This window comes from Chitinophaga oryziterrae (assembly GCF_009758125.1).
Taxonomy (GTDB): domain Bacteria; phylum Bacteroidota; class Bacteroidia; order Chitinophagales; family Chitinophagaceae; genus Chitinophaga; species Chitinophaga oryziterrae.
Map to the genome: position 1 here is coordinate 57672 of NZ_WRXO01000014.1, position 50117 is coordinate 107788.

General features: G+C 45.0%; 47 protein-coding genes, 1 tRNA gene and 1 pseudogene (1 of these 49 only partly in view). 26 read left to right on the top strand and 23 right to left on the bottom strand.

The features are described 5' to 3' along the window. Window positions 1–1033: the 5' portion of a molybdopterin molybdotransferase MoeA gene (locus tag GO495_RS30515; protein ID WP_157303743.1), read on the bottom strand. The gene continues 239 nt to the left of window position 1, outside the view; the window shows 1033 of its 1272 coding nt (coding positions 1–1033); it begins with the start codon at window positions 1031–1033; its stop codon lies beyond the left edge, outside the window. Window positions 1034–1069: 36 nt separating this feature from the next. Between GO495_RS30515 and moaC the strand changes: the two genes are divergently transcribed. Continuing rightward, the gene (gene moaC / locus GO495_RS30520) at window positions 1070–1552 is read left to right on the top strand and encodes a cyclic pyranopterin monophosphate synthase MoaC (RefSeq protein ID WP_157303744.1); all 483 of its coding nucleotides are present in this window, start codon (window positions 1070–1072) and stop codon (window positions 1550–1552) included. Between the two features lie 27 nt (window positions 1553–1579). Continuing rightward, the gene (locus GO495_RS30525) at window positions 1580–2149 is read left to right on the top strand and encodes an NTP transferase domain-containing protein (RefSeq protein WP_157303745.1); all 570 of its coding nucleotides are present in this window, start codon (window positions 1580–1582) and stop codon (window positions 2147–2149) included. 49 nt (window positions 2150–2198) lie between these two features. Here the strand turns inward: GO495_RS30525 and GO495_RS30530 are convergent, their stop codons facing one another. Both GO495_RS30530 and GO495_RS30535 read right to left on the bottom strand, forming a co-directional pair. Next, the gene (locus tag GO495_RS30530) at window positions 2199–2615 is read right to left on the bottom strand and encodes a molybdenum cofactor biosynthesis protein MoaE (RefSeq protein ID WP_157303746.1); all 417 of its coding nucleotides are present in this window, start codon (window positions 2613–2615) and stop codon (window positions 2199–2201) included. Between the two features lie 328 nt (window positions 2616–2943). Next, entirely contained in the window at window positions 2944–3174 is a 231-nt protein-coding gene (locus GO495_RS30535; RefSeq protein ID WP_157303747.1) for a MoaD/ThiS family protein, read from the bottom strand. A gap of 46 nt (window positions 3175–3220) precedes the next feature. Between GO495_RS30535 and GO495_RS30540 the strand changes: the two genes are divergently transcribed. The 4 genes from GO495_RS30540 to GO495_RS30555 all read left to right on the top strand — a co-directional run bounded on the left by GO495_RS30540 (window position 3221) and on the right by GO495_RS30555 (window position 8369). Next, window positions 3221–3577, top strand: a complete 357-nt coding sequence (locus GO495_RS30540; RefSeq protein WP_157303748.1) for a DUF7009 family protein — start codon at window positions 3221–3223, stop codon at window positions 3575–3577. After that, window positions 3577–4554 (top strand): GTP 3',8-cyclase MoaA, encoded by a 978-nt coding sequence (gene moaA / locus GO495_RS30545; RefSeq protein WP_157303749.1) that lies wholly within the window; start codon window positions 3577–3579, stop codon window positions 4552–4554. The genes GO495_RS30540 and moaA overlap by 1 nt, the downstream gene beginning before the upstream one ends. A gap of 207 nt (window positions 4555–4761) precedes the next feature. Then, window positions 4762–7224 (top strand): TonB-dependent receptor, encoded by a 2463-nt coding sequence (locus GO495_RS30550; protein WP_157303750.1) that lies wholly within the window; start codon window positions 4762–4764, stop codon window positions 7222–7224. Between the two features lie 2 nt (window positions 7225–7226). Continuing rightward, the gene (locus tag GO495_RS30555; RefSeq protein WP_157303751.1) at window positions 7227–8369 is read left to right on the top strand and encodes a PepSY-associated TM helix domain-containing protein; all 1143 of its coding nucleotides are present in this window, start codon (window positions 7227–7229) and stop codon (window positions 8367–8369) included. Here the strand turns inward: GO495_RS30555 and GO495_RS30560 are convergent. The 3 genes from GO495_RS30560 to GO495_RS30570 are packed head-to-tail and all read right to left on the bottom strand — an operon-like array spanning window position 8328 to window position 10697. After that, entirely contained in the window at window positions 8328–9068 is a 741-nt protein-coding gene (locus tag GO495_RS30560; protein WP_157303752.1) for a sulfite exporter TauE/SafE family protein, read from the bottom strand. The two genes, GO495_RS30555 and GO495_RS30560, sit on opposite strands and share 42 nt — an antisense overlap. Before the next feature lies 1 nt (window position 9069). Beyond that, window positions 9070–10152: a ThiF family adenylyltransferase gene (locus GO495_RS30565; RefSeq protein WP_157303753.1), complete on the bottom strand. Its 1083-nt coding sequence runs from the start codon at window positions 10150–10152 to the stop codon at window positions 9070–9072. Beyond that, complete coding sequence (locus tag GO495_RS30570; protein WP_157303754.1) at window positions 10152–10697, bottom strand: GNAT family N-acetyltransferase; 546 nt, start codon at window positions 10695–10697, stop codon at window positions 10152–10154. The genes GO495_RS30565 and GO495_RS30570 overlap by 1 nt, the downstream gene beginning before the upstream one ends. 165 nt (window positions 10698–10862) lie before the next feature. Here GO495_RS30570 and GO495_RS30575 point away from each other — a divergent pair, with 165 nt between their 5' ends. The 4 genes from GO495_RS30575 to GO495_RS30590 are packed head-to-tail and all read left to right on the top strand — an operon-like array spanning window position 10863 to window position 13806. After that, window positions 10863–11303 carry a thioredoxin family protein gene (locus GO495_RS30575; protein WP_157303755.1) on the top strand — a complete coding sequence of 147 codons (441 nt, stop codon included), beginning with the start codon at window positions 10863–10865 and terminating at the stop codon, window positions 11301–11303. Between the two features lie 14 nt (window positions 11304–11317). Continuing rightward, window positions 11318–12259 carry an FAD:protein FMN transferase gene (locus GO495_RS30580; protein ID WP_157303756.1) on the top strand — a complete coding sequence of 314 codons (942 nt, stop codon included), beginning with the start codon at window positions 11318–11320 and terminating at the stop codon, window positions 12257–12259. Between the two features lie 4 nt (window positions 12260–12263). Then, on the top strand, window positions 12264–12488 hold the full coding sequence (locus GO495_RS30585) for a DUF4266 domain-containing protein (RefSeq protein ID WP_157303757.1): 225 nt from the start codon (window positions 12264–12266) through the stop codon (window positions 12486–12488). 28 nt (window positions 12489–12516) lie between these two features. Next, entirely contained in the window at window positions 12517–13806 is a 1290-nt protein-coding gene (locus tag GO495_RS30590) for a DUF3570 domain-containing protein (RefSeq protein ID WP_157303758.1), read from the top strand. Between the two features lie 78 nt (window positions 13807–13884). Here GO495_RS30590 and serS read toward each other — a convergent pair whose 3' ends face one another. Genes serS through GO495_RS30605 form a run of 3 tightly spaced genes read right to left on the bottom strand, consistent with a single transcriptional unit; the run spans window position 13885 to window position 17549 of the window. After that, window positions 13885–15156, bottom strand: a complete 1272-nt coding sequence (gene serS / locus GO495_RS30595; RefSeq protein WP_157303759.1) for a serine--tRNA ligase — start codon at window positions 15154–15156, stop codon at window positions 13885–13887. Window positions 15157–15190: 34 nt separating this feature from the next. Next, on the bottom strand, window positions 15191–16855 hold the full coding sequence (locus tag GO495_RS30600; RefSeq protein WP_157303760.1) for an NAD+ synthase: 1665 nt from the start codon (window positions 16853–16855) through the stop codon (window positions 15191–15193). Window positions 16856–16868: 13 nt separating this feature from the next. Then, window positions 16869–17549 carry a porin family protein gene (locus GO495_RS30605; RefSeq protein ID WP_157303761.1) on the bottom strand — a complete coding sequence of 227 codons (681 nt, stop codon included), beginning with the start codon at window positions 17547–17549 and terminating at the stop codon, window positions 16869–16871. 69 nt (window positions 17550–17618) lie between these two features. Between GO495_RS30605 and gldB the strand changes: the two genes are divergently transcribed. Continuing rightward, window positions 17619–18665 carry a gliding motility lipoprotein GldB gene (gene gldB, locus GO495_RS30610; RefSeq protein WP_157303762.1) on the top strand — a complete coding sequence of 349 codons (1047 nt, stop codon included), beginning with the start codon at window positions 17619–17621 and terminating at the stop codon, window positions 18663–18665. Between the two features lie 8 nt (window positions 18666–18673). Further along, entirely contained in the window at window positions 18674–19021 is a 348-nt protein-coding gene (locus GO495_RS30615) for a hypothetical protein (RefSeq protein WP_157303763.1), read from the top strand. A gap of 11 nt (window positions 19022–19032) precedes the next feature. Here GO495_RS30615 and GO495_RS30620 read toward each other — a convergent pair whose 3' ends face one another. The 6 genes from GO495_RS30620 to GO495_RS30645 form a co-directional block, all read right to left on the bottom strand. Beyond that, complete coding sequence (locus GO495_RS30620; RefSeq protein ID WP_157303764.1) at window positions 19033–20769, bottom strand: PQQ-dependent sugar dehydrogenase; 1737 nt, start codon at window positions 20767–20769, stop codon at window positions 19033–19035. Window positions 20770–20828: 59 nt separating this feature from the next. After that, window positions 20829–21215, bottom strand: coding sequence for a Co2+/Mg2+ efflux protein ApaG (apaG, locus tag GO495_RS30625; protein ID WP_157303765.1), 387 nt, complete (start codon window positions 21213–21215; stop codon window positions 20829–20831). A 118-nt stretch (window positions 21216–21333) separates the two neighbouring features. Beyond that, window positions 21334–21597 carry a DUF4157 domain-containing protein gene (locus GO495_RS30630; RefSeq protein WP_240915387.1) on the bottom strand — a complete coding sequence of 88 codons (264 nt, stop codon included), beginning with the start codon at window positions 21595–21597 and terminating at the stop codon, window positions 21334–21336. 172 nt (window positions 21598–21769) lie between these two features. Continuing rightward, window positions 21770–22687 (bottom strand): DUF5777 family beta-barrel protein, encoded by a 918-nt coding sequence (locus GO495_RS30635; RefSeq protein WP_157303767.1) that lies wholly within the window; start codon window positions 22685–22687, stop codon window positions 21770–21772. 8 nt (window positions 22688–22695) lie between these two features. After that, complete coding sequence (locus tag GO495_RS30640; RefSeq protein WP_157303768.1) at window positions 22696–23232, bottom strand: YceI family protein; 537 nt, start codon at window positions 23230–23232, stop codon at window positions 22696–22698. 17 nt (window positions 23233–23249) lie between these two features. Further along, complete coding sequence (locus GO495_RS30645; protein WP_157303769.1) at window positions 23250–23618, bottom strand: hypothetical protein; 369 nt, start codon at window positions 23616–23618, stop codon at window positions 23250–23252. Window positions 23619–23802: 184 nt separating this feature from the next. On the opposite strand from GO495_RS30645, the gene GO495_RS30650 reads away from it, so the two are divergent. After that, window positions 23803–25071, top strand: a complete 1269-nt coding sequence (locus GO495_RS30650) for a UDP-N-acetylmuramoyl-tripeptide--D-alanyl-D-alanine ligase (RefSeq protein WP_157303770.1) — start codon at window positions 23803–23805, stop codon at window positions 25069–25071. Between the two features lie 370 nt (window positions 25072–25441). Here GO495_RS30650 and mce read toward each other — a convergent pair whose 3' ends face one another. After that, complete coding sequence (mce, locus tag GO495_RS30655) at window positions 25442–25843, bottom strand: methylmalonyl-CoA epimerase (RefSeq protein WP_157303771.1); 402 nt, start codon at window positions 25841–25843, stop codon at window positions 25442–25444. Between the two features lie 155 nt (window positions 25844–25998). Here mce and GO495_RS30660 point away from each other — a divergent pair, with 155 nt between their 5' ends. From GO495_RS30660 to GO495_RS30695, 8 genes are all read left to right on the top strand, one after another. Continuing rightward, window positions 25999–27204, top strand: a complete 1206-nt coding sequence (locus GO495_RS30660; protein WP_157303772.1) for an IscS subfamily cysteine desulfurase — start codon at window positions 25999–26001, stop codon at window positions 27202–27204. A gap of 20 nt (window positions 27205–27224) precedes the next feature. Continuing rightward, window positions 27225–27653 carry an iron-sulfur cluster assembly scaffold protein gene (locus GO495_RS30665; RefSeq protein ID WP_157303773.1) on the top strand — a complete coding sequence of 143 codons (429 nt, stop codon included), beginning with the start codon at window positions 27225–27227 and terminating at the stop codon, window positions 27651–27653. Window positions 27654–27828: 175 nt separating this feature from the next. After that, complete coding sequence (gene gldF / locus GO495_RS30670; protein ID WP_157303774.1) at window positions 27829–28563, top strand: gliding motility-associated ABC transporter permease subunit GldF; 735 nt, start codon at window positions 27829–27831, stop codon at window positions 28561–28563. A gap of 19 nt (window positions 28564–28582) precedes the next feature. Further along, a complete protein-coding gene (gene gldG / locus GO495_RS30675) occupies window positions 28583–30289 on the top strand; it encodes a gliding motility-associated ABC transporter substrate-binding protein GldG (RefSeq protein WP_170302749.1) in 1707 nt (568 codons plus the stop codon). 188 nt (window positions 30290–30477) lie between these two features. Next, entirely contained in the window at window positions 30478–32976 is a 2499-nt protein-coding gene (locus tag GO495_RS30680; protein ID WP_338075494.1) for a bifunctional UDP-N-acetylmuramoyl-tripeptide:D-alanyl-D-alanine ligase/alanine racemase, read from the top strand. Window positions 32977–33028: 52 nt separating this feature from the next. After that, complete coding sequence (locus GO495_RS30685) at window positions 33029–33676, top strand: lipoprotein signal peptidase (RefSeq protein ID WP_157303776.1); 648 nt, start codon at window positions 33029–33031, stop codon at window positions 33674–33676. A gap of 259 nt (window positions 33677–33935) precedes the next feature. After that, entirely contained in the window at window positions 33936–36806 is a 2871-nt protein-coding gene (locus GO495_RS30690; protein WP_157303777.1) for a TonB-dependent receptor, read from the top strand. Window positions 36807–36916: 110 nt separating this feature from the next. Further along, the gene (locus GO495_RS30695; RefSeq protein WP_157303778.1) at window positions 36917–37897 is read left to right on the top strand and encodes a sulfite exporter TauE/SafE family protein; all 981 of its coding nucleotides are present in this window, start codon (window positions 36917–36919) and stop codon (window positions 37895–37897) included. Between the two features lie 105 nt (window positions 37898–38002). Here the strand turns inward: GO495_RS30695 and fumC are convergent, their stop codons facing one another. The 4 genes from fumC to GO495_RS30715 all read right to left on the bottom strand — a co-directional run bounded on the left by fumC (window position 38003) and on the right by GO495_RS30715 (window position 41570). After that, the gene (gene fumC, locus GO495_RS30700) at window positions 38003–39403 is read right to left on the bottom strand and encodes a class II fumarate hydratase (RefSeq protein WP_157303779.1); all 1401 of its coding nucleotides are present in this window, start codon (window positions 39401–39403) and stop codon (window positions 38003–38005) included. A gap of 29 nt (window positions 39404–39432) precedes the next feature. Continuing rightward, window positions 39433–40209, bottom strand: a complete 777-nt coding sequence (locus tag GO495_RS30705) for an enoyl-CoA hydratase/isomerase family protein (RefSeq protein WP_157303780.1) — start codon at window positions 40207–40209, stop codon at window positions 39433–39435. Window positions 40210–40320: 111 nt separating this feature from the next. Next, window positions 40321–41088, bottom strand: a complete 768-nt coding sequence (locus GO495_RS30710) for a porin family protein (protein ID WP_205691363.1) — start codon at window positions 41086–41088, stop codon at window positions 40321–40323. Between the two features lie 62 nt (window positions 41089–41150). Beyond that, window positions 41151–41570 (bottom strand): cobalamin B12-binding domain-containing protein, encoded by a 420-nt coding sequence (locus GO495_RS30715; protein ID WP_157303781.1) that lies wholly within the window; start codon window positions 41568–41570, stop codon window positions 41151–41153. 110 nt (window positions 41571–41680) lie between these two features. Between GO495_RS30715 and GO495_RS30720 the strand changes: the two genes are divergently transcribed. Beyond that, a complete protein-coding gene (locus GO495_RS30720) occupies window positions 41681–43348 on the top strand; it encodes a glutamine--tRNA ligase/YqeY domain fusion protein (protein ID WP_157303782.1) in 1668 nt (555 codons plus the stop codon). Between the two features lie 36 nt (window positions 43349–43384). Here the strand turns inward: GO495_RS30720 and gltX are convergent, their stop codons facing one another. Further along, window positions 43385–44917 (bottom strand): glutamate--tRNA ligase, encoded by a 1533-nt coding sequence (gene gltX, locus GO495_RS30725; protein ID WP_157303783.1) that lies wholly within the window; start codon window positions 44915–44917, stop codon window positions 43385–43387. 33 nt (window positions 44918–44950) lie between these two features. On the opposite strand from gltX, the gene GO495_RS30730 reads away from it, so the two are divergent. Beyond that, window positions 44951–45577 (top strand): polysaccharide deacetylase family protein, encoded by a 627-nt coding sequence (locus tag GO495_RS30730; RefSeq protein ID WP_157303784.1) that lies wholly within the window; start codon window positions 44951–44953, stop codon window positions 45575–45577. 87 nt (window positions 45578–45664) lie between these two features. Here GO495_RS30730 and GO495_RS30735 read toward each other — a convergent pair whose 3' ends face one another. Beyond that, window positions 45665–46546, bottom strand: coding sequence for a hypothetical protein (locus GO495_RS30735; protein WP_157303785.1), 882 nt, complete (start codon window positions 46544–46546; stop codon window positions 45665–45667). Window positions 46547–46667: 121 nt separating this feature from the next. On the opposite strand from GO495_RS30735, the gene GO495_RS30740 reads away from it, so the two are divergent. The 3 genes from GO495_RS30740 to GO495_RS30750 all read left to right on the top strand — a co-directional run bounded on the left by GO495_RS30740 (window position 46668) and on the right by GO495_RS30750 (window position 48663). Beyond that, on the top strand, window positions 46668–47438 hold the full coding sequence (locus GO495_RS30740; protein ID WP_157303786.1) for a TatD family hydrolase: 771 nt from the start codon (window positions 46668–46670) through the stop codon (window positions 47436–47438). Window positions 47439–47480: 42 nt separating this feature from the next. Beyond that, a complete protein-coding gene (locus tag GO495_RS30745) occupies window positions 47481–48518 on the top strand; it encodes an asparaginase (RefSeq protein WP_157303787.1) in 1038 nt (345 codons plus the stop codon). 57 nt (window positions 48519–48575) lie between these two features. Beyond that, window positions 48576–48663: transfer RNA gene (locus GO495_RS30750), tRNA-Ser, on the top strand. A gap of 733 nt (window positions 48664–49396) precedes the next feature. Here the strand turns inward: GO495_RS30750 and GO495_RS32795 are convergent. Then, window positions 49397–50104: pseudogene (locus GO495_RS32795) on the bottom strand (recombinase family protein); the annotation flags it as partial. Window positions 50105–50117 lie beyond the last annotated feature (13 nt).

The window sequence follows — 50117 nt, forward strand, 5'->3', positions numbered from 1 at the left end:
CTTCGTATTGTAAACTGGCACGTAACCAGGGTAAAATATAACGGTAGCAACACATAAAACCGGATACCGGGTTGCCGGGCAATGCAAATACAACAGGTCCTGTTTCATTCAGGGGGATATTATTCGTATCACTTGTACCAACCAGTGGAATATCATCTGTTCCGGTGGCGCCAAACTGTCCGAACAGGAAAGGTTTGCCGGGCTTTTGCTGCACTTTATGAAAGATGGTGGTCATGCCCATTTGTTCCAGCACCAGTGGCAGGTAATCATATTTCCCGGCTGATACGGCCCCTGTGCAGATCCACACATCAGCATCCATCAGAGAGCTGAACAGCGCAGCAATAGCGGCTTCATTATCATTCACATGATGACAGGTAGCGACGATCCCCAGTTCCAGTAAGGCGGCTGCCAATCCGTAAGAATTGGATGTTCTTACCTGGTGATCGCCCGGCGTGCCATCTACAGGGATCAGTTCATCGCCGGTGGCAATGATCGCTACTTTGGGCAGCCTGCTCACCTGCACCATTGTTTTACCTACAGAGGCCAGTACGCCTATCTCTGCCGGAGATAACAATGTTCCTGCCGGCATCAGGATTTGTCCTGCCTGCGCATCTGCGCCGCGGGCATGAATGTTTTGTCCCGGTTCCACAGCGGCAGTGATGGTGAAGCGTTTGAACCCTTCATGTTCTGTTGCGCTCAGATGTTCATACGGGATAACGGTATCGGTCATTTCCGGCAGGATGGCGCCTGTCATTACTTCCATACAGTTAGCGGTATTGGACAATTGCATACGGGGCATACCTGCGGCCTGCAGGTCTTCCACACCGAAGACGGTTTGTCCTTTGGCATATGTTTCATAATCCAGTGCAATGCCATCCATTGTTACGCGGTTGTATGGCGGGAAGTCACGGTCGGCCAGGACCGGCTCCCGTAACACGCGTCCTGTTGCGGCGGTAAAGGGTATCTGTTCCATTCCGAAATCGCGGACCGTACCCATTACAGCAGCAGATGCAGCAATAACATCTAATAGCATTGTTTTAAATTTGATACTTTGTAAATTTATCCTATTATGATCAATGAACAGGGATTTTCACATCTGAATGCTGCAGATCAGCCGGCAATGGTCGACGTAAGTGGTAAGACGGATACCAATCGCGTTGCTGTAGCGGAAAGCAGGATATTCCTGCCTGAAATAGTAAGAGAGCAGTTCAACGGTACAGATATCCATACCGCTAAAGGGGCTGTATTTCAGACAGCTATCCTGGCGGGCATCATGGCCGCGAAAAAAACACCGGACCTCATTCCGCTATGCCATACCTTGCTGTTGAATGGCTGTCAGGTAGATATACACATGGAAGGTGAAGAAGCAATAATACGCTGCACCGTGAAGACTACCGGCAAAACCGGCGTGGAGATGGAAGCCTTAACAGGCGCCAGTATAGCCGCACTCACCATTTACGATATGTGTAAAGCATTTACACATGGGATGGTGATAAGGGAAACAAAACTGATCGGGAAAACAGGAGGGAAAAGAGATTTTACATCTCCCTGATAAAGATGATTGGTAAAAGAGATTAATATGAAAGGACTCATACTTTGTGGCGGACACAGCACCCGTATGCAACAGGAAAAAAGCAATATTGCCTATCACGGGATGCCCCAGTGGCAATACCTGTACACCCTGCTACAGGCATTAATTCCGGACGTATACCTTTCCTGCAGGGCGGATCAGCAACCTGCCTTCACTGATAACGTCCCTGTCATTACAGACAGCATAGAAGGTGGTGGCCCGGCTGTTGGCCTTCTTAGCGCACACGCGCTGTACCCTGATAGTGCCTGGCTGGTACTGGCCTGTGATCTCCCTTTAATCAGTTTACGTAGCCTGAGTTTACTGGTGGATTCCCACCAACCGGAAAAAGATGCCACTGCATTTATCAGCCCTTTCAACCAGTTACCGGAACCACTCATAGCGATCTGGGAACCTACCGGCTTAATGCTGCTGAAACAAAGTTTCGGAGCAGGAAAAAACTGCCCGCGCAAAGCATTATTACAGGGAAATATAGAAGTGATAGAAAACCCTTTTGCTACAGAACAGTTTAATGCCAACACACCGGAAGAAATGCAGGAAGCAAAAGAAAAATTGCATTAAAAATTGAGCGTCAACTGGTTGAGTTTTCAGGGTTGAGAGTTTATTTACTTCAGGGATGCGCAGCAACCCAAACCGCCCCATCCTCAAAATATTCTTTTTTCCAGATAGGTACCGTTTCTTTCAACGTATCAATAGCATATTCACAAGCTGCAAAAGCAGCAGCTCTGTGCGGTGCTGCCGCCGCAATAACAACAACAGTATCCCCCGGGAACATCTCTCCCACAACATGCAGAATGGCCACCTTTTTCACCCACATCTGGTCAATCATATGCTGCGCGATCTTCTCCATTTCCAGCAAAGCCATCGGCTCATAACATTCAAAAAACAACTTTGTCACGGCCTTCCCCTGTGTAACATTCCGCACATTCCCGACAAACACAACTACCCCGCCACACTCAGGAGTCTGCACAAAATCCAGCGCCTGCTGAACAGAAATATTAGTATTTATCTGTAAAAGTACCTGCATAACTATCGTGTTTGTCCAGCCATCCTTTGAATTTTTCACTATTTCCTGCCATAATAGTTTTTCTTATATTTTAATGCATTGCTAATCAGCAATAAAAAAGCATTGAAATATTAGTCACTACTAATAACCTACTGATATTCTGTGCATTAGCATATATAACCCGTATATAAGCCCTATATAACCCGTATATAACAGGTATATAAGCCGTACTTATATAGATAGGGCTTATATACGGGTTATATAGAAGTCTGGTACCAGTTATAAAGCGTTTACAGGAGAGTTTATGCTCTTTCCGAGTTTTGTTTAAGACGTTTCCTGCAAACTCTTATCACCCACCGCTAACAGGAGGAATAACCGCTATCTCATCTTCATTTTTTAACGTCTCCTCATCCCCCGCATACACTTTGTTCACCGCCACCATCAATGACCGTAACTGCCGCAAAGCCGGATACCGTCCGTACAACCAGGATTTTAACTCGGCCACCGTACTCACCCCTTCCGCCGTAATAAACGGCGCTCCGGCAATATCCTTTGCAATACCAAATAACAATACACGCATAATGTAGCTAAAGTAGTAATTTTAACTACGAGATAACTGCCATAAGATGAAAATAAGGATACGGGGCAATAGCATCCGCTACAGATTAGATAAAAAAGACATAGAAATCCTGCAGGTAGAACAGCAGGTAAGTGAAACTACGACCATAGGCGTAGCAGCCCTTCATTTCACCATAACCGCCGGTGAACCTTCCATCAAACTGGAACAAACGACCATTACGCTTTTCGTCCCGGCTCAACAGCTAAAAAACTGGATCCTTACCGAACAGGTAGGATTTTCAATGGAACTGCCCAACCCGGATAATTCTACATTACAGATCCTCGTGGAAAAAGATTTTAAATGTCTGACAGAGAGAAATGAAGATGAAAGCATGGCATTTGACAATCCCACAAAAAGCTGTTAATGCTCAGAGACGCCCATAACCGCATTATCAATTACGTAAGACTCGCTGTAACAGACCGCTGTAACCTTCGCTGCACTTATTGTATGCCGGAGAACATGCAGTTCCTGCAACGACGCGAACTCCTCACTTATGAAGAGATCATGGCTGTTATGCAACCACTGGCCGCTGCCGGCGTCAGCAAAGTCCGCATTACCGGTGGAGAACCTTTCCTCCGGAAAGACCTGATGCAACTGCTCACCAGGTTATCGGCTGTCTTTTCCGAAATATCCATCACCACCAACGGGGTACTGACCGCCCCCTTTATCCCCCAGTTCAAATCACTGGGTATCACCAACATCAATTTAAGCCTGGATACCCTCCAAAGGGATAAATTCAAACAAATCACCCACCGCGATCAGCTCCCTGCTGTTATGCATACCCTGGATAACCTGCTGGAGCATGACTTGCACGTAAAACTGAATATGGTGGTAATGGGCGGCGTAAACACCGATGAACTATTCGATTTTGCGGCCTTAACAGCGGCAAAACCTATCACCATAAGGTTCATTGAGGAAATGCCTTTTAACGGGCAGGGACATGCCTTTTCGGGCCAGCAATGGCATTACCAGCGAATACTGGATACCCTGGGCAGCCGGTATGAACTGCAAAAGCTGACGGATGCCCCTCACTCTACCTCTCTAAACTACCATATCCCTGGCCACAAAGGCAAAATTGGCGTTATCGCGGCCTACAGCCGCACCTTCTGCGGTAGCTGTAACCGCATTCGCATCACCCCCACCGGCGGCTTCAAAACCTGTCTCTACGGCCATGATGTACTGAATGTCAGGGATCTGATCAGAAGCGGGGCCGGCAGCGACCAGCTAATGCAGGAAATCCAATATGCATTGAACTCCCGGGCAGCCAATGGTTTCGAAGCCGAAAAAGAAGCTAAAAAGGAAAATAGGCACTGGGATAGTATGTCAATGATAGGGGGCTAATGCATACCTCCTTCATACCTCCTTCATGTCTCCTTCATACCTGAAGCATGGTTGAAGCATGAACCCTATATGGATCATGCATGACCATGCATCTCCTCCAAAACAAGTTATAACAACCATTTTCCGCTTTCGATCATTATTTTTCCCGATCCGACTGGCCCTTTTCTTCGCCAGGGTCGTCCTTTGCATTAAATATGTCAGCAACCTATGTTCAATGCAATAAAGTCTACCATTCTATTAATTTTCCTCTCCGCCTCAGCTTATGCACAAACTAATATCACCGGTGTCGTAAAAGACATCAACAATAAACCGCTGGAAAAAGTAAGCATCACCATCACCGGTAAATCCCTGAACACAGTTACAGACGAAAAAGGGCATTTCAGCTTTACAAACCTGCCAGCAGGAAAATATACCTTACAATTCTCCAATACCGGTTTTGAAACCATCAAAAAAACAGTCACCAGTGGGAATAACGTAGACATCCTGCTACTCCCTTCCACAGAACAACTGCAAACAGTAGAGATCACCGGTAGAAAAGAGCTGGGATATAAAAATACCAACTCCTTCATCGGCAGTAAAACTGCTACCGCACTGAAAGACGTTCCGCAATCCATCTCCTATGTGACCAAAGAACTGATGCAGGACCAGGCTGCAGTAAGAATGGGAGATGTGGTTAAAAACATCAGCGGTGTAAACCAGTTCACCTTCTACGATGACCTCACCATCCGCGGCTTCCGCATCAACGGCGGTTCCACCACCCAACTGATGAATGGGATGCGCACCTTTACCGGCTTCTGGAAACAACCCATGGTAAACTACCTGGAAAGAGTAGAAGTGATCAAAGGCCCTGCCTCTGCACTATTCGGCAACGCTTCTCCCGGTGGTACCGTAAACCGCGTTACCAAAAAACCACTGGACCAGAACAGGCAATCAGTAAGCATCACTGCCGGCAGCTTTCACACAGTACGTGCACTGGCAGATATCACCGGCCCACTCAATCATAAAAAAACGGTATTATACCGCTTAAACCTGGGTTACGAAGACGCTAAGTCATTCCGGACCCTGCAATTTGATAAAAACATCGTAATAGCGCCATCCCTCTCCTTCCTGCCAACAGACAGAACAAGGATAAACATAGACTTCGTATACAACCGGTCAAGAAGCAGATTGGACAGGGGACAATCCATCTTCAACGGACAAGATCTCTACTCTACTTCTATCTCTCAGTCCCTGAACGCTACCAACGATTACCTCAATGAAGCTACCTACACCGCCATGGCTTCACTGACTCATCAGTTCAACAGCAAACTGGCATTCAATGTAGCCTACCTGCGCACCGGATACGATCAGAACTTATTAGAACACCGCAGCTCTAACTCTTACGCGCCGGATTCTGCGGGGAAGGTCATCAACAACCTTGTAGCGCGACAAGTATTCAGACGTGAATTAAACCAGCATAGCGACAACGCTTCTGCTTATTTCACCTACGATGCCAAAACCGGTAAAATAGGACACAAACTATTACTTGGCTACGACTACTCACAAACCGTAGTCCCTCCCGGCTCTTATCAGTTGACAGCTAACAATTACCTGCTGAAAAACGGGGGCACTGCGGCATACAATCCTGCCAAAGCAGCTAACTATGTGTTCTACGATTACACCCTGCCAAACGGACAAACGATCAGCATACCTAAACCAAACGTCTCTTCTTTCGACCTCACCAAAAAGGATAACAAAGAGGAAGATATGAGCCGGTATATTTACAACACCACCAACTCAGCTACCAAACCAACCTACGCAAGCCTGGGCGGATTATATTTACAGGATCAGCTGAAACTGGGCAACTTACAGTTACTGGCAGGTCTGCGCTATGAAACCTATACAGACAGGGCCAATTACAAAACAGATACCGTTAAAAAGGTAAGACAACATGCGCTCTTACCTCGTATCGGCCTGGTATACAGCCTCACTAAAAATATTAACCTCTACGGTATCTATACAAAAGGCTACAATCCACAGGACGCGGCGACACAATCAAACCCGCTCTCCGGCGGACCATTTGATCCGTTACAAAGTAACCTCATTGAAGGTGGCCTTAAAACAGAATGGTTCAATGGCCGTTTAACTGCCAACGCTTCCGTATACCGTATCACTCAAAAGAACAGCTTATACAGCGCGGATAATACAGAACAACCGGACCTGATGGTGCAAATCGGACAGGAAACCGCAAAAGGAGTGGAATTCGACGTAGCCGGACAAATCACCGATAACTGGAACGTAATTATGTCCTACGCCTACAACGACGCTACCATCACGCAATCCGGTAAAACAGATGCAGACCTGGTAGGCGTACAGAAACCAAATGCCCCTAAACATCAGGGGAATATCTGGACAAAATACACCATCGCTAACGGCGTTGTAAAAGGATTAGGTGCAGGTATAGGGAGCAACTTCGTTACAGAAAGAAATGTTTCTCTCAATAAAGTACAGCAGCTTCCGGGATATACATTACTGAATGCCGCACTTTATTACAAATGGAACAAAGTACGTATACAGTTAAATTTAAATAACATTACTGACAAAATATACTGGGTGGGGGGATATGATTATCTTCGCCTTTTTCCCGGCGCACCGAGGAACTGGCAGACTACCCTTACTTATACTTTTTAATGATGAAGAAGATTATCGGATGGTTACATCTATGGCTGGGCATCAGCTCAGGATTAATAGTATTGATCGTGGCTTTGAGTGGCAGTCTGCTGGTATTTGAAGACGAGCTGGAACATCTCTTCCAGCCTTCTTTTTATTATGTACAGGTACCTCCCCAGGCCGAAAGAATATCTACAGATATCCTGGCAGACAAAGTACAGCAAGCTTACCCCGGCTTCAAATCAAACTACATAATTGTAGAGCCTGAGGCCAACCGTACCGTGCTCTTCTCCCAAAGAAAAGGAAAAGCTGGTAAAGGTAATGGTAAGGTAATGCTGATAGCCGTTAATCCTTATACCGGACAAATTATAAAAGCCGTAGATGAAAAAGGCCGCTTCTTTGCAGTAGTACTCCGTTTACATCGCTACCTGTGTATGGGCGATACCGGTAAGATCATCACCGGTATCTCCTGCAGCATATTTACAATTCTCATCATTACCGGACTCATTCTCTGGTGGCCTAAAAGGAACAACCGCAAACAACGCTTCCGCGTAAAATGGAATGCTTCTTTTAAACGCCTCAACTGGGACCTTCACGCCATCTTCGGGTTTTATATCAATATCTTCCTGCTGATGATTTCCTTAACAGGACTGGCATGGAGCTATAAATGGGTGAACAATCTTCTTTTCTACGCGCTGGATGGAAACATAAAATCCACCAAAATGAAAGCGCCCGAAAGCCTGCCTGTAAAAGACACGCACATCGCTTACCTGGATAAAATACTGAGTACCACCAATGAGAAATTAACTCATCCCGGTACCATCATGATCCGCTTTGGAGAGAATGACAGCCTTGCTGTAACGGTGTCAAAAGTCAATACCACTGCCTCTGTCAGCAACGTAGTAGACTTCATGTATTTCCAGAAAGGAACAGGAGAACTGGTGCAGGAACGTCCTTATGCAAAAGAAAGTAAAGGGATGAAAGCAAGAAGATTATTCTTCCCTATACATACAGGAAGTATCTACGGATGGCCTACAAAAATACTTGCATTGATCTGCGCCTGGGTAGCCGCCTCATTACCAATCACAGGGTTGATGATATGGCTGGGCAGGAAGAAAAAGCCATCACTGAAAAAACATGTGAACGCCCGCGTACAATATCAATAAAGCGGTAGCCCCTTCTACTATACGGGGCTTCAGGACAGCTGCGGATAATCTCGCACCTATCTGACCGCCGGCAATAACCGATAACAGCAAAGGACCAGCGAAATGCCAATCAAGCGCCAACTGGTTTTTTGCTGCCTGGCCTAATAATCCACTGATAGAATTTACAAGAATAAAAAAGCTGCATAACCCGGCAATATTCTTCGCTGTATCAAATCTCCCCAAACGTAAAATAGGCGACAAATAAATCCCGCCACCTATCCCCGTCATACCGGAAAGGAATCCGATAAAAGCACCGATAATACCATATTTCAGATTCCCCTTTTTATGTTCATCCGGCACATAACTCTTCTCCATGAACAAACGGTAACACATCAGCAGCGCAGCTACTGTGAGTGCAATCCCCAACAATAAAAAAAACGTCTTTTGTTTTAAAGGAAGATACCCGCCGATAAATGCCATGGGTATACTTGCCAGACTTATCTGCCAGGCCTTTTTCATGGGCAGATGTCCTGCACGGTAAAAATGATATACCCCGCCGGCTACAACTACAATATTGCAAAGCAATGCGGTAGATTTCATCAGATGAAAATCCACATTCGCCAATGCCATTAAAGCAAGATAACTGGAACCTCCGCCAAATCCGGCAGATGCATATAACAACGCGATGATGAAAAATAAAATGCAGAGTTCTACAGACATGTTAATACATATTCATTTCAGGATCTATCTCATTCGCCCACGCATGAATCCCTCCTTCCACATTATACACAGGAGCAAAGCCACCGGCAAACAACTGGTTTGCTACCATCCGGCTTCTCATTCCATGATGACAAAGTAATACTAACGGTTTTTCTTTATCAAATTGTGCAGCTACCTGTCCTACCATCTGCATCGGGATATGCATTGCCTGCGGCAGGTGACAGATCTCCCATTCATCCGCTTCCCGTACATCTATCAACTGAATATCACGGACTTCTTCCAGCCACTGCTGCAACTGTTTCACAGACAGACTTTTCACGCCGCCTGTATCACAAGGCTGTTCATAATCCGCCTGCAGACTTTTAATATCATGGTTACCGGCAACCGCTTTCACCTGGAATACATGATGCGTATTATATAACGTATCGATCGTCAGCAACTGATCTTTCAGCATCTCTCCGATACCACAGATGATCTTCATCGTTTCATTTGCCTGGTAACTGCCTATGATCCCCGGCAGAATACCCAACACGCCGATATCGCTGCAATTCAGCATAGCACCCGCTTCCGGCTGCTCCGGAAACAAACAGCGATAGGTGGCGCTGCCTTTATAATTGAATACACTCACCTGTCCTTCATACTTATGAATAGCCCCGTATACAAAAGGCTTTTGCAACATCACGCAGGCATCATTCACCAGGTAACGTGTACCAAAGTTATCCGAGCAATCAACCACCACATCATAAGCTTTAATAATAGCCAGTGCATTATCAGGTGTCAGCCAGGTATCATGAGGTACAAAAGAGATCTCAGGATTTAATTGTTGCAGGCGTTTAATCGCCATCTGCAATTTAGGCTTCCCGGTATCCTCCGTATTATAGATCACCTGCCGTTGCAGGTTGGTAATTGAGATCGTATCATGTTCCACTATGCCCAGCGTCCCTACTCCCATAGCGGTAAGGTATTGCAACACAGGAACACCCAATCCTCCTGCACCTATTACCAAAACTTTTGCATTATGCAGCAGTTGTTGTTTCTCCGGGCCAAAGCCCTCCAGTTTTAATTGTCTGTCGTATCGTTGCATTATAAGTTCTTTATCCTTTTACACATCAGTATCGTATCTCCGTAAGTGCCATCTTTCTGACGCACTCCCTGTGGCATCCTGCCATATTCCATGAACCCGAAGTTACGGTATAACTGGATAGCCCTTTCGTTATTGGAAAACACACTAAGATGAACAATCTCCATGTCCTTATGCTGCTCTGCCCAGCGTAACCCGGCAGTCACCAGCCTTCTCCCTATGCCCATATTCCAGTAGGGATGCAGCACGCCAATACCCAACTGGCCCAGGTGAGCCTGTTTCCACAGATCGGGCTGCTTAATGGTAATAGACCCTACCAGCAGACCAGCAGTGACCGCCACCAGCAGCAGGTCCTTCTTATCATTCCTGAAAGAATGAATAAAATCCTTTTCACTTTCCAGAGATAATTCGGACGCTTCCCGTAATGTGAACAACAGGAAATCCGTTTCATCTGTCAGTTGACGGAAATAGGTAAGCATAGCCGGAGCATCTTCCATGGTTGCTTTGCGAATCTCCAATCCCTGTCCGTTAGGTAAAAAGTGGTGCATACGGTAAAGTTAATTACAAAAATGGAGGGTTCAAGTTTCAGCGTTGTCTGATCTGTGTTTTTTGTTAACGCCCTGAAAACCTTGCCAATATCGTGTTACTTATTAAACTTTCCTTGTTTCTCCCTGTCCAAGTAACCATTCGCCACCTTTAAATGAAGGAACACCATGAGGTATGTCTTATCTCTTTGCCTTGCCTGCTTTTTGAGCATTCCCTTTACCTGGCATAACGACATGCAGGAAGCCTCACAGATTGCCAAAAAAGAAAACAAATATATCCTCCTTAATTTTTCCGGTTCTGACTGGTGTGGTCCCTGTATACGTATGCACCAGGAAATATTCAGCAGTGAAGTGTTTCAGACGATGGCCCAATCCAGGCTGGTGATGGTGAACGCCGACTTCCCCCGTAATAAAAAAAATCAGTTGCCTGCCCTTCAGCAAAAAAAGAATGATGCGATGGCAGATCTCTATAATCCAAAAGGACTGTTTCCCCTCACCCTTCTGCTGAATGCAGACGGGAAAGTCATTAAGCAATGGGAAGGCTTGCCTAAAACAACACCGGAAGCATTCAGTAACGAAATAGAAAATACGATCAGCACACATCCTTAAAACTTATTCCAGTGATGAAAAGAACAGTGCCTGCCTGTTTCAAAAGAAGCCTGAAATTGATGGGAAACAATTTTGAGCTGACTGTTCTTGCAGATAATGAGGAGTGGGCGATGGAACGAATAGAAGAAGGCGTGCAGGAAATCCGGCGTATCGAGCGACTGCTGACTACCTTCAACGAAGAAAGCGAAACAAACAAAATCAATGCACATGCGGGTCTTCATCCCGTACCTGTGAGTCAGGAAATTTATCAGCTCATAGAACGCTCTATGCGTTTATCAGATATTACCCAGGGTGCATTTGATATTACATATGGTTCAATCGATAAGCGACTATGGAATTTCGATGCCAGTATGAAAACATTACCGGATAAAAAGACAGCCAAAAGAATGGTGCGGCTGATCAACTACCGCAATATCATACTGGATAAAGAAGCTGGTACCGTTTTTCTGAAAGAGAAGGGAATGCGTATTGGCTTTGGCGGCATTGGCAAAGGATATGCAGCCGATATGGCCAAAAAAATAATGCAGCAAAAGGCAGTTACCAGCGGAGTTGTGAATGCTTCCGGAGACCTGGCTGCCTGGGGATATCAACCAGACGGGAGCCCCTGGACCGTGGGCCTGGCCAATCCTAATATGCCCCACCAGGTATGTTCTTACATGGCCGTAACCGATATGGCTGTGGCGACTTCCGGTAATTATGAAAAATTTGTGTGGATAGATGGGAAGAAGTATTCCCATACAATAGATCCTCATACGGGACTACCCGTATCAGGTATTAAAAGTGTGACCATCCTGGCTCCCTATGCAGAGCTGGCAGATGCCCTGGCTACTCCTGTGATGGTAATGGGGATTTCAGCAGGCCTTACGCTAATCAATCAACTTCATCATATAGAAGCCGTTATCATTGATGACAACGACAAGGTATATCTATCCCGTAACATTCATTTAAATCAGTGATCAAATGAAAAAATCCGTCTTTATCAGCATGGCCGCCATTCCGCTTGCCTGTATGCTGATGCAATCCTGCGTACCTGTGAAGGCATATCAGAAAAGCCGTATCAATGATGCAGAAATGACCCTCTCCAACAGGGCATCAGAAAAAGAAGAGCTGAATGCTCAATCCTACCGGGAGGCATCATCCGGGGCCAATGGTGGTAAAACCGGCGGTGGATGCGGTTGTAACTAATTTATGTCAACACTGAAATGAGACTGATATGCGGAAAATCTGTTTAACGGTAATTGGGTTATATGCAATGTTCCTGCATGCATTTTCCCAATCTACTGCCCCGGCTTCAGAGACGGGCTATCAGGCTAAACGCCTGAAACTGGAAGAAGTAAACCTTGTCAGCAGCTACTATTCACAGAACGGGGACCATTCAGCGGTTACCGGTGGTATAGGAACTGAAAAAGTGACTGATATATCGAACGGCATTTCATTAAAATGGGTAGGCTGGGGTATTCATGGACGAAAACAAACACTGGGCCTTGGCTTTGGTTTCGATCATCATACATCTGCGTCTTCAGCGTACGTAAACAAAACAGGCGCTTCCAAAACCGGAGGCTCCCGTATCTATCCATCTCTGAACTGGACAGTAGAAAACGAGGCGAAAGGCCGTACTTTCGGTATTGGGGCTTACTATTCCTCAGAATACAACTACCACTCCCATGGCCTGGATATACTCTTTGCGCAGAAGACACATAACAACGGGGAGTTCAGCGCCAAATTGACGGCGTATTTCGACCAGGTGAAAATGATCTATCCATCAGAACTGGTCCCTGCCTCAGACAGCGTCACCACCACTACCACCACAGGAGGTACTACTATCATCACATCGGCCAGTGGTCAGCAGACAGTGGTAAATTCGGATGGAACAACAACTACTACAACAACCAGCCATTATACCATTCCATCTGATCCGCGCACAACATTGACAGAATCCTTCTCGTTTTCACAAGTCATCAATCCGCGTATGCAGGCAAGTGTAACGGTAGACCTGGTAGAACAATCCGGATACCTTGGCCTGCCTTTTCACCGGGTATACTTTACAGACGGGACCGACAAAGTAGAGAATCTGCCATCAAACCGCTTTAAGCTTCCCCTGGGACTAAGACTTAATTATTTCCTGGGAGACCGTATCATCCTCAAAGCTTATTACAGGTATTATATGGATAGCTGGGACGTACAATCTCATACCGCTGGTATTGAAATGCCGGTGAAGATCTCCCCCTTCTTTTCACTGTCTCCGTTTTACCGGTATTATACACAAACCGCGGCAAAATATTTTGCGCCATACTCGGCCCACCTGTTGACGGATACTTATTATACAAGCAATTACGCCTATGCAGCGTTAAACAGTCAGTCTATGGGATTGGGCCTGAGACTTGCACCACCGGGAGGGATATTACATTCCAGACTTGGGGTGCTGGAACTACGGTATGCCCACTATACGCAGACGACAAACCTCACAGCTAACATGGTTACCCTGAGTATGACGTTCAAATAACCATATTAAAAAAGGCTCCGTTAAAAGCCCCTGGTAAAGGGAACTTCTAACGGAGCCTTTTTTAATAATATAAAACGCTTAAGCAATTTTATCGCTGCCAAAATAGGACTGCAATACTGCAGGGATCCTAATACCATCCTCTACCTGGTTATTCTCCAGGATACATGCAAGAATACGCGGCAACGCCAGGGAACTACCATTTAAGGTATGTACCAACTGTGGTTTACCGGTACCATCTTTAAAACGGATCCTGGCGCGGTTAGCCTGGAATGTTTCGAAATTAGATACAGAACTTACTTCCAGCCATTTCTGCTGGGCGGTGCTGTACACCTCAAAATCATATGTAAGCGCAGAGGCAAAACCCATATCCCCCCCACATAATCTTAAAATGCGGTAAGGCAGTTCTAATGATTGCACCAGTTTTTCAACATGTGAAACCATTTCTTCCAGCACATCATAAGACTTCTCCGGATGTACGATCTGTACTACTTCAATTTTATCGAATTGATGCAGACGGTTCAATCCACGTACATGTGCGCCATAAGAACCCGCTTCGCGACGGAAACAAGGCGTATAGCCTGTCAGCTTTACCGGTAATTCGGCATCCTTCAGGATCTCATCCCTGTAAAGATTTGTCAGTGGTACTTCCGCTGTAGGGATCAGGTATAAATTATCTTCTCCTACGAAATACATCTGTCCTTCCTTATCAGGTAACTGTCCCGTGGCATAAGCAGAGGCTTCATTCACCAAATGCGGTGGCTGGAATTCCGTATACCCGTTATCGATATTGAAGTTGAGGAAATACTGGATCATGGCGCGTTGTAAACGGGCGCCCTTGTTTTTGTAAACAGGAAAACCCGCACCGGTGATCTTATTACCCAGCTCAAAATCGATCAGGTCGTATTTCTTGGCAAGGTCCCAGTGAGGAACAGCGCCTGCATGTAATACAGGAACAGTACCGCCCTTACGGACCTCTACATTTTCTTCCGGAGTTTTACCTGGCGGCACACTGGCAGCAGGCAGGTTTGGCAGCTTGATCAGCACATCGTGCAGGGCTTTTTCTGTAGCAATGAGTTCTTCATTGGCAGGCTGCAGTTTTTCTTTCAGTGATGCTACTTCCGATTTACGGGCTTCCGCTTCTTCTTTCTGACCTTGCGCCATCAGCTTACCAATCTCTTTGGAGGCTGCATTTATTTTGGCTTGTGTCTCATCATATTCCAGGGTCAGCTTCTTGCGCTTGTCGTCCAGCACCAGGATTTCTTCTACCAGATCCAGCTCCTTGAAGTTTTTCAAAGCGAGCCGTTCCAGCACCAGGGCCTTATTTTGACGAATGAACGGAACTTGTAACATTGTATAGCTATTGATTAAATTTTGGCAAATATAACTAACTTAAATACTTTCCTACTATAGGTACTCTTCTCCCTACCCCAAAGGCTTTGGAAGATACCCGGATAATAGGGCAGAACTGATTACGCTTGTACTCATTACTATTCACCATCTTCAGCGTACGGGCTACCAGTGCAGCATCAAAGCCCTGGGCAATGATCTCACGCGGTCCCTGACGACGCTCTATATACTGATATAACAATGTGTCCAGGATAGCATAATCAGGCAAACTATCGCTATCCTTCTGATCAGGACGAAGTTCCGCCGAAGGCGCCTTCTCAATAATATTCACCGGAATGATCTCTTCATTTCTGTTGATATACCTTGCCAGCGCATATACCTGCATCTTGTATACATCTCCCAGTACAGACAGTCCACCGGCCATATCACCATACAATGTACCATACCCGGTAGACAACTCGCTCTTATTGGACGTATTCAGCAGGATATACCCGAACTTATTAGACAATGCCATCAGCAGGTTCCCTCGGATACGCGACTGCGTATTCTCTTCCGCCACATTAAAAGGCAATCCCATAAAGAAGGGGTCCAGCGTTTGCAGGAACATTTCATAGATATCATTAATACGGATGATATCATAAGGATTACTCAGCCTTTTAGACAATGCCACCGCATCATCTACGGAATGCTCTGTAGAATAAGGAGAAGGCATCAGCACCGCACGTACATTATCTTTCCCCAATGCCTCCACTGCCAGGGCCAGTGTTACAGCGCTGTCAATACCACCGGAAGAACCCAGGATAGCCTTCGTAAAGCCCATCTTCCCGAAATAGTCCTTAATCCCCAGCACAAGCGCATTGTGGATACGGTCTATATTATATTCAGGTTGTAATCCCGTGATAGGCGTAAAATCACTGCTGGTGAATGTACCATCAAAAGCTTTTAGATCTTCCAGTACCACCCCATCCATTGCCTCTTCGAAATAAGGCATTTCTTTCACAATATTCCCCTGCGCGTCAATGATCAGGGAACCGCCATCAAACACGACCTCCGTCTGAGAACCCACGGTACAGCTATAGAACATAGGGATCTTATACTTCAATACATTCGCACGGATGATCTCCTTACGTTTCTGCTGCGCATCATAATCAAACGGAGAAGCGGAAATATTGATCATCACGTCCGGCTGCTGTTCTATCAGCTGGTCCATTGGACAAATCCGGTACAGGGGATTATCTCCCAGGTTCCAGATATCCTCACAGATGGTTATTGCCAGTTTCTTCCCCTTAAAAGGGACCACATTCCAGGCATAAGCCGGTTCGAAGTAGCGGTATTCATCAAACACATCATAAGTAGGCAGCAGCGTTTTATGGATCACCTGTTTTACTTTCCCTTCATACAGGAACCAGGCAGCATTAAACAGATCCTTACCTTCCTGCTGGGGATTACGGGCTGGTCCGCCTACCAGTACCGCGATATGATGGGTATGTTCTTTTATAGTATCGATGGCAGTGTAACACTGCTGTATAAAGTCTTCAAATTCAAGGAAATCGCGGGGTGGATAACCGCATACGCACAATTCGGAAAACACCACCAGATCAGCCCCCTGCGCTTCTGCATCCTTTATCCCCTGCAGGATCTTCTTCGTATTTGCCTCAAAATTGCCTACATGATAATTCTGCTGTGCCAGTATAATTTTCATCTATCGGGTATTTTTAAAAAAAGAGTCCAAGTTTCAGTGCAAAGCTATTCATATTTACTTTGCCATCATTCCATTTGGCATTCCTGGTAACATCTACGAAGCCGTTCTGGTAGTTTAAACCAATTACACCGGTTAACCTGTCTCCCAATGGATACTCTATTCCACCGCCTATCAGCAGGCCCATATTAATAGGATTGATATCACGTAATACATTCACTTTGTCATAGGTGTTAGTCAGGCTGACAATATCCGCCCTGCCCCGCACCGGGAAATCCAGGTAAGTCCCAAATTGTCCCCAGAAGCCAATTCCATCGCGGGAATCCGTTTTCAGCTTTAAAGCAAAAGGGATCTCTACATAAGTGAGTTTCAGATTATATTCTGCCGGGTTCTGTTTGTAATCGTCCAGTCCTATACCCGCATCATATTTTAATTTGCTGCCGGCAGTTGTGATCTGTAAACCGGAAGCGATGTTATAACTGCCGGACTGGTCCAGCGGGAAGTCGGCCATGATACCAAAGCTAATACCTGCGCGGCCCGAATTACGTTCTACTCCGGATTCCTGGGGCTTCAGGGTAACAATGGCAGGTGTCAGCGTAAAGCCAAGACGTACCTTATTATCTCTTAAAAAATTCCTTTGTGCCTGTGCTGCTGTAACGATGCTGAACAACAAAATGATCAATATTCCCTTCCTCATGATAAATTTTATCTTTTTTTTAATACAGTATATATAATATTTTTACCTATAAGTAGTTATAGAATAAGTATGCAAAATTACATTAATAAATTATTTGGCAACAGCAGTCAGCTGCTTATCGCTGTTCTTTCTCTCTGCTGTTTCAACGCCTGTACGCACAAAAACGTGCCAGATGTGAGTCATATTGCGATGGAGGTGCATATTAAACGCTTTGACCAGGATTTATACAAACTGGATACTACGCATATACAAACCGCCTTGCAACAGCTGGATGCGGCTTACCCCGCATTTCTGCCTGCTTACATAGAGCATATTATGAATTTCGGCCCTTATTCAGACAGTAGTCAGCTGATACAACTGCAAACACGCCGGCTTGTCAGTAACAGTGATTTCAGGGTGTTGCAGGATACTATCAACGCACAGTATCCAAAACTGGATGACCTGGAAAAAGACCTTGCCCAGAGCTTCCGCTACATAAAATACTATTTTCCGGCTTTCAAAGCACCACAGGTAGTGGCCTTCAGTTCCGTTATCAGCAATTATGGTGCGGTAACCGTTGATTCCATACTGGGTGTTGGCCTCGATATGTACCTGGGCAAAGATTTCCCGGTATATTCTCTGTTACCGGACTATCCTGGTTACATGATCCGCAAGTTCTCCAAAGAATATATTACTACCAACTGTATACAGGTGCTCTCCCAGCAGATGTACCCAGGTGCAGATCCCAGTGATAAACTCATCGTACAGCTGGTAAATGCCGGTAAACACCAGTACTTCATGGAACAGGTACTGCCCGATGTGCCGGACAGCATCCGTCTTGGATATACAAAAGACCAGATGGACTTTTGTAATGAAAATGAGCAGATGATATGGCAGTTCTTCGTACAACAAAACCTGTTATACAAATCCGACTGGCAAAGCAATATGCATTTTATGAATGATGGTCCGTCTACACAGGGCATGCCCGAAGGCTCTCCCGGCAGAATAGGCTCTTTTGTGGGATGGCAGATCGTGAAACGGTATATGAAAGAGCATTCAAATGTAACCTTGCAACAACTGATGGATAATAAAGATGCCATGCAGATCTTCTCACAATCCAAATACAGACCGAAGTAATTTATTTAATGAAGCCAGTTTTAAAACCTTTTCAGCGTTCCTTAGCCTTAATCATTATACCACTGGGCTTTGTCCTTTGCTTTATCTATGGTTGGACATTTATTTCCACCGTCTTCGGACTGAATAATTTCTATGGTAATCTCTATAACTATTACCACGTAAGTAAAATCTCATTCTCCATCTATAATATCCTGGTGGCTTTCGTAGCTGGTATTATAACCATAAGGCTTATCATAGGTGTATTAAAAAGTAACGCCAGGCATCTCAAAAGATCTTTATGGATCTTCCTCGCACTAGCTGTAATATTAGTGATAGGAGAATCCATTCTGCACCTGAGTCTTGCTGGTGATATCTGATCAGGAATCTTCTACCTTAGTTTTTTTACTTCCTCTTCAGTAAGCGTAAACTTCTCATCATCACTAAATCTTCTCTTGATAAAAGTAACAATAGAAGCTACTGCATGATCATCCAGGAAGCCGCCATGTGCAGGCATCTGTCCGTTAAATTTCTTGTTATCTACAGTGATCTCTCCCTGTAAGCCATTCAGGATGATCTTAATCAGCCTGTCCTTATCTCCTGTTACAAATTCGGAATTAGCCAGTGGCGGATACCGGTTATTATCACCCATTCCATTCCGCTGATGACAACTGCTGCAATAAGAATTGAAGAGGATCATTCCGGCCATTTCTCCACCTTTGCCCATATTATCCTTTACTTCATCCGGTGTTTTTATATAAGACCTCGATTTACGCTCTTCCATTTTTGCTAACTGTACATCCCCAAATTTATCGGAGCCTTTATACATTACCCGCCATATCTTCCCTTTATTGGATTCTGAGATATACAGCGATCCGTCCGGACCCGTAGCCAGTCCCATAGGTCTGTACACCGCATCACTGGTATTCATCACGGTATCCACACCTGTAAACCCGTCTGCAAACACTTCCCATTTCCCTGTAGGAGCGCCATTTTCAAACGGAACAAAACACACTATATAACCCGCCTGCGGATAAGGAGAACGGTCCGTAGAACCATGAAATGCAATGAAGGCTCCCCTTTTATACCGCTCAGGGAATTGATTACCCTGATAAAACAACAGGTCCATCGGCGCCCAATGCCCGGGGAAGGCCATCAGGGGCGTATCAAATTTACTGGCCCGGCCCACTATCTTTCCATCTCCCCCATATCCCGGTTGTAAAACATTCTTCCCCTGCATCTGATCATAATAAGCATAAGGCCAGCCAAAATCAGCATGCTCCTTTACTTTTACGAATGTCTCTGCAGGCAATACCGCCGCCTGCCAGGCCGTAAATACTTTCGGATAACGTGTATGGAAATTATCCATCCCATTCACCACACTATACAATGTATTATCCATTGGGCTCCAGGCAAGCCCCAGCGCACTCCGTATACCAGTAGCATATTTAACGCCATCCTTCTGCGTTTGCCCTGCCTTATCAGCAGAAAACTGCCAGATACCCGCATGCCATTCCAGATCAGGCGCAGGATCCAGCCCCTTACCACCAGGCATACCTGCCGGACCGGCAGACTTTATATCCTGTGCAGCGTCCGTAGGCGCCCCAAAAGGCACATACATATGACCATCATTATCAAAAGCAAGTGGTTTGGCAGAATGCCAGTGCCGGAATAAGTCCTTATCCTCATCGGTGAGGATGATCTCCGTTTTGCTGTCGGGCACTAACTGCCCGGCTTTCAGCTTATTTCGCAGCACATATTTAACAGTAGAAGTATACAGGTATCCATCATGAATAGCAATGCCCGCAGGCTGTCCGCCTTCATCTTTATAATCCCCGAAATAAGAGATCACGTCAGCCTTGCCGTCATTATCATTATCCCGCAGGGCCACCGTACCACCACGCCCGTTCATGGCATCATTGTACGTAAGTTTCACATAGATATCACCATTGTCATTCACTGTAAGATGCCTGGCCCGGCCAACGCCTTCTGCTACTACAACTGCCTCAAAATTTCCGGGAAGGATCAAGCCGCCATTATCAGGATCAGCCGCAGGTAAGGGTAACATCTTCTGATGGGTACATGATATAGCTGTTACCATCAGGCAAAAGAGGAAAAGCCTACACATGGATTCATGAGTTAAAACGGATTATTCTATCACACAAGATTACACAAAAGGGGGATAAATCAATTTAGCTTAAAAGGCACAATCATCTGAAACTCCGGGATCTTCACTTCAAACTGTGTTTTGTTCAGTTGATTTTCCATCTGGTAAGTACCATACATCTTACCAATTTCCGTACGCAGATTAGATCCTGAAACATACTGATAACTTTCAGTAGGGGCCAGTAATGGTTGTACCCCTACAACGCCTTCTCCTTCCACTTCACGGTGAGTACCGTTAGAGTCAATTATATACCAGTGGCGGCGCAGCAATTTGATGGGGAATGTATTATTGTTTTCGATGGTGATCCGGTAGGCGAACATGAACTCACTCCCAATCGGATTAGAATAATCCGGTTGATAAAATGTCTCCACACTGATGGTGATTCCGTCTGTTACTTTCTTTACCATAGAACACCGGGCTTTTCGTAAAAATAAGCAAAATAAATCCAGCAGAAGTACTATTTATATGTTACTCCATACTTTAACTTTTCCTTTAGAATTACACAAATAACTGAGAATCATTACACTAAATAATAGAAACACTCCGAAGAATGGCCGGATCTCTTTCCGCCGCCCGGGCTGCCACCTCAAAACGGTTCTGATAGTATCCTACCCTTTTGCATTCCCACAGATAATGCCATAAAAATGGAACGAACCCCAGCTCCTGGTATTGTACCACATGGCATACCTCATGCCGTACCCAACTCAGGTCCTGCAGGAATTCCTTCCTGTTCACCCCATGCAGGTGAATGGTTTTGCCTATTACCATTGCAATCTGCGGGCTTTTCATCCGCCTTGCTGCAATGCGTGCCAGGACTGACCTCTCTTTAATATGACATGTAACGGCCTCCAAAATCTGAGAATTGTACATCAAAAATAGTAATTGCGAATGATCATAGGGATAGCAGTATCATAATCTGTACCGAAATAATCATTCGCAATTAAAAATTCAGGTGTTACTATCAAAGCGAAAACCGGCGGGAAATATTAAATCCCCAGCGGAACTGGCCCTGCTGCCAGGTAGTAGTCGTTTCAGGAATAAACTGGTTCTCCAGTATAGCAGTAGAATTGGTAAAATTGACATGGAAAACGTGCCCCCCTGTTTCAATCTCCAATCCCACAGCCAGGGGATTATAAAACTTCCGGCCCTGTGCAGCAAAGTAATCCTTGCTCTCCTGACTACGGAAAGGATAGAAATACTCTACCAGCAGCCCCAGTCTTTTGGAGAACTTGAACCTGCCACCTGCTCCCAGTGCAAACAGGTCTGTTTCATCCATATAAACCACCCTGTTACGGTGTACCAGTGTGGGAGACAATGTTAAAGACAGGTTCCTGTTGAACTTACGCGCCAGTATCACCTGCCCGGTATAACTCATACGGTCAGAGAATTTATCAAAGTAACTCGCGTCCGATTTTGTAATACTGGATGTCATAGCACTGGCTACTGCATTACCAAACAAACTCACTGAAACCGGTACATGGTCATCTGTTGTTTGTCTTAATAACCGGTACTTTGCCAGTCCTTCATACATCTGTGTAAGGCTGCCGGAACCTTTGGTACGGCCTATTCCCACCATCAGGCGGTCAGTGATCCCATACTCAAAAGCAATGCGTACATCACTGGAATTATCCATTCCAAAGAAAGTTTTGGCACCGCCATATTCTCCGCCCAGGTCACCGAAATGGTGTGCTACTCTAAAGTCCAGCTCACGCTTTTTCAGTGTCTCAGGCGAATGTCCCTGGATAATACGGGTTGATTTATAAGTTGCAATAACCGGTTCATGTGTTTTTACAGAATCATTGCCGAACATCTTCGACAGGTCGTCCTGCGCATAAGAATCCAGACTGCAACCCAATAATAACAGGAATATATATTTCATAATGTTTGTCAGTTATAGTTAGCTTTTACGGTTACTTCCACTGTTTCCGCAATGTTCGTCACCACCAGGGTAGGGATCTTGATTTTATGGTCCGCCAGCCGAACATTGAACTTTGTTTCCGCAGCAGGTTTGCCGCCAAGTATAGTAATAGTGGCTTTCTCCTTGTATACTTTGTCTACGCCGTGCATATTCAGCGTACCTTCTACCGTTACGTTATAGGTGCCATCTTTACGCAGGTCTATATTGTCGGTGATCTTTCCTTTGAATTCCGCATTCGGGTACTTATCACTTTCCAGGTAGTTCTCATTGAAGTGTTCCTCCATCAGCGATTTCTTAAACTTGAAAGTGTTCACGGCCACCTTAAAATAAACAGCGCCCGTTTTCACATTAATAGCAGAAACGCCTTTGGAAGTAATCGCATCAATATCCTCCATGGGAGTAGCAGAGAAGAACGAAAGTGTAGTGTTCCTGCAGGAATAAATATCCTGCGCAAAACAGGACAAGGTCAGGCATATGCCGGCAAACAATGTAGTAATACGTTTCATGTTTCTGATTTTAATGGTTACTGAGGCATACCATGAGAGATCCAGCAATTGATAGAATCGCGCGTTGACTGCGCCAGTTTAGGAGATGAGCCCGGCGGCATGTCCGCAGTAGCGCTAGTAACACGTTCACGGAAAATAGCCTCGTTGGTAACGATGTAAGACTTGAGCCCATCGTAAGTAGTAAAGTTGGTAGATGCCGTAGAACCGGTCCCTTTGTGACATCTGTTGGTACAGTTAACAGCAACAACAGTCAGTACATAAGAAGAAGTAATAACAGCAGTGTCACAGGCATTGACAGTAATTCCCGGGTCAGGAGCTGGGGCATGTTCTGCCGTACAACCATACACCAGCAGACATAGCAGTGCAGGCAACAGTAAAGTTTTCATAGGTCTCTCTTTTTGTTGACACAGGTTACAGGAACCTGTCGGATTAATAAATATGGTTATTCTGATTCTGATAAGAACGCTTAGTGTAAATTTAAAGTATATAGTAAATAAATAATATTTTGATTTTAGCAATTCTCTTCTATGTACACTTGTTCAACTCATGGAATTTGATACTTTTGTTTCTATGAACATAGATCAGCTGTACGATATTTATAAGAAACACACATCTATTCAGACAGACACCCGCCAGTTAAAAGCAGGAGATCTGTTCTTTGCCCTCAAAGGACCTAACTTCAATGGTAACACTTATGCTGCTGCTGCCCTGGAAAAAGGGGCTGCTTTTGCAGTCATAGATGAAGCAGCATATTTTACACAACCGGATAAAATGATGCTTACGGCAGATGTGCTGGAAACCTTGCAGCAACTGGCTTTGCGTCACCGGAAGGAGCTGAGGGTCCCCGTTCTTGCCATCACCGGTACCAACGGGAAAACCACTACTAAGGAACTGGTTAGCGCAGTATTGTCTTCTGCTTTCAGGACCACTGCAACAACCGGTAATCTGAATAATCATATAGGCGTGCCCTTAACCATCCTGCGTATTCCTGCAGATGCGGAAATGGCAGTGATAGAAATGGGCGCCAATCATGAACATGAAATAGCTGCATACTGTAAAATAGCCTTGCCCACACACGGTATCATCACCAACATTGGCAAAGCACACCTGGAAGGTTTTGGCAGTGAAGAAGGTGTGCGCAGGGCCAAAGGAGAACTCTACGACTTCCTGCGGGACAATGGTGGAACAGTATTTTTATACAACGAATATTCCTATTTGCAGGAGATGAGCAAAGGAATAAAAGAAGTGATAACCTACGGAGAAAAATCCGCAGATTACACAGGAGAACCACTCGCAGATACCGCACTCCTGGGCGTGAATGTAACAGGCATTGGAACGATATCTACGCAACTGGTAGGTGCGTATAATTTCCCTAACGTAATGGCCGCAGTGGCAGTAGGCAAATATTTTAATGTACCGGACAACAACATCAGTACGTCCATCGAAGCATACACGCCATCCAATAACCGTTCGCAGGTAATTAAGAAGGATAGTAATACGATCATCATGGATGCCTACAACGCTAATCCATCCAGCATGAAAGCTGCCATAGAAAACTTTGCAGGTATCAAGGCCGCTAAAAAAGTGCTTTTATTAGGCGCTATGATGGAACTGGGAGAAGATAGTGTGAAAGAACACCAGGCACTCGCAAATATGCTGCAACGTACACACTGGCATGCAGTAGTATTGGTAGGAGGTGATTTCAGTAATATCACGCATCCTTACCTCTATCTGGAAAATGCAGCAGAAACAGCAGCATGGCTGAAGCAGCAACAGTTCACAGATACTTATATTCTGATTAAAGGCTCGAGAAGTATGGGCATGGAAAAGGTAATATAAAAAAAGAGACCTGCAAGTTAAAGAACCCGCAGGTGTTCATAACCTATGCCAACTTTAGAGTATTCTAAAAAGATTTGAATATTATTATGGTGTACGGTATTATCGTATTAATTAGTTTGCTTATTTAATTGATGAAGTTTTTTGGTTTGGCTAATATTGAGTACAACTTAAATAGGTAATAGTCAGGTTTAACGCGTCTTTAACGCTTATACTCCGAGAACATTCCCATCACAATCTTAACAACAACGTAACTTTAAAAAAGTTCAAATATTCTTAAAATAGTTTTTCCTTACTAACGTGAAAATTTCCTGTGTCTGCTTTTATATACGCAGGGATATTCCGGACGGATTTAATTAACTCAAACTTTTTTTCAGGATATTTCCTGGCACAATTCGATCAGCACACCATTGGTATTTTTAGGGTGTAAAAAACATACGAGTTTGTTATCTGCACCTCGTTTGGGTACCGCCTGCAATAATGTAAAGCCTTCGGCAGACAACCGCTCCATCTCTGCTAAAATATCCGTTACCTCAAAAGCGATATGATGCATCCCCTCTCCCTTCTTTTCTAAAAAACGGGCAATCACACTACTCTCACTGGTAGCTTCAAGCAATTCTACCTTTGTATCTCCCTGCCGGAAAAAAGCGGTTTGTACCTGCTCACTGTCTACTGCTTCCTTTTTATAACACGGGCTGTTCAGTAACTTTTCAAACAGCGGAACAGAAACATCTAACGATTGTACAGCAATACCTATATGTTCAACTTTAAGCATAACAGCAAGTTAGCATTTTTACCTTGCCGGAAGGAACCGCCGGACCGCAAATTTCGTAGATGCTTATAGTCCCTCTCTATACGCCTATATATATGCCACCGCCAAAAAGAGTTTATTAAGTGTTAAATTTGGTATAACTATTAATCTCCGTAAATATGCTAAAGTTGCCCGTTTATCTTGATAATAATGCTACAACTCCCTGCGATCCGCGGGTAGTGGAAACAATGCTACCTTATTTCACAGAGATCTTCGGTAATGCTTCCAGTCGCAACCATTCCTACGGATGGGCGGCAGAGGCCGCAATAGACCTTGCCCGTGAGCAGGTGGCCGCATTAATAGGCGCTGATCCTAAAGAGATCATCTTCACTTCCGGTGCTACCGAAGGGGATAACCTGGCGCTGAAAGGTGTTTTTGAGATGTATGCCGACAAAGGCAACCACATCATTACCACTGAAATAGAACACAAAGCAATACTGGATACCTGCAAACACCTCGAAAAACTGGGAGCATCCATTACTTACCTGAAAGTGAACCGTGAAGGATTCCCTGATCTAAAGGAACTGGAAGCTGCCATCACTCCCAAAACCATTATGGTGGCCATCATGTACGCCAATAATGAAATTGGAGTGATCAACCCCATCCGTGAAATCAGCGCCCTGGCTAAAAAGCATGGTGTGCTGATGATGAGCGATATCACCCAGGCCGCCGGTAAAGTACCGGTAGATGTGAACCGCGACGGGATAGACCTTGCCACCTTCAGCGCCCATAAGATCTATGGCCCTAAAGGCGTTGGCGCTCTCTACGTACGCCGCAAGTCTCCCCGGGTAAAGATAATTGCACAGATAGACGGTGGTGGCCATGAAAGAGGTATGCGCTCCGGTACTTTAAATGTGACCGGTATTGTAGGGTTTGGCAAAGCCTGTGAAATAATTTTCCAGGAAATGGAAACAGAAGGCAAGCGTTTGTCCATTTTACGGAATAAACTGGAAGCTGCCCTGCTGCAACTGGAAGAATCTTATGTAAATGGTTCTACTGCCAATCGCCTGCCTCATGTAAGCAACATTTCCTTTAAATATGTAGAAGGAGACGCGCTGATGATGGGTTTCAACAAAAATATCGCCCTCTCATCCGGCTCCGCCTGTACCTCTGCTTCTCCCGAACCCAGCTATGTTTTGAAAGGTTTAGGCCTGGGAGACGATCTGGCACACTCTTCGCTTCGTTTTGGGCTGGGACGTTTTACTACTGAAGAAGAAATAGATTTCACTATCCAAACCGTTACAGATACGGTGAACAAACTACGGACAATCAGCCCCCTCTGGGAAATGTTTAAGGAAGGGGCGGATATGACGGAATATTACTAGACATTTTTATACTTATACTTATGAGTTATTCGGAAAAAATACTGGATTATTACAACAACCCCAGAAATGCAGGCTCATTGGATAAAACCAACGCCTGCGTGGGGACGGGACTGGTACATGTGCCGGAGTATATTGAAGTGATCAGGTTGCAGATTCAGGTAAATCCAGCTACCAGCGTTATCACAGACGCAAAATTCAAGACCTTCGGAAGTGGCGCGGCTATCGCGGTATCTTCACTGGCAACAGAATGGCTGAAATGGAAAACCCTGGATGAAGCAGCTCAGATCGACGACATGTACCTTGTAGAAGAACTGGACCTTCCACCGGCAAAGATCCACTGCGCAACACTGGTAGAAGAAGCTATCAAAGCAGCTATCAACGACTACAGAACGAAAAACGGTCTGGAAGAGCTGAAGTTTGAAGAGGTAGAAACAGGCTTCGAAGCTTAAATTTTAGAGTACAAAGTAAATCTTCACGTTATATTTAAAGGCGCCTTTGGATGCCACAGGGGACTTTCACCGCCATATTATTTGACTCCATTTATCATATAACACCGTTTATTGCGTTAATCAGCTGGTAATTGATCATTTTTAATTATATATATTTGTACTTTCAGTCATTACTATGCTCGCAATTTTCAAAAAGGAAATTCACCAGTTTTTCAGTAGCATCACAGGTTATGTGGCCATTATCCTTTTTTTGCTGGCTAATGGACTCCTATTATTTGTATTCCCCGATACCAGCCTGCTGGACGACGGGTACGCCAACCTGGACCCTCTCTTCAAACTGGCGCCACTGATCTACTTATTACTGATCCCCGCCATCACCATGCGCAGTTTCGCCGATGAATTTAAAACCGGCACCCTGGAACTGCTCAGCACCAAACCTCTCAGCTGGTGGCAGATCGTAACCGGTAAATTCCTGGCAGGCGTACTGGTTGTATTCATCTCCCTGATCCCTACTATCGTTTATTATATCGCTATCCGCCAGCTAAGCGCTAATCCCGCCAGCCTGGATAACGGAGGTATTGCCGGTTCTTACATAGGACTGTTATTACTGGGCGCCATATTCACCGCTATCGGTGTATGGTCTTCTTCCCTTACTTCTAATTCCGTAGTAGCTTTCCTCACCGCTATTTTTACCTGTTTCATATTCTATTACGGCTTCGACGCATTCAGCAAATTGCCGGCTTTCACCGGCAGCGCCGACTACTACCTGCAAATGGCTGGTATCCAGTCTCATTACACGTCCATCAGCAGGGGCGTCATCGACAGCCGTGACATCGTGTATTTCGTAAGCGTAATCGGGTTAATGCTTTACCTGACAAGGTTATCCTTGCAGCGTAGAATATGGGATTAATGTGAATAAAACTATCATTGTGGCTACCAACAGAAGGAAACAATATTTACAGCGTGCTATTATCGTGATAGTTGTGCTGACAGGCATTAACATACTGGCAGCGTTCCTGCATAACCGCTGGGACCTCACCGCCGAAAAAAGATATACGCTCACTCCACATACCAAACAACTGCTGCGGGACCTGGACAGCACCGTGACGATCGAGGTATTCCTGAAAGGAGACTATCCTGCCAGCTTTAAACAACTGGCACAATCCACCCAGGAATTACTGGAAGAGTTCCGCGAATATGGCGGACAACATATCCAGTTCTCCTTCCAGAGCCCCGGTCAGGGCCTCGATGACTCCTCCCGTTTAGCCTTCCAGCAGTCGCTGGTTGAAAGAGGGATCACCCCATTCAACATGCAGGTACAGGAAGATGCCAGTCAGGGTTACTCCGAAAAACTCATCTTCCCGGGAGCATTACTGCACTACGGTAATAAAACCATCGGCATCAATCTCCTGAAAAACCAGGGCGGCGCTAATCCGCTGGAAACAATGAACAGCTCCGAGGCATTACTGGAATACCAGTTCTCCAGCGCGATCTATCATTTACAACAGAAACAGCAGCCACTGGTGGGTTATATGCTGGGCAACGGGGAACTGCTGGGTGCAGAAGTATTCAGCGCCCTCACCACCATGCAAAGTAATTACGGGCTGGATACCATCACCTTACAGTATGTATCACATATCCCTAAAGACTTTAATCTCATCATATTTGCCAAACCTGTCAGCCGTTTCTCCGATGAGGACAAACTGAAGATAGACCAGTACGTAATGAACGGCGGACGCGTTATGTGGTTCGTAGATGAGCTGAACGTCTCTATGGACAGCCTTCAGCACCACGAAACCTATGTAGCGCTTGACCAGGGCCTGAACCTGGAAGATATGCTGTTCAAATATGGGGTACGCATCAACCAGGACCTGCTACAGGATATACAATGTGATCAGATTCCACAAATAGTAGGGCATAATGGGAATCAGCCACAGTTTGCACTGGTACCTTTCCCCTATTTTCCTTTACTGGCTCCTACAGGCGCTCATCCTATCGTAAAAAATATGGACCCTGTACTCAGTCATTTCGCCAGCTCTATCGATACCGTAAAAGGCGGCGATATCTCAAAGACCGTCCTGCTCACTACGTCTAACAGCACCCGTGCAGTAGGCGCCCCGGTACAACTGAGCTGGAACGATCTTCGCGTAAAACCGAACGTACGTCAGTTCACCAGACATAACCTGCCCGTAGCTGTGCTGCTGGAAGGAAAGTTCACTTCCGTATTCCGCAACAGGCTGGACCTGAATGAACAACAGGCGCTGGAACAGGCCACTGGTACCGCATTTAAAAATAATGCAGACACCATCAACAAGATGATCGTGGTGAGTGATGCAGACATCATCACAAATGCTGTTTCCCAGAAAGAAGGCCCTTTACAGATGGGCATCAACATGTATAATCCCTCTGTTGTCTTTGCCAACAGGGAATTCCTGCTCAATTCACTGGAATACCTCACCAGCAACTCCGGCATTATGGAAGCCCGCAATAAGCAACTGACACTGAGACTGTTAGACGCAGAGAAGGTCAAACAGGAGAAAACAAAGTGGCAGGTTATCTGTTTCCTTGTTCCTATCGGGATCATATTACTTTTTGCTGCCATCTTCCAGTTTATCAGGCAACGAAAATTTGAGTAGTAACCAATAAAATAACCCTCTCTACGTTTTCTAATTGTTTAAGGAGCAATAGTTAAGGTATATTAGACCTATATTTGCGCTTGTCAAAAGGCCAATAGATGCCCGGTATATTTATTGTATAGCCATTGTACTTTGCCCAATCTTGTATCAGGGAACATTAAAATAAGCAGCAAAAAAAAGATTCATTAGTGTACAACGCAGAAAGTATCAGCAAGGTGCTGAAAGGTGAATTATTACAGCATACGGGTAATCCGGAGATTGAACACATTTTGCTGGATAGTCGCAAACTGACTTTTCCGGAAACATCTCTTTTTATTCCATTGGTTAGCAACCGCCGGAATGCTCATCAGTACATGGAAGAGGTGTACGAAAAAGGTGTGAGTAATTTCGTTGTAAGTGAGCCCCTGGAACCGGGTAAATTCCCTAAAGCCAATATCATACTGGTAAAGGATACCATGAACGCATTACATGCACTGGTAGCTTTTCACCGCCAGCATTTTCACATACCCGTGATCGGTATTACCGGCAGTAACGGTAAAACCGTTGTAAAAGAATGGCTGTACCAACTGCTGGAAAAAGACTACAACATCGTTCGCAGTCCAAAAAGTTACAACTCGCAGATAGGCGTTCCTTTGTCTGTATGGCAGATGAAGCCGGAACATACACTGGCCATTTTTGAGGCGGGTATCTCCCAGCCCGGAGAAATGGAACACCTGGAAAAGATCATCCGCCCTACCATCGGCATCTTTACCAACATCGGCGAAGCACATAGCGAAGGCTTCCTCAACATCCGTCAGAAGATCAACGAAAAGCTGGTACTGTTTTCCAAAAGTGACCTGCTCATCTATTCCAAAGATTACCTGGCCCTCAACGAATGCGTAAATGCCTTTCATAATGTAGTAGGGAAAAAAGATAATCATGAAGGAGGATTACAGTTATTTACCTGGTCACGCAAAACAGATGCAGACCTGCGTATCATCGCTGTAGATAAAAATAATAACCAGGCCCGTATAGATGCCCTCTATAAAACAGAGCCGTTACATATCACTATTCCTTTTGTGGATGAAGGTTCTATTGAGAACGCCATTCACTGCTGGGCGCTGATGATCCACCTCGGTATGGACCAGGCCGTCATCCAGCAACGCATGGACCAGTTAGGCAATATCGCTATGCGTTTGGAACTGAAACAGGGGATCAATAACTGCTCTATCATCAACGACAGTTATAACTCCGACCTCGGTTCTCTCACTATAGCGCTCGACTTCTTACAACAACAGCATCAGCACCCTACTCTTACAGTGATCCTCAGTGATATCCTGCAAAGTGGTAAGAGTGATGCCACTCTTTATGAAGAAGTAGCCAGCCTGCTGCAGCAAAAAGGCATCAATAAACTGATTGGTATCGGTAAAAATATAGGTAGAGAGAAAAAGAGCTTCCAGCAGATCACCGACCTGAAAAGCCAGTTTTACCTCACCACAGAAGAGTTTATACAAAGCTTCAACTCCCAGGATTTCCAGCATGAAACCATCCTGCTGAAAGGCGCCCGTATCTTCGAATTCGAACGCATCGGCAAACTCCTGGAACAAAAAGTACATCAGACCATACTGGAAATTAATCTCAGTGCGGTTTCCCATAATATCAAACAATACCAGGCATTACTCCAGCCATCTACCAAAGTAATGGCCATGGTAAAAGCCTTTTCTTATGGCAGCGGCAGCTTCGAAATAGCCAACCTGTTACAGTTCCACGGCATTGATTACCTGGCCGTAGCTTATGCAGACGAAGGCGTTGAACTGAGACGGACCGGCATCACCATGCCTATCATGGTTATGAACCCGGAACCCAGTTCCTTTGATGCCATCCTGCAATGGAACCTGGAACCAGAGATCTATTCTCTTCACCTGTTACAACAGTTCGAAGAAGAAGTGATCATCTCCGGTAAAACCAATTTCCCTATCCATATTAAACTGGATACAGGCATGCACCGCCTGGGCTTTGAGAAAAAAGATATTCCCGAGCTGGCATTACGGCTCACGGACAATGAATACCTGAAAGTAAAATCTGTATTCAGTCACCTGGCAGCCAGTGAAGACCCTTCAAAAGACCTCTTCACCAAACTACAGGGAGAGTTGTTCTTTGAGATGAGCCATGAACTGCAGAAAGCACTTGGCAATGCGGTAATCCGGCATATTTCAAACAGTTCTGCTATCCTGCGCCATCCCAATTTGCAGCTGGACATGGTTCGCCTGGGCATAGGTATGTATGGCATAGACAGCAGCAATGAAATGCAACTGCGTCCTGTAAGTACCCTCAAAACGACCGTCGCCCAGATAAAACACCTGGAAACAGGTGAAACAGTAGGTTATGGTGGTAAATGGGTGGCCAAAGGACCTTCTGTTACAGCGACCGTACGCATCGGTTATGCCGACGGATATCCCCGCCGCCTCAGTAATGGCGTAGGTAAAATGCTGGTACGAGGGCAGTTAGCTCCCGTAGCAGGTATAGTGGCCATGGATATGCTGATGCTGGACGTCACCCATATCCCGGATGTAGCCGAAGGAGATGAAGTAATTGTTTTCGGGGAAGGATTGCCGGTGCAGCAGTTGGCTGATTGGGCAGAAACCATCCCTTACGAAATATTAACAGGAATTTCTCAGCGTGTGAAGCGGGTATATTTCCAGGAATGACCAGAAATTACGATTTTGCACATTATTAGTACTTTTAACAAAATTTATTCCTTTGAAATATCGTCACGTAATCTGGATAGTAGTGCTGGTGCTGGTTATAGACCAGGCTTTGAAGTTTTGGATCAAAACCCACATGAACTTTAACCAGGAATTCAACATTTTCCCTAACTGGTTCCGCATTCATTTCATTGAAAATGACGGTATGGCTTACGGAATGAAATTTGGCGGCGACGCCGGTAAAGTAGTCCTGACTCTTTTCCGCCTTGCCGCTGTAGTATTAGGCTTCCGCTATATGAAGAAGCTGGTAACACAGGGTTACGGCACAGGACTGCTTATCTGCGGTTCCCTGATCCTGGCCGGTGCTGCCGGTAACCTGATAGACAGTATGTTCTACGGACTGATCTTTTCCGCCACCAATTATTATGAAGTAGCTAAATTCCTGCCACCAGGTGGTGGTTATGGCACCTTTCTGCATGGTAATGTGGTAGATATGCTGTATTTCCCCATCTATGAAGGCTATCTGCCTAAGTGGGTCCCTTTTAAAGGCGGCGACTACTTTATTTTCTTCCGCCCCATCTTTAACGTAGCTGATGCGGCTATCTCTGTAGGCGTAATCTCCATCCTGGTATTCCAGAAACGTTTCTTTGGCAAACACCACGAGAAATTGGCGGCACAGGAACAGCTACCCGTTACTAAGTAAGTATCTCCCTCTTATATTATTGGCTTTCAGGTATTAAACCACCTGAAAGCCTTTTTTATTGCCATTATTTTAACGTTTTCTTTGAAAGATAAAATTCCCTTATTACATTTGTCCACAAATTCTATAGACTAATAGAATTGTATAATTATGACCACCAATAAAATGAGTAATGAACACTTTTATTATACGATGTTGTTGTAACAAATAGCGCTTCGCCCCTGTGACAACCAATTTCACTCAATTCTTATCCAGACTTTATATGAACATAATTAAGCTTCCTATACGTATATCATACCTGTTTCTGCTGACCCTGCTATTACCATTACTGGTACAGGCCCAGCTAAACGGTTCTTATATTATCGGGGGAAGGATCACCGGCGACAAGAACGAACAGCTGGGTGGCGCATCTGTACAGATCAAAGGAACTTCCTTTGGAGCCTTTACTGATAGTACCGGTCACTTTGAGATCACGGCCAACACTAAATTTCCGTTGAAAATAATAGTACGCCTGCTGGGTTATCAACCCCAGGAGTTTGAAGTAAAGAACAGCAGCAGCCGTTTGCAGATCCAGATGGTGACACAATCCCTGCTGGTGAATGAAGTGGTGGTATCCGCTTCCCGTCAGACGGAAAAGCTGTTAAAGTCGCCCGTAGCCATTGAAAAGCTGGACGTCCGTGCTTTAAAAGAAACACCGGCAGCTTCTTTCTACGATGCCATCGGTAACCTCAAAGGCGTACAGATGACCACAGGCGGCCTTACCTTCAAAGTCTTCAACACCCGCGGTTTTAATGTACCCAATAACTTCCGCTTTATGCAGCTGATAGACGGGGTAGACAACCAGGCAGCAACGCTGGGCGTTCCATTAGGTAATGCCATAGGGCCCACGGAACTGGATATCCTAAGCATAGAAGTAACTCCCGGTGCCTCTTCTGCCCTCTACGGGATGAACGCTATCAACGGGATGTCTAACCTTATCACCAAGAACCCTTTTCAGTACCAGGGTGTAAGCGTATACCAGAAACTGGCCTTCAACCACTTTGATGGGGGCGGCAGTTCTCCCAAACCCATCACTGAAACGGCCGTTCGTTATGCACAGGCCATCAACAGCCACTGGGCATTTAAAGTGAATTTCTCTTATATGCAGGGGACCGACTGGTATGCGGATAGTCACCAGGACTTTAACCCCGGCACCAAAGCCAACCCCGACTTTCCAACATTGGTGGGCGCTAACAACGTAGCTAATGATGCCTGGAATAAATATGCGGATCAGAGCACTTTCCCTATCACAGATAAAAACGGGAAATCTTACAATGTATCCCGCACCGGCTACTGGGAAAAAGACCTGGTAGGTGATTACACCGTAAAGAATATCAAATTCGACGGATCTCTCCATTATAAAATAAAACCTAAACTGGAAGCATCATACGCTTACAGGGTAGGACAAATGGACGGTTTCTTCCAGCGTGGTAACCGTATCGGTCTGAAAAACGTACTGGTACAGAACCATAAACTGGAACTGGTAGGAGAAGATTTCACCCTGCGCTCTTATGTGTCCCTGGAAAATACAGGAGACTCATATAATATGAACCCACTGGCAGACAACCTGGAAAAATCCTTCAAAACAGATAAAGTGTGGCAGAAGGATTATACCACTGCCCTCAACAATGCACTGACCAGCGGTGAAGACATTGCGGCAGCACATCGTGCTGCACGTGCCGCTGCTGATAATGGCCGCTGGACTCCCGGTACGCCGGAATTCAACAGACAACTGGCCAAGATCAAAAGCATCAACGACTGGGATATCTACCCTACTTCCAAAGACAGCACCAACAAGAGCGGGGGCGCTGCGCTGCTGCAAATGAGCCACTTCTATCATGTGGAAGGTACCTGGAACCTGCGTAAATACATTCATTTCATGGACGTACTGACCGGTGCAGACTACCGTACCTACGAAATCATACCAGACGGTAACAACTTCGTAGACTTCACAAAAGCATTGGCAGATCGTAATACACCGGGAGGTAAAAACATCTGGTACGGGAAAGTAGGCGGATTCGTTCAACTGGGTAAACTCTTCCTGCACGACCAGCTAAAACTGACAGGTTCCCTTCGTTATGATAAGAGCCAGCAGTTTGAGGGCAAATTCAACCCTCGCATAGCTGCGGTATTCACTACGCCTAACCAGCGTCATAATTTCAGGGCTTCCTGGCAGAACGGTTTCCGTTTCCCTTCCCTGTTTGAAGCTTACTCCTTTGTTAATAACGGTGGCGTAAGACGTGTAGGTGGATTGGCATTTATTGAACAGGGACTGGGTTATTTCAAGAACTCTTTCCTTACTTCCAGCGCTACAGCATTTACTACGGCCGTTAACAAAGCTACCAATGCAGATCCTTCTGTCACCCGCGCACAGGCAGAGGTGGCAAATGCAGGTATCCTGAAAGTAGCTAACCTGGACCCTATCGTTCCTGAACAGATCCATTCATTCGAAGCAGGCTATAAGAGCGTATTGTTTGATAACAAATTATTTGTTGATATCGACGGTTATTACAACTCTTATAAGCATTTCATAGGACAGGTTGAAGTAGCGGTTCCACAAACAGGTAATGTGAACGATAAAACACAGGCCGTACTGGACCAGATGTATGATAAACAATACCAGAACCGCTACCGTGTATGGACAAACAGTAAGTCTACTGTTGAGAACTATGGCTTTGCACTGGGCTTAACATACAACTTCTACAAAACATTTACCATTAGCGGTAACGCCAACTATAACACACTGGCACAGGATAAAACCAAAGATGATGCATTGATCCCTGGTTTTAACACACCAAAATGGTTTACAAATGTGAGCATCGGTAACAGGCAGATAGTTAAAAATGTTGGTTTCAACGTAGTATGGCACTGGCAGGATAATTTCTACTGGCAGAACCTCTTTGGTAATGGTGATGTACCTGCCTATAGCACAGTAGATGCCCAGGTAACTTACGGATTACCAAAGCTTCATACTTCAGTAAAAGTGGGTGGTTCCAATATCTTTAACTCCTCTTACTTCCAGTACGTAGGCGGTCCTACCATAAAAGGTCTCTACTATCTGGCAATTACTTACGATCTTCCATTCAACAGATAAAGAAAAAAAGAGAGCAGCCGCTCTCTTTTTTTCTTTCCATTTGGATATCCAAGTTATTCACCCTACCTTAGTCTATAATATCTATAGACTAGACTACATAATATTAATACATGTCGCATAACGAGGTAATAGAGAAGATTGAGAGACAGACGGCTACAGAAGCTCGCCAGGAGGTCCTTATCAACCTGGTGAACGAAGAGAACCGTAAGAAACCTGCCCTGTGGGTATTGATAGCACTTATCGCCGTGGCGGTGTTAGCGGGTGCAGGTATCCTGTATTACTACAATACTTCTGATGCTACCCATACGCGCATTTATGATTTTACCGCTTCCCTCTTTACCAGGGAAGTACTGTTTTATATCTGTGTGGGATTAGCGGCCCAGATGGTAGACGGCGCCCTGGGCATGGCTTACGGAGCTACTTCTACTTCCCTGCTGCTGGGACTTGGCATTCCTCCGGCTATTGCCAGTGCAAGTGTACACGTAGCAGAGGTATTCACTACCGGAGCCTCCGGTATCTCTCACTTCCGTTTCGGTAATGTAAACAAGAAACTCTTTTTATATCTTTTAATACCGGGTATCATTGGGTCTGTAACAGGCGCTTATCTTCTCTCTAAAAAAATAGATGGGGAGTTTATCAAGCCATACATGAGTGCTTACCTGCTGGTATTAGGTATCATCGTTCTCCGCAAAGCATTCCAGGCAAAGAAAGCTAAAAGCAAAACAAAAAGACTGGGGTTCCTGGCGCTGTTTGGTGGTTTCATGGATGCTATCGGTGGCGGCGGATGGGGCCCAATCGTTACTTCTACCTTATTAAGTAAAGGACGTACCGTTCATTATACTATCGGCTCTGTAAATGCAGCTGAATTCTTTATCTCTTTTGCCAGTGCGGGTACTTTCCTCCTGTTTGGCGCTATTACCGGCTGGCCGGTTATTATAGGTCTTATCATCGGGGGCGTGATCGCATCTCCTTTTGCAGCCTTGCTGGTAAGGAAGATCAAACGCAAACCGATGATGATCATGGTAGGAATACTGATCATCTTACTAAGTCTCCGTACCATCATTACAACACTCGTTCATCACATACAATAAAAAGAGAACAGCCCCGGAAATTTCCGGGGCTGTTCTCTTTTATAACTTTTCTAAAAATTGAAGAGGTTTCGCAGGGCGAAGCCCTGCACCCCAAAATCAAATCTCTTATTTAATCTCTCCCACCATATCGATCGGATTCACCCAGGCATCAAATTCTTCAGGTTTTACATAACCCAGTTTAACCGCCATTTCTTTCAGGGTAGTTCCTTCTTTATGCGCAGTCTGTGCAATTTCAGCAGCTTTATAGTAGCCGATCTTTGTATTCAGCGCCGTTACCAGCATCAGTGAATTATCAACGTGCTTCTTGATATTTGCTTCGATAGGCGCAATACCTACTGCACATTTATCATTAAAGCTCACGCAACCATCACCTATCAGGCGTGCAGAATGCAGGAAGTTGAAGATCATCACCGGCTTGAACACGTTCAGTTCAAAGTGACCGGTAGCACCACCAATATTAATCGCAACATCATTCCCCAGTACCTGTGCAACGATCATAGTCAGCGCCTCACACTGAGTAGGGTTCACCTTACCCGGCATGATGGAAGATCCTGGCTCATTATCAGGAATATGGATTTCTCCGATACCTGAACGTGGACCGGAACTCAGCATACGGATATCGTTCGCTATTTTCATCAGGCTCACTGCTACGGTCTTCAACGCACCATGAGCTTCCACGATAGCATCGTGAGCCGCCAGCGCTTCAAACTTATTCTCAGCAGTAATAAAAGGAAGTCCTGTTAACTCCGCAATCTTCTGCGCTACATTCTCAGAATATCCTTTTGGCGTGTTGATACCGGTACCAACCGCAGTACCACCCAAAGCCAGTTCGCTCAGGTGTTCCAGTGTATTGTTGATCGCTTTCAGACCATGGTTCAGTTGGGATACATATCCACTGATTTCCTGACCCAGTGTTAACGGCGTAGCGTCCATAAAATGGGTACGGCCGATCTTTACTATATGTTTGAATTCAACCGCCTTTGCAGCCAGTGTATCACGGAGTTTGGTAATGCCGGGAATGGTTACTTCCACCAGCATTTTATACGCCGCAATATGCATAGCAGTAGGGAAAGTATCGTTGGATGACTGTGATTTATTCACATCGTCATTAGGGTGTATCACTTTTTCTTTATCAGAAAGCTGTCCGCCATTGATCACGTGAGCGCGGTAAGCTACCACTTCATTTACGTTCATGTTGGACTGTGTACCGGAACCGGTCTGCCATACCACCAGCGGGAACTGGTCGTCCAGTTTACCGGCAAGAATTTCGTCGCAGGCTTTACCTATCAGGGTCGCCTTTTCTGCAGACAGTACACCTGCATCCAGGTTAGTAAGTGCAGCAGCCTTTTTCAGGTAAGCAAATGCCTTGATAATCTCTTTAGGCATCCTGTTAATATCCTGGGCAATCTTGAAATTATCGATAGATCGTTGTGTCTGAGCACCATAGTAAGCGTCTACCGGCACTTTCACTTCGCCCATCGTGTCTTTCTCTATTCTATATTCCATATACTTAATTTTTTGCGGTACAAACCTAGCTATTCTCCTATAAATTTCGCGTGCCTTTTTTGTACGAATGCTTCTGCACCTTCCTGCATGTCCTTTGTGGCAAAGCAGGCCCCAAACTCTTCTATCTCCAGTTCATAACCATCTATATCCTTATCCAGTGCGGCATTGGCACATTTAATGACCCTGGCAATGGCCAGCGGTCCCTTTGCATGGATCTTTGCCAATATCTCTTTTGCCTTGAAAATCAGTTCATCCAGGGCAACTACATGATTCACCAGTCCCCAGCCGAGTGCATCCATGGCATTGATCTGATCTCCTGTCATCATCAGTTCCATCGCCTTCCCCTTGCCAATCAAGGCAGTAAGCCGCTGTGTACCCCCATAACCAGGAATCAGTCCGAGGTTCACTTCCGGCTGACCAAACTTCGCATTGGCAGATGCAATACGGAAGTGACAGGCCATAGCCAGTTCACAACCACCACCCAGTGCAAACCCATTTACCGCTGCAATGATAGGCTTCGGACTATCTTCTATACGTTTAAAAACAACATGTCCCTTTTTAGCGAGTTCAGCGCCCTGTACTGCTGATACGGTCAGGAATTCTCCAATATCAGCTCCTGCTACAAACGCCTTTTCCCCTGTACCGGTAATAACTGCGCTTTTGATCTCATTGTTGGTATATATCTCATCTACAGCCAGCGCCAGCTCTGTCATCACCTGCTGATTCAGCGCATTCATCTTATCCGGTCTGTTAATGTAAATGAAGAAAATATTATCGGTGAGTTCTGTACGAATAGTCTGATACATGGTAACGCGGTTTTATTGGAAGGACTAATTTAAGCCATAAAAAGGACAATGTTATTCAACAAAAAATCCGGCCTCACGAGAAGCCGGATCAGATGATTATAAATGTTTTATTTATTTCTTTTCCCAATGTTTGGTCTTGCGTTCCCAATGTACTTTGGCCGAAGGATGAGATATCTCTTTTCCAAAATCATAACTGATCGTTGCAAAGAACATTTTGGATTCTACATCTTTAGCAGGCTGGGTCGTTACACCATTAATGGTCTGTTTGTAATCCCTGTTGAAGAAGTTATTAGGATAGTACTGCACTTTCAATCCAAAACCCGGAGAAAAACGGATTCCTGCAAACACAGAAGGCATCAGTAAAGGTGTACGATTACTGAACCACTCATTAAATTTGTGTCTTTTATCTCCGTTCAGGAACGTTTTTTCTTTATAATTAAAAGCCAGGTCATAAGACCCACCGGCAAAGAAGAAAGTGCCACCTCTGAGGTCTCCTATTTTAATACCCAGTGGAATACCTACTGTGTATACACGGCGCTTCAACTTTACAGAGTCATTTTCTTTAGTAATTAACCCTATATTTTTAATATTCAAACCGGTAAAAATGCCAAAATGCTTATCAATATCATAGTTATAGTTATTACCGACATTAAAGAATAACGTAAAACGCGGAATGTTATGGACACTTTCACCCGCATATTTAATATTCCCGAACGATAATAATGCACCATCTCCACCCCAGGTCATGTAAGACCTGTTATTATGGGTAATAGTAATATCTTCTTCCACGGTAATGGTCACCGTGGAATCTGTTTTATCCTGTGAAAAGGCGGTTAACTGCAACAGGCACAGTAATACTGGCAATAGGTAGAGTTTCATAACTGTTATTGGATGATTATATCTTGTAAAGACGACTAATCCCTGAAAAGGTTACAAAGATTTTAAAAATCCCTGTGAGCCGCCACCCATTCCCTGATATAAATGGCAATATCTTCTGTCCGGGTACCGGGAGGGAACAGTCTTCCTACGCCTAATTCATTCAGTTCATTCATATCCGTTTCCGGGATAATGCCCCCGCCTGTCAGCAGTACATCATCCATCTTTTTCTCTTTCATCAGGGCCATGATACGGGGAAATACCGTCATATGTGCCCCAGACAGGATACTGACACCGATGGCGTCCACATCTTCCTGCAGGGCCGCATTCACCACCATATCGGGAGTCTGCCGCAGACCTGTATAGATAACTTCCATACCGGCATCGCGCAACGCTGCCGCTATCACTTTAGCGCCTCTGTCATGGCCATCCAGGCCCACTTTAGCTACCAATACCCGCACCGGGCGATTCAGGGGTTTCTCCATAACGTTTGGGTTCTTAAGGGCTGTAATTTAGGATTTTTTAGCCCACAGACCATGAATCTGGGGACTACTGGACTTTTTACTACCTTTGCCGTCCGAAATATATAATCTATATGAGTGAAGAAAAGTCCCTGAATTTTCTGGAACAGATCGTAGAAGAAGATATTGCCAACGGTGTTAATGACGGCAGGGTGCTTACCCGCTTCCCTCCTGAACCCAATGGATACCTTCATATTGGTCATGCCAAATCTATTTGCCTCAACTTTGAACTGGCAAAAAAATACAATGGCCAGACCAACCTGCGCTTTGATGATACCAATCCTGTTAAGGAAGACATCGAATATGTGGATTCTATCAAACAAGACATCCAATGGCTGGGATTCCAATGGGCGCAGGAACTACATACATCCGACTATTTTGAACAGATATACGAATTTGCTGTACAACTGATAAAGAAAGATCTGGCTTATGTGGATGACTCATCCGCAGATGAAATCGCTGTGTCAAAAGGTACGCCTACAACACCGGGTACTCCTACTCCATACCGCAGTCGCAGTATAGATGAGAACCTGGACCTGTTCCTGCGTATGCGTAACGGTGAGTTCAAAGACGGGGAAAAAGTATTACGTGCAAAGGTAGACCTCGCATCTCCCAACATGCACATGCGCGACCCCATTATCTATCGCATCAAGCATGCACACCATCACCGTGCCGGTGATAAATGGTGCATCTATCCGATGTACGACTTTGCACACGGACAAAGCGATAGCATAGAGAAGATCACTCACTCCTTCTGTACACTGGAATTTATACCACATCGCCCTTTATATAACTGGTTTATAGAACAACTGGGCATCTTCCCTTCCCATCAGTATGAATTCTCCAGGCTGAACCTTACGTATACTGTCATGAGTAAACGTAAGTTGCTGCAACTGGTGCAGGGTAAATTTGTAAGTGGCTGGGATGATCCCCGCATGCCTACCATCAGCGGATTACGCCGCCGTGGTTATACACCTGCCAGTATCCGCACTTTCTGCGAACGTATAGGCGTACAGAAACGTGATAACCTGATCGATGTAAGCCTGCTGGAATTCTGTATCCGTGAGGAGCTGAATAAAACAGCCAATCGTGTAATGGCAGTACTGGACCCTGTGAAGCTGGTCATCACCAACTATCCTGCAGACCAGGTAGAAGAGTTATCTGCTGAAAATAACCAGGAAGATCCCGAAGCAGGACGCCGTATGTTGCCATTCAGCCGGACTTTATACATAGAGCGCGAAGATTTTATGGAGAATCCTCCTAAGAAATTCTTCCGACTGGGACCAGGCCTGGCAGTACGCTTAAAGAATGCTTACATCATTAAAGGAGAGAGCTTTGATAAAGATGAGAACGGAGAGATAACAACTATTTATTGTACTTATCTTCCCGAAAGTAAAAGCGGTGGTGATAACAGCGGATTAACCGTAAAAGGGACGATTCACTGGGTAAGTGCAGCACATGCTGCTACTGCGGAGATCAGGCTGTATGACCGTTTGTTTAATGTAGAAAATCCAGATGGTGAAGAAGGTGATTTCAAATCGTATATCAATCCTGATTCCTTACAGATCATTCCAAATGCATTCATAGAACCCGGACTGGTAAATGCCAAACCCGGTGAGCGTTTACAGTTCTTACGCAAAGGTTACTTTAGTGTAGATACGGATAGCACTCCGGAGAAACCAATCTTCAACAGAACGGTAACATTGAAAGATGCCTGGGCGAAAGAAGTGAAAAAGAATTAAGTAAAAAAAAGTCCGGCACTTGCCGGACTTTTTCATTTATGCATTAATCGCATCTAATCCTTTTACTATTCTTTCTATCGTCTCATGTTTCCCCAGCGTCTCTGCGATATTAAATACCGTAGGTCCAAACTTCCCGCCACACAACATAATACGGAAAGGCAACTGCAGCTCTCCTACTTTAATATTCATAGAAGTCGCCAATTGCTTGAAACTCTCTTCTATTGTCTCTAAAGAAAAATCAGACATTGTTTCCAGCACAGATGCCCAGTCCATAAAGAACTGTGTTTTCTCAGCACTCCATTTAGGTTTTACTGCGGCAACATCATATGTCTTAGGCTGCTGGAAAAAGAAGAATCCATGGTCCCATATCTCATTTACAAAATGACAACGTTCCTTGATCATTCCAGCTATTTTGGAAATATATTCCAGGCTGGCATTCTCCCCTTTCTCTTTCAGCACAGGCAGGAACAATTCCGCCAGTTTATCATTATCGGTAGCTACAATGTATTCATGATTGAACCACTTCGCTTTTTCGAAATCGAACTTAGCGCCTGATTTATGAACACGCTCTAAAGAGAAACGTTCTATCATTTCAGGCATGGAGAAAATCTCCTTGCCTGTACCATCATTCCATCCCAACATTACCAGCATGTTCAGGAATGCTTCCGGCAGGAATCCGATCTCTCTGAATCCTTTGGTGATCTCATTTGTCTTAGGATCTGTCCAGTTCATGGCATATACCGGGAAGCCTAAACGATCGCCATCACGTTTGCTCAGTTTACCATGGCCATCAGGCTTCAGGATCAGCGGCAGATGCGCCCATTCCGGCATATCGGACTCCCATCCCAGGTATTTCCACAACAGCAGATGTACCGGCGCAGAAGGCAGCCATTCTTCCCCACGGAAAGCATGTGTGATCTTCATCTGGTAATCATCCACCACAACCGCAAGGTGATAGGTAGGCATACCATCCGCTTTCAGTAATACCTTATCATCAACAGTATCCGTATTAAACTGTACATGACCACGTATCAGATCGGTAAAACCTACTTCCTCATTGGCCGGCATCTTTATACGGATCACATGAGGGGTCCCTTTTTCCAGCAATGCAGCCGTTTCTTCTGCAGAAAGACTGATAGAGTTACGCATTTGCAAACGCGCAGCATGATTATATTGCGGAGAGGGGTTCTCTGGTGTTTTTAGTTTAGCGCGCATCGCTTCCAGCTCTTCCGTAGTATCGAAGGCGTAGTAAGCGTACCCGTTTTTTACCAGCTGTTCTGCAAACTGGCGGTACGTTTCTTTTCTCTCACTCTGTCTGTAAGGGGCAAACGGGCCTCCTATATGCGGACCTTCGTCTGCATTCAAACCGCACCAGCGCAGGCACTCGATAATATACTCTTCAGCACCCGGCACATAGCGGGCCTGATCAGTATCCTCTATACGCAGCACGAATTCGCCACCATGCTGTTTTGCAAATAAATAATTGAATAAGACCGTGCGTACACCACCCAGGTGCAGTCCGCCGGTTGGACTGGGCGCAAAGCGTACCCGAACTTTCTGTTGTTGCATAAGCGCAAAGGTAAAATATTGTAACTTCATTCCATGTTCTATCTTACTAAAACACCTGCTCTTCTTAAAACAATATATAAGAGCTGTACCTGGAATTTATCCCCGGCAAAACCATCGGTGTACCTCACATTTGATGATGGCCCACACCCTACTGCCACTCCATTTATACTGGAACAGCTTAAAAAATATAATGCGAAAGGCACTTTCTTTTGTATAGGTAAGAACGTAATAGAATACCCCAATGTTTATCAGCAGATCCTGGAAGAAGGACATACCACCGGTAATCATACCCATAACCACCTGAACGGCTGGAAGACCAATACTGATAAATACATGGAAAATGTGATGGAAGCCCGTAAATATATCAATTCCCCCCTGTTCAGACCTCCCTATGGAAGGATCACTCCCTTTCAGATAAAACAGGTAAAGAAACTCATCCCCCGGGCACAGATCATTATGTGGGACGTTTTAAGCGCTGATTTTGATACCAGTATAAAGGGAGAGGAATGTGTGCAGAACGTGGTATTTAAAGCAAAGGCGGGGTCTATTATAGTGTTTCACGACAGTACGAAGGCATGGGACCGCTTAGAATATTGTTTGCCAAGGGTATTGGAATATTTCAGTAAACAAAAACTGGCAATGGAAGCCATTCCTTATTAGAAATAGAAAACCCAGGTTCCAAACTCCGTACTGGCATTCGCGCTTTCCGGTGATTTGAACCTGGGTAGTTATTTTTATCAGATTACCTTATTTAGGTAATCCTATGCGTTTAACTTTATCTCCGATGCTGATACTGGCAGAGTCATCACATACCCCGTTACCATAATCGATGGTAGCTTTAATAGAATTCAGTGTTAATACTGCCTTTCCTTTACCAATCCACGCACAATCAAACTTTCTTTCCAATGCAGATGAATCACTTACAGTAGTGATAGCAACATTACCACCCGGGTAAGTGAGGGTATCAGAACCAGAGAAGGTATAGATATCATCAGAAACATCTGTAGTACCAGCACCTGCTGTTTGAGTAATCGTGATATTGCTGCCATAGGTCATATAAACAGTATCCAGTTTGATCATACCATTTTTAACCTGTGTAGTATATTTATATGCATCGTTGGTACCTACATTGGTAATCACTTTTGTACCGGTAACACTGATACCATTCACGGTATAAGTAACTGGTTGAACAGTAATGGTGGCACCCGGATAACGGAAATAACCGGTAAAGATAAATTTAACTATACCTGCACGGGTGCGGCCGGAAGCATCAGCACAACCGGTACCGAAGCTTACAGTAACTGTCTTAGGCCAATGATCGATAGTAACGTCATCGGTTTCAGCAGTGTAACACTGACCCAGTTTATTGGTCAGATCATGCTTACCGGATATACGGCCGGTTTCGCTTAAGCCTTCACTTTCACTGATCTCTGCAGCAACACTGAACAGATCGTCATATATTCCACTTACTGATGCCTGATCAGCAGCAGCGCCAATGGATAAATTATCGTTAGCATTAGAGGGAGCCACATCGCTGGTAGTTTTTGTACACGCGTAAAAAATAGTGGCCATTAACAGCAGGGCTATTACCCCCGCAAGGATACGGTTAAAGCAAAAGTAGCTTCTCATAGAATAGTATAGTTTAAAAAGAGGTTTTCCGGCCGTACTTTTGTACGGGGCTGACAATAATATTAAAATTATACAAATATAATATATTTACTTATCCTATAAAAAAATTTAATATTTAAATATGCAATGGATTGATACGCATGCACACCTGTATGAGGAGGAATTTGCGACAGACAGGACAGAAATGGTGGAACGCGCACTGGCAGCCGGCGTATACCAGTTATTATTACCTAACATAGATAGCAGCACCATCACCGGAATGCTTGCCCTGGAGGCTCAGTTCCCCGGAGTTTGCCATCCCATGATGGGCGTACATCCCTGTTATGTGAACGAAAATGTAGACACGGAGCTCAGTATTGTACGGGAATGGCTGGAAAAACGCCCTTTTAAGGCTATCGGGGAAATTGGCCTCGATTTTTACCACGATACCACCTATACCGTACAGCAGTACAAGGCCTTCCGCGAACAACTGGACCTCTCCCGCCAATATAAATTACCGGTTTCTATCCATGCCCGGGAAAGCACCCGTGAGTGCATAGACGAAGTAAAAGCCCTGCAGGACGGGCGATTATCCGGCGTATTCCACTGTTTTTCAGGTACCTTGGAACAGGCAAAAGAGGTGATCGGCCTTGGTTTCTACTTAGGCATCGGCGGAGTAGTGACATTTAAGAAGGCCGGACTGGATAAATTATTAGAACATATAGACCTGCAATATGTTATCCTTGAAACGGATGCTCCTTATCTGGCGCCGGTACCTTACCGCGGTAAACGAAACGAAAGTGCATACATTCCATTGATAGGGGAAAGGATTGCAGATGTAAAAAATCTAACAATAGGAGAGATAGCTGCGATTACTACAAGTAATGCACTGAAATTATTTAAAACTAACTAACCATTAAGGCGGTACATTTGCAGCCAATTTGGAACAGCAGCAATGAGTAAGATCCTTATTATCTACACAGGGGGCACAGTAGGGATGATCTACGACGAAAAGACCAAGGCTTTACGCCCCATCGGGTTTAATGAAATACGTAACAATCTGCCGGAGCTATACCGCATGGGCATTGACTTTTACGTATATGCCTTCAATCCGCCTATAGACTCTTCAGACATGCAACCCGAGATATGGGTGGAACTGGCCTCTATCATCGAAGACCGGTACGACCGGTATGATGGGTTCGTTATCCTGCATGGTTCAGATACCATGTCGTTCACAGCCTCAGCCCTTTCCTTCATGCTGGAAAACTTATCAAAACCAGTCATTCTTACCGGTTCACAGCTGCCCATCGGGAAGATCCGCACAGACGCTAAAGAGAACATTATCACCGCAATGGAAATAGCTTCTACCCGGCACAATGGCCAGGTGGTAGTCCCTGAGGTCTGTATTTATTTCGACTTTGCACTCTTCCGTGGTAACCGTTCCAAGAAATATAACGCTGAAAAGTTCGAAGCCTTCTACTCCATGAATTACCCTCCTCTGGCAGAAGCGGGCATAGACATCAAATACAAAACCCAGTTCGTATTGCCCGTTCCGGACAAACCGTTGAAAGTCCACAAACAGCTGGATGACAACGTCACTGTTCTGAAAATGTACCCTGGTATCACCCGCAAAGCGGTGGAAGCCATCCTTAGCGTTCCCGGACTGCGTGGCGTAGTGCTCGAAGCATTTGGTAGCGGTAACACCAACACACAACCCTGGTTCATAGAAAGCCTTAAAAAGGTCACCGACAAGGGGGTACTGGTAGTAGACATCACGCAATGTGATGGTGGTTCTGTAGAACTGGGCAAATATGAAACCAGTCAGCCTCTCCAGCAGATTGGTGTTATCAGTGGTCATGACATGACTTTCGAAGCGGCTGTCACCAAACTGATGTTCGTATTAGGCCAGGGACTTGATCCTGAAGCAACAAGGAGCATGATCGAAACATCTCTTCGCGGCGAACTGACGCCTATAAATCACGATTGGGAATAATTTGGGAAATATGACCGGAAAGGTTACTTTTGCAATCCCGTATTAAAATCAACAACCGGAAAGGTGCAGGAGTGGTTGATCTGGCTCGCCTGGAAAGCGTGTATACCGCAAGGTATCAAGGGTTCGAATCCCTTCCTTTCCGCCAAGAGGGACAAATCATCACAAGTATGATTTGTCCCTTTTTCTTTGCCTGCTAGTTTCTTTTGCAGGCAAGCCATCTGAGCGAAAACCACATTTACTTTCCCGGTTCGAAATGCCTCTTTTTTGCGATCATAGACGATTCCATCAGGAAATACCAGCTTTTGCAATTTCTCTTTCATAGTGGTATCGCTGGAATGCCATACTGTACTTAGTTTGGCGGATAGATTAATGGCAGATGCTATCTTTTCTTCGAGGTTCGAAATGCTACAGTTCGTTTTTTCAAGTTCCTTCATAATTGCTTCCAGCTCCTCATTGTATTTTAGAGAGAATTTATCAAAGTCTTCCTCGTTCATTTTATTGAGTCCATAGTACTTCTCCTTTATATTGTCTAGCTTTTTCTCTATTTCTGCCAGCTGGAGTTTTAGGATTTTATGTTGTGCTGTGTTCTCCTTCGTCATCTCATGGTAGCTGTCAACCATTGCTAATTGCAGAGATTCCGCAAATTCTTCCCTTACCTCGTATTGACTTAATAAGTCGGCAAATAGATTATGCATGGTTTTAGCGCTTTTATTGCATTTACAGCCGGTTGTCCGGCATTTGTAGTACCAGAGATTCTTTGACTTCACCACATAGCCTGTAAAAGGCTGGCTGCAGGCATCGCATTTGATAAATACCTTTAGCGGCACTTCGTCCTGTTCCTTTTTGTGAGGTACGCCATAACCAGTATTTTGCTCGTTAATGTCATTGACTTTTAAGAAGACCTCCCGACTGACCAGCTTTTCATGTGTTCCTTCTACGATCTCTCCCTCTAACAATCCATGATTGATCAATCCACAATAAAAGGGTCTTTTAAAGATTTTGGTAAGTTGTTGTTTGTACATGGGGATTCCCATTGTCTTTAACTTTTCCAGGATCTCCTCGTTTTTCATTCCGCCTGCCTTCCACATAAAAGCTTTACGGAGCTTTTTACCTGTTTCGTTTACAACCAGTTTTCGCTCATTATTTATCCGGACAATGTCATACCCCTGTGGTGGTCTGGTAATCCAGATGCCTTTCTCAAATTTAGCCTTCATGCCGGTGATGGCTCTTAGCCTGCGCATCTGGTTATCATGGTGGCTGAAAATGAGCTGTACATCCTGTTGCAATACACCACTTGGGGAACTGGTATCTGCTGGTTGGGTCACTGCATCTACCAATACACCGTATTCTTCCCGTAGATCATCTTTTAGTTTGATAGCTGCCCCTCCGGTACGGGAAAATCTATCCAATGCGTAGACATAGATGTACCTGACCTTCCCCTTGTTCTTTTTGATATAGTCCAGCATGCGTTGGAACTCTTTACGGCCATCTGTCTTGGCACTTTCATGAGAACCGCCAAAGTAGGCTACTATGGGTACTTTATTCCGTTCACTGTACTGGTCTATCGTTTTCCGTTGTGTTTCCAGGCTGAGATTATTG

Bases quoted from the DNA above. Each gene is read 5' to 3' on its own strand.
- GO495_RS30715 (WP_157303781.1), bottom strand. From the start codon at position 41,570: ATGGAGAAACCCCTGAATCGCCCGGTGCGGGTATTGGTAGCTAAAGTG.
- GO495_RS30585 (WP_157303757.1), top strand. From the start codon at position 12,264: ATGAAAAAATCCGTCTTTATCAGCATGGCCGCCATTCCGCTTGCCTGT.
- GO495_RS30695 (WP_157303778.1), top strand. From the start codon at position 36,917: ATGTCGCATAACGAGGTAATAGAGAAGATTGAGAGACAGACGGCTACA.
- GO495_RS30525 (WP_157303745.1), top strand. From the start codon at position 1,580: ATGAAAGGACTCATACTTTGTGGCGGACACAGCACCCGTATGCAACAG.
- GO495_RS30600 (WP_157303760.1), bottom strand. From the start codon at position 16,855: ATGAAAATTATACTGGCACAGCAGAATTATCATGTAGGCAATTTTGAG.
- apaG (WP_157303765.1), bottom strand. From the start codon at position 21,215: ATGGTAAAGAAAGTAACAGACGGAATCACCATCAGTGTGGAGACATTT.
- GO495_RS30530 (WP_157303746.1), bottom strand. From the start codon at position 2,615: ATGCAGGTACTTTTACAGATAAATACTAATATTTCTGTTCAGCAGGCG.
- serS (WP_157303759.1), bottom strand. From the start codon at position 15,156: ATGTTACAAGTTCCGTTCATTCGTCAAAATAAGGCCCTGGTGCTGGAA.
- GO495_RS30635 (WP_157303767.1), bottom strand. From the start codon at position 22,687: ATGAAATATATATTCCTGTTATTATTGGGTTGCAGTCTGGATTCTTAT.
- GO495_RS30640 (WP_157303768.1), bottom strand. From the start codon at position 23,232: ATGAAACGTATTACTACATTGTTTGCCGGCATATGCCTGACCTTGTCC.
- GO495_RS30565 (WP_157303753.1), bottom strand. From the start codon at position 10,152: ATGCAACGATACGACAGACAATTAAAACTGGAGGGCTTTGGCCCGGAG.
- GO495_RS30615 (WP_157303763.1), top strand. From the start codon at position 18,674: ATGAAGCCAGTTTTAAAACCTTTTCAGCGTTCCTTAGCCTTAATCATT.
- GO495_RS30645 (WP_157303769.1), bottom strand. From the start codon at position 23,618: ATGAAAACTTTACTGTTGCCTGCACTGCTATGTCTGCTGGTGTATGGT.
- GO495_RS30535 (WP_157303747.1), bottom strand. From the start codon at position 3,174: ATGCGTGTATTGTTATTTGGTATTGCAAAGGATATTGCCGGAGCGCCG.
- GO495_RS30660 (WP_157303772.1), top strand. From the start codon at position 25,999: ATGCTAAAGTTGCCCGTTTATCTTGATAATAATGCTACAACTCCCTGC.
- GO495_RS30740 (WP_157303786.1), top strand. From the start codon at position 46,668: ATGCAATGGATTGATACGCATGCACACCTGTATGAGGAGGAATTTGCG.
- GO495_RS30570 (WP_157303754.1), bottom strand. From the start codon at position 10,697: ATGCACCACTTTTTACCTAACGGACAGGGATTGGAGATTCGCAAAGCA.
- GO495_RS30690 (WP_157303777.1), top strand. From the start codon at position 33,936: ATGAACATAATTAAGCTTCCTATACGTATATCATACCTGTTTCTGCTG.
- GO495_RS30560 (WP_157303752.1), bottom strand. From the start codon at position 9,068: ATGTCTGTAGAACTCTGCATTTTATTTTTCATCATCGCGTTGTTATAT.
- GO495_RS30650 (WP_157303770.1), top strand. From the start codon at position 23,803: ATGAACATAGATCAGCTGTACGATATTTATAAGAAACACACATCTATT.
- gltX (WP_157303783.1), bottom strand. From the start codon at position 44,917: ATGCAACAACAGAAAGTTCGGGTACGCTTTGCGCCCAGTCCAACCGGC.
- GO495_RS30550 (WP_157303750.1), top strand. From the start codon at position 4,762: ATGTTCAATGCAATAAAGTCTACCATTCTATTAATTTTCCTCTCCGCC.
- GO495_RS30745 (WP_157303787.1), top strand. From the start codon at position 47,481: ATGAGTAAGATCCTTATTATCTACACAGGGGGCACAGTAGGGATGATC.
- moaC (WP_157303744.1), top strand. From the start codon at position 1,070: ATGATCAATGAACAGGGATTTTCACATCTGAATGCTGCAGATCAGCCG.
- GO495_RS30630 (WP_240915387.1), bottom strand. From the start codon at position 21,597: ATGAAAAGCCCGCAGATTGCAATGGTAATAGGCAAAACCATTCACCTG.
- GO495_RS30730 (WP_157303784.1), top strand. From the start codon at position 44,951: ATGTTCTATCTTACTAAAACACCTGCTCTTCTTAAAACAATATATAAG.
- GO495_RS30735 (WP_157303785.1), bottom strand. From the start codon at position 46,546: ATGAGAAGCTACTTTTGCTTTAACCGTATCCTTGCGGGGGTAATAGCC.
- GO495_RS30580 (WP_157303756.1), top strand. From the start codon at position 11,318: ATGAAAAGAACAGTGCCTGCCTGTTTCAAAAGAAGCCTGAAATTGATG.
- gldB (WP_157303762.1), top strand. From the start codon at position 17,619: ATGCAAAATTACATTAATAAATTATTTGGCAACAGCAGTCAGCTGCTT.
- GO495_RS30665 (WP_157303773.1), top strand. From the start codon at position 27,225: ATGAGTTATTCGGAAAAAATACTGGATTATTACAACAACCCCAGAAAT.
- GO495_RS30620 (WP_157303764.1), bottom strand. From the start codon at position 20,769: ATGTGTAGGCTTTTCCTCTTTTGCCTGATGGTAACAGCTATATCATGT.
- GO495_RS30540 (WP_157303748.1), top strand. From the start codon at position 3,221: ATGAAAATAAGGATACGGGGCAATAGCATCCGCTACAGATTAGATAAA.
- GO495_RS30605 (WP_157303761.1), bottom strand. From the start codon at position 17,549: ATGAGGAAGGGAATATTGATCATTTTGTTGTTCAGCATCGTTACAGCA.
- fumC (WP_157303779.1), bottom strand. From the start codon at position 39,403: ATGGAATATAGAATAGAGAAAGACACGATGGGCGAAGTGAAAGTGCCG.
- GO495_RS30555 (WP_157303751.1), top strand. From the start codon at position 7,227: ATGAAGAAGATTATCGGATGGTTACATCTATGGCTGGGCATCAGCTCA.
- moaA (WP_157303749.1), top strand. From the start codon at position 3,577: ATGCTCAGAGACGCCCATAACCGCATTATCAATTACGTAAGACTCGCT.
- mce (WP_157303771.1), bottom strand. From the start codon at position 25,843: ATGCTTAAAGTTGAACATATAGGTATTGCTGTACAATCGTTAGATGTT.
- GO495_RS30720 (WP_157303782.1), top strand. From the start codon at position 41,681: ATGAGTGAAGAAAAGTCCCTGAATTTTCTGGAACAGATCGTAGAAGAA.
- GO495_RS30590 (WP_157303758.1), top strand. From the start codon at position 12,517: ATGCGGAAAATCTGTTTAACGGTAATTGGGTTATATGCAATGTTCCTG.
- gldF (WP_157303774.1), top strand. From the start codon at position 27,829: ATGCTCGCAATTTTCAAAAAGGAAATTCACCAGTTTTTCAGTAGCATC.
- GO495_RS30710 (WP_205691363.1), bottom strand. From the start codon at position 41,088: ATGAAACTCTACCTATTGCCAGTATTACTGTGCCTGTTGCAGTTAACC.
- GO495_RS30705 (WP_157303780.1), bottom strand. From the start codon at position 40,209: ATGTATCAGACTATTCGTACAGAACTCACCGATAATATTTTCTTCATT.
- GO495_RS30575 (WP_157303755.1), top strand. From the start codon at position 10,863: ATGAGGTATGTCTTATCTCTTTGCCTTGCCTGCTTTTTGAGCATTCCC.